Raw genomic sequence first — 56611 nt, 5'->3', positions numbered from 1 at the left:
ATATTGTCGTATAAGAAACATAAATAAAAAACTATGATAGTTATAGGATACTGTTAATTCAATCAAAGTATTCTATTTATTTTTACCAAAACCATCTAAACTGAAATGTAATGAGCGTAAAGTCAATCACTATAGCATTGTTGAGTTTTATTTTATCCTGCTGTTTTTCTGGATGTTCTTATTTAACCGATTTTTATATTCAAAACCTGACTGGAGCTAAGAAAATAATAAAGATCAATTATAATTATTCAGCCTCAAAAGTCATTAATAATGATCCTGCTAGTTTCGGATTTAATTATGAAAATAAAATATTATCTCCTAAAGCTTTTCGAAAAATCAAAAACCTGAAGTCTCTTGAAAAGATAGAAGTGAAAGATTCTGCTATTGTTTTGGAAGTTCAACCAAATTCCACAACAAGGATTGATAAAAGCCATAACGGAAGATGGAGGTATATGATTAAAAGTGTTGAGGTTGATGGAAAAGCTTTTAGCCCCGAAGAATTGAAGAATAAAACTAAGTTTATTAGTAAAGATTATGTTTATAAAATTGAATAAGCATTTTATGAGATATAATTTATTATTAACACTTAATAATAAACCTAACAGGTTTCTAAAACCTGTTAGGTTTATAAATCGGAACTCTTTTATCAACAATAATCCATAGTTTTGAAAACCACTTTATAATACACCCAAAATGAAATACAAATATTTAGTTTATATTCCTTTATTGACGATTGTTTCCTGTAATAAGTCTGAGCAAAAAGAGAAGACTTCCAATCCTGTGATTCCTAAAGAATCAGTCACTTTGGCATCAGAAAAAAGTCAGGGAGAGAAAGAAATATCCTGGAAAGGATTTTTGGATGGGAAAACTCCTGTGTTTATGCATTACCAGATTGATGGAAATGTAATTGTTGGTGAAATTACCTATCTGAATACTAAAAACAAATTACCAATAACACTTGTAGGAACCATTGATAGTGATAATAATTACAGGATTTTAGAATTTGAAAAATCGGGAAATATAACTGGTGTCATTACCGGAAAACCAACGGAAAGTGGTTTCAAAGGAAGTTGGTTTTCGCCGAAAACAAGAAAGGAGCTTACTCTTACCCTTATGAAGAAGGATACTGCTCTTGTTTCAAAAAGAATAGAAACAAACGTTGAAGATCTGTTCGGACGTTATCATTATCAATATAGTGAAGCAGGATATCAGGGAGATTTGGAAATTAAGAGATTACCAGATTCAAAAGCTGTTTTTGGAATAACATCCGTTACCGGAGAACCGGCAAGAAATCTTGCACAAATAGACGATGACACCATCAGTCTGAAAACAACCAATTTTACCTACAAACTGGCAGATGCCGATGATTGTGAATTTGGAGTCAGGTTTTACAAAGGATTTGCTGTCGTTCAGTATACCCAGGGAGTATGCAGCGGACAATTCGGAATGAATGCCACTATTGACGGAATATATTTGAAGACAAAATAATCAATAGTAGCTTGACTATTTATTGCTTCGGGGGTGAACAAAATAGGTAACATTATGATCAATAACAGATGGACAAAAAAGCAATAAAAATTCTACTCAAAACCATAAAAACTGCTCAGGATGAAAGCTTAAGTGACTGGTTTTACTGGGATCATTATATGCAGTATATTACCAGAGAAAACTTTGAGTACGCTAAGAAACATGGTGTAATGTATGAACAGGAAAATATCAATCATGATGAAATTTGCAGAAGAATTGAGGCTGCTGTAACTAAGATTGAAAAACAGGATGTTGTAAACGCTTTTCTTTACAGTTTAAGTACAAGACAATTAGAATATCGTTCTTTTTTGTCAAGTTATTGTATTGCAAAATCATTAGCGGAGCATAGTTTTACACCGAGCCCGGCTCCGAATGAAGGCATCTGTGCCGTCTGTGAACTTCATACATACGAATTCGAAGAACCGATTGAATTTAATACGATTAATTATTTTAAATATAAAGATGGTTCTTGTTTTGATAGTTTAATCCAAATCTTATTTGATCTGGAACAATTTCCAAAACTCCCTGTAGTGAAGCCTTGTGAGAATGATGACAAGATACTAAAAGAATTGAAAACGATTATTGAAACTTCAGAACCTGGCGATAGAGTTTCTCAACTTAAAAAATGAATTTCCAAAACATTCAAATCAAATGATGGGGAAAGAGTAGCTGTGTTGGAAATTTTGGGAGTTATTGGTGTTTTGCATGATGATGAGCATTTTGGGTATGCAGACCAGTATATTACTTATCCGGAAAGAGAGCATAGACCGATTAGGAATGATGATGTGGGGTATCCTGCCCGTTGGTGGCAAGGTAAATTTGGAATTGATACTGAAAAATGGAAATACTGGTTTGGAGAGAATTAATTGTACAGGTAAACCTATTGAATTTTTTTTTGCTGATTTATGTAAGAGGTTGTAAATTAGGGGATCATAAATACGTTATTCAATCTTTATGATAAATTGATCGAATTTCACCAAACTATAAAACAACCATGGCAGAATATTACGCAAAATCCAACGATTCTTTATCTTTTGAACTCACCCATAATGATAAATTGACAGGGAAAATTACCTATAAAAGTTGGTTTAATTTTAATGCTGTGATTGAGTTGGCCGACCATCAAAGTTATCAGATTGAGCCTAAAGGTTTTTGGGGAACAACCATTGAATTGAAAGATAATGAAAAGGTCCTTTTGAAATTCAGAATGAACTGGAATGGGGAAATCATAGTGCAGACCTATTTTGATGGGATAAAAGAAAGTTTTGTGTGCAAGCATCGTGGAATTTTTAAAGATTCATTTGTGCTTACCGATAAAGTAGGGATGGAACTCTTGGTGATGAAGCCTCAATTTAAATGGAATCTTCTGAATTATGAATACCAGATTAGTACTTGTGATGACTTTGAACAGTATCCGAATAAGGAAATACTTCTACTGACCTCATTACACTGCGCCAATTACTATATGTCTATGATGGTTGTGGTATAAAAGTACAGAAATTTTTAGTTAAAATATTTATATACATACAATGCTGAATGTATGCAGTATTGAAATAAAGGGTTTTTGGTTTTCCGGAAACCCTTTATTGATGGCCTTTGCCAAAATTTCAATTTTATGATTTGTGTCATATTTTTATTTAGAATTAATAAAAATAAAGTAATTTTGCGGCACTAAGCTTAATTATAAAAATGAAAAAAACTATTATTTCTGCATCATTATTAGCAGTCACCATGTTAAGTGCACAGGAAAGTGATACCCTTAAAGTAGCCGAAATCCAGTCCGTTTCCCTTCAGGGAACCCACAATTACAGAACCAAAAAATCCGAATCAGTAGCAAGACTTCCATTGGAGAACCTTGAAAATCCAACGGTTTACAATCTTGTTCCTAAAGAGATTATCAGTGAGATGAATGCTACAGATTTTAATACAGCTATGGCATCTGCTCCGGGAGTGGTGGTAAGCAATAGTGTTAACGACAGTGGAAATGACATTTTTCTGAGAGGATTCAGCTCGAATGCCAGTTTCAGAAATGGATTAATCCAAAACCCAAGAGTACAGTCGGAAATAGCGAATATTGAAAGAGTAGAGGTCATCAAAGGACCATCAGGAACCTTATTTGGAGGAACTTTGGCCAATTATGGCGGAGTTGTGAATATAGTGACCAAAAAACCACAGGAAAACTTTGGTGGAATTATTAACTATACCACTGGAAGCTGGGGAATGAACAGAATCACAGCAGATGTGAATACTCCTTTGAATAAAGAAAAAACAGCATTGGCAAGATTCAACGTAGCCGGTTATTCACAGGATTCTTTTCAGGATGCAGGATATAATAAAGGAGTATTCTTTTCAGGAAGTATCCTATACAAGGTAAGTGATAAAACTACAGTAACCTTAGATACAGAATTCCATGCACCGGAGAAAACATTGAATGCCTACGTGAGACAATCTGAAAAACTGACCCTTCACTCAATGAAAGATCTTTCTGCAATTCATGGCAGATCATTTACCAGTAATGATGTGGGCTCAAAAAGAACCAATTTTGTGACGATGGCTGAAGTTACCCATAAATTTAACGACCAATGGACTTCCAGAACATCTTACCAAAGAGGTGAAGCTAATGAGAAAGAATCTATCTTTTTGGTCTTAAACTATATGGATAATAACAGGGTGAGCAGAAGTATCCGACCGTTTGACAATTATAAGATTACCACAGATAATATTCAGCAGAATTTTATTGGTGATTTTAAAATCGGAGGCTTAAGAAACCGTTTGGTAGTAGGGTTAGATTATTTCCAGCAGACCAGCAAAAATCAATATCCGGTATTTACAGTAGGTAAAAATACAAACTCAGCTTTTGCTCCTTATCCTCTGAATGGAGTAATTGGAGAAAATTACGGTACTGAAAAAGGAAATGATATTGTTGCATTGAATGCTACTTCCGATTGGACTCCTATTTCCCGTGATGTGGTGAAAAAACTACCAAGAACCGCTACGAAATATGAAATTTCTCAATACAGTACATACAGTGCCTACGTTTCCAATGTATTAAATGTTACAGATAATTTTCTTGTAATGGCAAGTTTAAGAATGGATCATTACAAAAATGAAGATATTAAAAGAAATGGAGTAGCCGGAACCGAAGGATATAGCCAGACTCAATTCTCTCCAAAATTTGGTTTAGTGTATGAAATTAAAAAAGATGAAATTTCATTCTTTGCCAACTATGTGAACGGATTTAAAAATATTGCTCCAGGACCTAATCAGGATGGTGTTCTTACCAAATGGGATCCGGAACAGGGGAATCAGTTTGAGGCCGGATTCAAATTAGATCTGTTTGGTAAAAAATTATTATCAACCATTTCTTATTATAACATGAGAGTTAAAAATAGAGTCATTTTAGATCCGGGAGGCTTGGGAAGCAGACAGGATGGTAATATTAAAAACCAGGGGCTTGAAGTAGATATCGTAATCAATCCGGTAAAAGGATGGAACATCGTAGGAGGATATGGATTTAATGATAACCGCTATGATGACAGAAGTAAAGATGCAGGAAAGAGAGTGGCATGGGCGCCTAAACATGTGGCAAATCTATGGACAAGTTATAAAATAATGGATGGAACCTATGAAGGTCTTGGCTTCGGGGCAGGATTCAATTTTGTAGATAAAACGTATATCAATATCACAAACCATTTCCTTGCACCGTCCTATACGACAGTAGGAGCCACAGTTTTCTATGATAAGAAAAAATACAGAATCGGTCTGAAGATGAACAATGCTTTGAACCAAATGTACTGGAACTTCTACGGACAACCACAAAAACCAAGAGAATTCCTGGCCAATTTTGCATTTAAATTCTAATCTTTTTTAAAAACAAAAACAAGTTGTCTCAAACTTAAAGTTGATTGGAATAACGCAACGGCGCTAAAAGAACAAAGATTTTCAGCAGCAAAATAGTCCATCGGTATATTGATTTTTACAAATTTAAATAGGTTATGATATTGATTTTCAATCATTAGTGTAATCTGTGAAATCTGCGAGAGATAAAATCTTTGCGCCCTTGCGTTTTCCAACAATCATACTCAAAAGGCAACCTTTTTAGATATGGAAAATAAAAAAACGAACCCCAAGAAAAAACAGGGAAAATCCCTGACCAAAAGAATTACAGGATGGCTCCATCTCTGGCTCGGACTTGTTTCCGGGATTATTGTACTTACCGTTACGCTTTCCGGAACGGTTTTCGTCTTTTGTGATGAGATTGTTGACCTTTGTGCAGGAAGTGCCAAATATGTTCAGGCTCCAGTGAATGCAAAAAAAATGACACCGGAAGAATTACTGGTTAAATTTCATGAACAGGTTCCGGACAGAAAAGCTTTTTACTTTGATACTTACAGGGAAGCAGACCGAACATTCCGCGTAGCCTCTGCTACGAAACCTCCTAAAGATAAAAATGCTGAAAAAGCGGAGAAACCCAAAGGGAAAGGACGGGGCCCGAGAGGTGTTTTTGCTTATCATTATCTTGATCCTTACACCGGAAAAGTAATGGGCTCTACAAAAAGTTATGAGTTTTTCTATGTGGTAGCTCATATTCATGCCCAACTATTGGCAGGTAAATTCGGAAAAACAGTAGTAGGAGTAGCTTCTATTATATTTTTTATTCAATTGATCGGTGGACTGATTCTTTGGTGGCCAAAAAAATGGAACAAAACAACAAGAACAACCGCATTTAAGATCAAATCAGGTACAAAATGGCGCAGAAAGAATTACGATTTCCATAATGTTTTCGGATTTTATTCTCTGTTACCAGCAGTTTTTATTACAATTACAGGGCTGATTATGGCTTATAAAATTTTGACAGATCTTACCCAGGCTGCCTTTGGAGGAGTTGCTGATGCTCACAAGATTGCAGAAAAGTATGAGCCGAAATTTGATCCTGATAAAAAAGCATTGTCTTTCACTGATTTTATTGACAGAAGTTTGAAAGAAATTCCCCAGGCAAAGCAAGTCAGAATGAGTGTACCCCGTAAGGATTCTTCCACCGTTTACAATGTGGTAGCCGCTAAATTTATAGGCTTAAAAAGTATTGTAGACGGGAAAAGTAAAGAAGTCAATAAGTATACTGGAGACGAAATTAATTACCCAAAAGAAGTTCTGATGCATGAAGTGATTGAGCATATGAATTTTGATCTGCATGTAGGATATTGGGGGGGAATGTTCGGGAAAATCTTCACATTCGTTATCGGGATTATCTGTACCAGCCTTCCGGTTACCGGATTTTTAATCTGGTGGGGAAGAAGAAATAAATCAGGAAAAAAAGGAAAAGAAGTTAAAAATATTCATCAACACAGAAAAGAATCACATCATGAACAATTGGTTTAAAATTTTATATCTATTTGTATTTTCATTTTTCACATTGGGAAAAGCTCAGGAAAAGCTTATAATAGGAGAGAAGCAGACTTTATTTTCGAAGGTTTTGAATGAGAACAGGGAAATCTGGGTTCATCTGCCTAAAACATACATGGATACCACCATCAATCCGGCAAAATATCCGGTTATCTATCTTTTAGACGGTGAAATTAACTTTGAATACTATACGGGGTTAACGGATTTTATCGCGAGAACTCCTTATGCTGATATTCCGGAATGTATTGTTGTAGGAATTAAAAATACAGAACGCACAAGAGATCTTACCCCTACAAAATCACAAAAGAAAAGTCCGGTAAATCCTACAGTAACGCTTTTTGCGGACAGTGGCGGAAGCGAAAACTTTGTAAAATTCATGCAGGACGAACTGAAGCCTTTCATCAGTAAAAACTACAGAACACAGGAATATTCTGTTCTAGTGGGACATTCATTTGGCGGTTTGTTTGCTATCAATACTTTTCTTACCCATCCGGAATATTTCAATGCATTTGTAGCCAATGATCCGAGTTTATGGTGGGATAATGAAGTAACGATTTCAAGAACACAAAATTATCTGGAAAAAAATAAAAAGTTCCCTGCCCACAAATCTTTATACGTTTCTCAGGCTGATAATGAAGAACAGCAGAAAAACTGGAATTCTGATATGACACAAGCCATTGAGAAGTTTAAAGGGATCGTAGAGAAAAATGGGACTCTGAACTATAAACACCGTTTTTTTGAAGGCGAAACACATGGAACCGTTTCTTATCCTGGAAATTATGAAGCTTTAAAATTTATATTCAAAGGTTTCAGAACAGATATTAAGCAGCTTGCTAAGAATCCATCTTTATTGGAAACTGAATATAAAACATTTTCTGAAAAAATGGGGGCAGAATTCAAACCTTCAGAATCCTATCTGAATGTAGTTCTTAAATTTATGAAAAGTAATGATTTCAAAGAATCTGAAACTTATTTTATGAACCTTAAAAACAAACTTTATCCTAAGGTTAAATAATTGAAATATACTGTATATAGGATGAAATATGGGGTAGATTGATTTAAATTCAATGTACCCCATTTTTATTTTGATGGATCGTTAATAGATTTCCCTGGGATTAATGTCTGTTATCGCAATTAATGCTAAGCTCGGTTTTTTCTTTATCTAGAAATGTAATGACAGGGCATCCGAAAGAAGGTGCAGTGAAATTAAAAACTACAGGTGCTTTTCCTTTAAAAAGAATACCGGTCCACTGGGCATAATAATTGGTTTCCTCACTTCCTGTTTTTTCCAGAGGATTAAACTCTGCACCATCCTCAATGGTAAATGTTTTCTCAAATATTTTTTCATTATGGTCATTGATGACCACTAATTTACGTTCCTCAGTACCATATTCTTCAAGAAGATCCTGCACATAATAGGTAAGGTTTCCATATTTATATTGATAAGTACCACCGTATTTAAGGGTTGAACCCGGAAAATATTTTTTCTGAATATCAGGACCTGCTTTCTCCCATTTAATCATCTTCATTTGATTTTCTACAAATGGACTTTTGCTTCCGAAATAGGCAATCACATTCATATACTTATCAAAAATATCAGTGCCTTTTTGAGTGTCAACCTGAAATCCCATCATATAAGAATCCGAATCCACTTCATCTCCTTCTACAGTGTAAGGAGAGAGATAAGCTACTGCCTTTAATTTATTGACAGGAATTTTTTGCAGCTTACTGGTTTCATAGTTATAAAGGTACAGTGAATCATTTTCAGTAATATGAATGCCATCCAGCATTTTTTTTCTGTAGGTACCATCCAGTTCAATATAAGAGATCTTTTCAAAGGGAAGTTCCTTTTGTTTTTTTAGAATATCCATCGGAACAGCATTCTTCTCATTATAAATGTCAGAAACTGAGATAAAGGTATCCATAAGATCCTTTCGCTGCATGGTAGAAACGTTGAAAATATGAAAATTCTTAAAATCTATTTCCTCTTCTGTTGTGGCCGTTTTTATAGAATCTTTTACGATAGTTGGTTGATTCTGGGTCGGTTTCTTATCGTCCTTTTTACAGCTGATTATCATCAGTTGTGAGCATAAAAGCACTAAGGCTGTATTAATCTTCATTATTAAGAAAGTTTAGAATTTATAGTCAGTTTCAGAATAATATATGTTCAAATCTTTTTACAATGTTATGATGCTTTATATTCTGGTAAGGAATGATTGGCTGAGTTTTCATGTTAAAAAATCCAGCGGAAAAAAGCAATAAGAAACTTGTTTTTTTGAGCATTATTCGTGATGGTGTTTAAACCTTTAAAATTACCCATTATCTTTGGAACACCAAATACTAAAATGAAATGGTTGAAAAATTACTTCAAAGTGGAATTCATTGGGAGCATAAGGAATTTAAACGGAATGAGTTTCTGAAGATCTCGGGAAATACAGATACCCAGATTTATTTTATAGAAAAGGGGAGTGTGAGGATCTTCATGACGGATGACAATGAAGAAAGGATTATCCGTTTCGGATATACAGGAAATATTATTGTTTCTCTGGACTCTTTTCTTTCCGGGAAACCATCGGAGCTTTATATTCAGGCGATTAAGAAGACTATTGTAAAAGTGGCTTCAAAAAAGGATTTCTATGAATTTATTCATTCTAGGGAAGAGCATATGGAATTTTGGATGAGTGTTTTGGAGGATCTTGTATTGCAACAGCTGGAAAGAGAAAAAGACTTATTAATTAATGCTCCCAGTGAACGTTTTGAAAGAGTATTAAAACGGAGTCCGAAGTTATTTCAGGAAGTACCCAATAAATATATTGCCAATTATCTCAGAATGTCACCTGAAACGTTATCCAGACTTAAAAAATCTTGAGTTCAATCAATATTTAAGAATAAACCAATCCGGAAATTTGCAAAAAAGCAATAATGAAAATTTCAACCATAACCTTATTAGAGGAGTTAAAAGACAGAACCGGACAACATTTACAATATGCTGAAACTCTTTTGTTGAAGTCAGACAATGATCTGAATTTCAGAATGGATACTGATAGCTGGAGTGTACTGGAATGTCTTGAACATCTCAACCGCTACGGAACCTTTTATATCCCTGAAATTTCCCATAGGATTTCTTCTTCAAAAACAAACTCAAAATCTGATTTTAAACCAGGAATTCTTGGGAACTATTTTGCTAAAAGTATGCTTCCCAAAGATAAACTCAATAAGATGAACACCCTTAAGGCGATGAACCCCATTCACAGCCAATTGAATAAAGAGGTGGTAAATGAATTCATAAAACAACAAGAACAATTACTTGATCTATTGGACAAAGCAAGCACTATCAATCTGGAAAAAACAAAAACAGCGATCAGTATTTCAAAATTAATAACCTTGAAATTGGGAGATACTTTCCGTTTTGTGATCTATCATAATGCCAGACATATAGCTCAGGCAGAAAGAGTTTTAAGGAATATATAAAAGATGAGGTATGAATTCCAGAAAAACAGTACTTTTAAACTAATGGAATTCATACATCAAAAAACAATACAGACTCCGTTGGGAGAGATGATTGCCTGCGCAACAGATCAGGGAGTCTGCCTGCTGGAATTTACAGACAGAAAAAATTTTGAAAAACAGCTGAAAGCATTATCAAAAACACTGAAAGCCGAAATTGTAGAAAAAGATCATCTTCATTTTCAGCAATTGGAAGAAGAACTAAAGGAATATTTTGAAGGAAAAAGATCTAAGTTTGAAGTTCCTTTATTCACCACAGGTACTGAATTTCAGGAAAAAGTATGGCAATTGCTCAGGGAAATTCCAATGGGAGAGACCAGAACGTATAAACAACAGTCCGAATTTCTGGGAAACCCAAAAGCTATACGTGCCGTAGGAACAGCTAATGGGATCAATAAAATTGCGATTTTAATCCCGTGTCACCGTGTGATAGGTTCCAATGGGGAGCTGGTAGGGTATGCAGGTGGAATCTGGAGAAAACAAAAATTGCTGGAACTGGAAAAGGCTATTTTGTTTTAAATGAATGGGAGAGGGAAGACTGAGACGGCAAACTCTATAAGCTGTTCAATAGATTTATTGTAAAATATAGTACATAAACCTCCGGAATTATCTGTTGAATTTTAATTATTAATCACCTCGAAAAGCATTTGGCTTTCTTAGCTTTTTTTCTAAAATACTTGTTCATTTTTCGGTTGCAGCCGCCTGAGCTATCTTCCTATTTTTGAATAAAAAAATATCATGATCGGTTTCAAAAATCTACATCACGAAGAAGAACCTTTATTATTAGGTAACGTGTGGAATGTGCAGAGCGCAAAAGTATATGAAAATTTAGGGTATAAAGCACTGGCCACTTCAAGCTCAGCTGTAGCAATGAGTTTAGGATATGAAGATGGAGAACAGATGAGTTTCGAAGAGTATTTTTATATCATTAAAAGAATAAAAGAATCCGTTTCCATCCCATTATCTGTAGATCTGGAAGGAGGTTATGGAAGTTCTCCTCAAATAATCGCATCCCATATTATCAACCTCTTGGAAATAGGTGTAGTTGGGATCAATTTGGAAGATTCATATATTAATGACGGCGAGAGACAGCTTTTAGACAGAGATGTATATTTTGAAAAATTAAGCAATATTCTGTCAATGCTGAAAGAGAGAAGAAATGAAATTTTTATCAATGTAAGAATCGATCCTTTTTTATTAAGAATGGAAAATGCATTAGAAGAAACTTTATTAAGAGTCACGCTATTTGAAAAACTTGCTATTGACGGAGTATTTATTCCAGGTATGACCCAAGAAGCTGATATTAAAACAGTGATTAATGCAACATCACTTCCGGTTAATGTAATGGCTATGCCTGACCTTCCGGATTTTGAGACGTTAAAAAGAGCAGGAGTAAAAAGAATTACTTCAGGAGGCTTTTCAAACAAGCATATTTATCATGAACTGGAAAAAATCAGTGATACAATTATTAATAACAAAAGCTTTTCAGCACTTTTCATCTGATTATGGAACTTACAGAAAAAATAATGTATGAAGCTTCCTTTCGTAAAGACTCTACGTTTGAAGGCATATTCTGGATGGGAGTAAAGACCACCGGAATTTTCTGTCGGCCAACCTGTACTGCCCGCAAACCGAAATTTGAAAACGTAGAATTTTTTTCCCATACAAAAGAGGCTCTATTGAAAGGATACCGTCCCTGCAAGGTTTGTAAACCTTTGGAAATGTTAAATGTGACTCCTTTGTATGTTAAAGAACTTTTACAGGAGATTTCTGATGATCCTTCTTTAAAATTAAAAGATTTTGATCTGGTAAAAAGAGGATTGGAACCGGCAACGGTCCGACGATGGTTTCTGAAACATCATGGAGTGACATTTCATGCTTTCCAGAGAATGTCTAAGCTGAATACTGCATTTAAAAAGCTTCAACAGGGAGAGCTGGTTACTGAAGTTGCTTTCGACTCAGGGTATGAAAGTTTGAGTGGTTTTAATGAAAGTTTTAAAAATATTTTTGGAGTATCACCCAGCCATAACAAAAACGAAAAGATCATTGATCTGAAAAGAATTGAAACGATGCTGGGAACTATGGTAGCCTGTGCCGATGAGCAGGGAATTTGCCTTTTGGAGTTTTCTGACAGAAAAGCACTGCCCACGGAACTGAAGAATATTTCAAAACATTTTAAGGCCAATATTGTACAGGGTGAAAATTCTCATTTTATAAAGCTGGAGCAAGAACTCTCCGAATATTTTGAAGGTAAAAGGACTGAATTTACCGTTCCTCTTTCCCCTGTAGGAACTGCTTTTCAGAAACAGGTTTGGGAAATTTTACAGCAAATTCCTTATGGAGTAACCCGAAGTTATCAGGAGCAGGCTGATATTCTCGGAAATCCTAAATCGGTTCGCGCTGTAGCCAATGCCAATGGCTTAAATAAAATATCTATTCTGATTCCCTGTCACAGAGTGATTGGCAGCAATGGGCAGCTAACAGGGTATGGTGGCGGAATCTGGAGAAAACAAAAATTATTGGAGCTGGAGAAAGTTATTTTGTTTTGATTTTTGTAATTTTAAACAAAAATTTACACGTGAAAAAGTTATTAATAGCAGTTTGTATTTCAGTTTCAGGATTTGCTTTAGCACAGGATTATTCCGTACCGGCAGCAAGTCCGCGCCAGAAGGTAGAGCAGCAGTTTTCAATGTCCAAAATATCAGTTGATTACGGAAGACCCGGAGTGAAAGGTCGTAAGATCTTTGGCGAATTGGTTCCTTATGGTCAGATTTGGAGAGCAGGAGCTAACTCATCTACAAAAATTACATTCGGACAGACCGTTAATTTTGGTGGTAAAAATGTTCCGGCTGGAACTTACGGATTATTCATTGTTCCTACAGAAAAAGAATGGAAAGTAATTTTGAATAAAGATTTCCAGCAATGGGGTGCTTATACTTATGATCCTAAACAGGACGTAGTAGATGTTACTGTACCGGTAAACAAATTGGCCGACAAGCAGGAATGGTTTGAAATTACCCTGAACCCAACAGATGAAAACTCAGGAAACCTTGTCATCAAATGGGATATGAATCAGGCTGAAATCCCATTGAAACCAGCAAAATTAGATACTGTAATCAAGATTTCTGATAAGTTAAAAGAAATCCAGAGAATAGAATCAGACTCTAACAAAAAAGGATAAACATGAATTTTTCTGTTCAGTCTGTTTTAGAGAATGAAGAATTTCAATTAATCCCCTTACAGCAAGGGGATTTTGAATCTTTATATGAAGTAGCTTCGGACCCTAAAGTATGGGAACAGCACCCTAACAAAGACCGTTATCAAAGAGAAGTTTTTGAAAACTTCTTTAGAGGAGCCATAGAAAGTAATGGGGCTTTTAAAATTGTTGAAAAAGCAACCGGAGATGTCCTGGGAAGCAGCCGTTATTATAATTTTGATGAAGATGACAACCATATTTTTATCGGTTATACTTTCTATGGGACAAAATCCTGGGGAAAAGGGATTAATCCTAAAGTTAAGAAGCTGATGTTGGACTATATCTTCCAATATGTAGATAAAGTTCATTTCCATATCGGAAAAGAAAATTTCCGTTCACAGAAAGCATTGGAAAAACTTGGCGGGATAAAAATAGCGGAAGAAGAAGTCGCTTATTTTGCAGAACCTACAAGAACCAATTTTGTATACGAGATCAAAAAAGAAGATTGGGTATGAAAAAATATAAAATCCAGCAATCTCCATTTGTAGTACCTACTACAGACGGAAAACTGATTGAAGAACATTGGGGGAACTCTACAGGAAATGCTAATGTTTCCATTGCTCATATGGTAGCTCCTCCGGATTGGAGTGAGCCGCATCAGACTCCGGAATTTGATGAATTTACATACATCATCTCAGGGAAGAAGCAGTTTGAAATTGATGGCGAAATTGTAGTTCTTGAAAAAGGAAGCAGTATCCTTATTGAAAAAGGAGCCAGAATTCGTTACAGTAATCCATTTTCAGAACCTTGTGAATATCTTGCCATCTGTCTGCCTGCATTTTCTATGGAACTGGTAAACAGGGAAGAGTAGATTACTCTATTTATGGCGACACAGATTTGCCCTGAATGTAAGAAAGATGCTTTTTATGGTATATAGAGGATGAGCTTGAGGCGCCCATTGGCTAAGTCTTTCCTGTAGCTATCATACTTTGGAAAATGAAAAGGATGAGTATATTTGTAATGATGATGTAGAAACGACAAAAACCAAGCTGAAAGACCTTTCAACAGAATACTGGTGGTGATCTAGCTGTAATACAATAGAAAATAGATAAAAAGCTGTCTCTAAAATGAGACGGTTTTTTTGTTTTAAGGCTGAATACAATATTTTTAGATTCAAAACAATCAAAAAAATAGTTAGATAATCAGTGAGTTATTCTTTTAATAAAGATATTATCGCTGGTTGATGCCGGTTGTTATTAATTATTTTGTAAGTTCACGCGCCGAAAAAATGAGTCGGCAGACTTAACTTTTTAATAAAATATATGAAGAACAATCTATCAATTGTATTATTGTTAGGGATCGCGCTTTCCACTACATCTTGCGCCACTATTTTTACAGGAACTAATGACAAAATTTCCTTTAACTCTACTCCTGAAGGAGCAACAGTATTTCATAAAGGAATTGAAAAATGTGTAACTCCTTGTACCACAAAAATTCCCAGATCATTGAGTAAGCAAATGGTAACGTTTGAAAAAGAAGGTTTTAATAATCAGGAAGTAAAGCTTGATAAGAATTTTAATGCCGTAACACTTCTAAATATTCTTTTTGGGGGTGCCATAGGGGTTGGAATTGATGCTGCAACGGGATCACTAACAAAATATTCTACTAAGAAATATGATGTTGAATTAGAAGCAAAGCCGCAATAATTTAAAATTTCATTCATATAACAACAATGTACTAATGAATAGTGATCTTACTCCAAGCATTAGTACATTGATATCTTATTATCTTGAATTTATTTCAGTATTTCTTTCAGAAACATTAATGTATGATTCCAAGCTCTTTTAGCCATTATTTCATTATAATCCGGTGATTTAGGATCGGTAAAAGTATGTTTGGAATGAGCGTAAGTAATGATCTGCCAGTCTGCATTTCCTTCATTCATTTCTTTGATGAGGTTACTGTAATCATCAGGCGTTACACTCTTATCATCTGCAGGATTTTCAACTAAAATTTTAGCATTTATCTTTTCATTTTTTCTGCTCTGATCTCTTCCCAGACTTCCATGAATGGAAACTACTCCCACAACAGGTAAATTTCCTCTTGCGGATTCCAATGCACCCGTTCCCCCAAAACAATATCCGATAACGGCTGTTTTATTAGCAATAGCTCCGTTCTTTTTCAGTTGTTCCAACGCTAATGAGATTCTTTTCTGATATTCTGCATAATTCTTTTTGTAATATCCAGAGCTTTGGGCTGCCTCCTCATTATTGGCTGGAATTTTCCCTTCCCCATAAATATCAGCGATGAAAGCGATATAACCTTGTTTTTCAAGTTCAAGGGCTGCTGTTTTAGCTTCTTCATCAATTCCTTTCCAGGCAGGAAGAATCAAAACTCCCGGAAGTTTTTTTCCTGCATTGGACGTGATTAAACCTTTCAGCTTTTGCGAACCGTCCTGATAGGAAACTGTTTTAAGGTTTTGGCTTAAAAGGGTTCCTGAGGCGATAATGGATGCGGTTAATAAGATTGAACGTATCATATTATTTTGTTTTTGGTTTGAGTTTAAGCGAATCTGCATGGATGATCTGACCACATCCTCTAGGTGAGGGCCTGCGGAATCCAAGGATAATAACATCACCTAGTTCAGCTACTTCTGTGGTATCTTTATGGGGTATTACCTTTACCGGGCAGCCCTTATTTTGGTTTGAACCCAATTGTTTAGGACATGCATCAAGGTAAAAAGGAATTCCGTCACGATCTTCATCTGAAAGGCATATTTTTTTACTGAATGCTTTTTGGCATTTTTTGAAAGCCTCTTTGTTTTCAGTATTTTGAGCCTGAAAATAGGTTGCTGTCAATACCAGAAAAAAAATAAAGCTCCTCATGTTTGTTTAAATAATAATCTAAATTAATAAAAAAAAGTGGCTATATACAATTTTACATCATTGTCATTGACTACGTCGAATCTTCGATTTCTGACGAAGGAAGAATCTCATAATATCGCTTAGATTTTTCATTTCACTTCTGAACTACGTTCGCAGACCTTCAGTCTGTATTCAGAATGACAGAGTCATAGGAATAAGATAACCGCATTAGTGTAAAATTGTATATAATTACCTAAAAAAATAAATGGTTATGGATTTTTCTTTTTCTGCATTTGCCATTTGTTATTTTTATACTCATATATTGTGTTATTTTGGTAGCTGCTTACTTTTATCTTATAAGGAGTAATGAAGTCTACCATGATCTGAATAGGGTTTTCAAAGGTTGCATTTTGTTTTCCCTGTATTTTTATCCTGGTAGATTTCGAATCATAATATTTCATCATATAGTCAAACGTTTTGTCATCTATCATTTTATGATATTTTTCAAGGTCTTCAGATGGCATTGCTGTTGAAATATAGATGTTTTTACTGTGTTTTTTTCGGGTATATTCAAGTACATTTTGATTCCAAAATCTGGTGATCAAAAAATTGTATCCTGGGGAAATCCCATCATCAGGAGTATTATCATCAATATAAGATTTAGGGTCTATGTATCGGATGTAGAAAAAAGTTCTTGAGTCTACAAAATCTTTTTTAGGAAGTTTTTGTACAATATTATCTATTACTTCTTTATTCACAAGGTTATAGATTTCCTCAATATTTTGAACATCCATATCGAATTTTTCCATCAGGATGTTAGGTTCGTAACCAAAAGTACAGGAAATTACACGACAGCCATTGGAGGAGGCTGGACCTGGAATAGTAGGGCATTTATCATCCTTATCCAGAATTCCATCCCCATCTGTATCTTCCCACGGGCAGCCTTTATTTTCAATGGGGCCTGCAACTGTTGGACAAAAGTCATCTTTATCTATTATTCCATCTTTATCGGTATCAGGCCATGGGCAGCCAAGATTTTCTATTGGGCCAGATTCGGTAGGGCATTTGTCAAGGTAAAAAGGAAGATTGTCTTTATCTTCATCTGCAAGACAAATTTTTTTGTTGAATTCCTTACGGCATTTTTTGAGTGTTTCATAATCTTCAGTATTTTGAGCGTAAATACAGGCTCCGGTAAGTATCAGAAAAAAAGTAAATGACTTCATACATTCAAAATATGATTAATTGTCAGGTTGTTGTTTATTGAATTTCCATTGGCCATCTTTATATTCATAGCTTATAATCATCTCTTTTTTAGCGTCTTCTACTTTAATTAGGTAGGGATTAATGAATGTGACAATAATAGGCATTGAGAAATTAGCACCGATTGTACTTTTATTTTTGCCTGGAATTTTTATTTTCATGGTTTCCTGGTCATAATATTTTATGATATAATCCAATGTTTCATTGTTGGCACGCAATGCATTTAAATCTTCATATGGGAATTTTGTGGAAAGATAGATGTCCTTACCATATTTTGTATGAGCATATTCAAGAACATTTTTATTCCAGAATTTTGTGATCAAAAAATTGTATTCGGGATCAGTTCCATCATAGCAGGAATGTTCATCAAAATAAGCATTATTGCTAATATATTTGATGTAAATATAGGCACTTTTGCTTGCCAACGTTTTGGTGTAGCCCTTCATCATGTAGTCTAAGGCTATTGTGTTGATCTTATCATATATAGCTTCAATATCAGCATAATCTGTTTTGAACTTTTGGAATCTTGTGTTAGCTTTTTCCCGATATTCTTTACAATCGTTTTTTTTAGAGGGACAGCCATTCAGTTCAGGAAGTCCCGGAATAGCGGGGCAGGCATCATCTTTATCCAATATGCCGTCCTTGTCAGTATCAGGCCATGGGCAGCCAAGATTTTCTATTGGGCCGGATTCGGTAGGGCATTTGTCAAGGTAAAACAATATGCTGTCTTTATCTTCATCTGCAAGACAAATTTTCTTATTGAATTCTTTTCTACATTTTTTGAATACTTCCTTATCTTCAGTATTTTGAGCATAAAAATAAGCTCCTGAAAAGATCAGCAAAAAAGTGATTTTCTTCATGTTTTTTACAAAGATTTGGATACTGTTCACATGGAAATGATGTATTTTGTCTGAAATAGGTTATTCTACATGATGCAGCCCATTTTGGGGGGTGGGCATCCGTTATATTCCTTTTCTCCCTTTACTGCCGGGCAGGCATCATCTTTATCCAAAACGCCATCTCCATCAGTATCTGGCCATGGGCATCCTTGATTTTCAATGGGACCTGCAACAGTAGGACACCAATCATCTTTATCAGGTGCTCCGTCTTTATCAGCATCAGGCCATAAGCATCCGTTATTTTCAATAGGGCCTCCTTCTTTTGGACATTTATCAAGATAATATGGAATATCGTCTTTATCTTCATCTGAAAGGCAGATTTTTTTGTTGAATTCCTTTCTGCATTTTTTGAACGCTTCCGGGTTCTCAATGCTCTGTGCATGAAAGTTGATCACAATAAATAAAAATAAAAGTAAAATTTTTCTCATATTCATAAAAAATCCTCAGCCAAATTAATGAAAATAACTTAACTGAGGATTTTTTTTAAGATTTATAGTAAAACTACTGGATTTTGACACCCATATTTATCAGTTCCAGCTTAAGATCCGTATCCGGTAGAACATGAATGGTATTGAATCCCATTGATTGTGCCATTTCAATATTTTTGGGGTTATCATCAATAAATACAGACTCTGTTGCCTGGATGTTATATCTTTCCAACAAAACATGCCAGATTTTAGGATCAGGCTTAATCAGTTTTTCTGTTCCGGAAACTACGATCTTTCCATCGAAAAGCTGGAAGAAATCATAATTTTCCAAAGCATAAGGAAAGGTCTCCGCAGACCAGTTGGTTAATCCAAATAATTGATAATCTGTGTTTTTTAGTTTTCTTAAGACGTCAACATTCTGAGGGATGTCACTTTTCAACATGACCGTCCAGTTGTCATAAAAAGCTCTAATCTCCTTTTCCCACTCTGGGAATTTTTTTACCTGGATTTCAGTTCCTTCCGAAAGGCTTCTCCCTCTATCTTGTTCAATATTCCATTCATCATGAACGATATTTTCCAGGAAATATTCCATTTTTTCATCATCATTGAAATAGGTTTTGAAAAAATACCTTGGATTCCAATCCATTAATACACCACCAAAATCGAATACTATATTTTTAATTTTCATACGAATTATTATGTCTTAAAATTAAACAATTTTTATCGTGATGGAGAATAATCAGCATACATTTTTTATATTCGAACATTAAAAAACCGGAAGAAATTTTCCGGTTTATATTATTGTTTATCCATGATGTTCGCGATGTCTATCATGATGATCGTCAAACCTTCTGTCATACATTTGGGGTCTGTTTTGATATCTTCTGTAATCGTTATCATATTTCAATCTTGGATTTTGGCCGTTATAATACCTTGAATAAAATTTTTTGTATTGTTCAGGGGTCATTATTCTCTCAATTTCATAGTATCGGTCATTGTACCATCTGTTAGGTTCTTTAGCATAGACGTGATTCCATGAGTTGTAATCCGGATAACGGTTATTCAATACAGTCAGTTGGTTGATCTGGCTTCTGTTTAAGCCCAGAAAAATAGCTACCTGACCCCAATTAATAGAAGAAACGCTTCCTCTGTAATCATTGTAATAATTTTGTGAAAAGCCTAATGTGAATACTCCTAAGGCTGCCACAATTAATAACTTTTTCATGACTAAAATTGTATTTTAAAACTAATTAGAGAATACCCAAAAGTATACCATTATCTATCGTTTTAACATACATTTATCATTATATAATACGCTTTATTGAGGGCGGTAAAATTGATACTGTCCGTCTTCGTAATAAGCATTAATATGCTGAAGTCCATTGGTTAAAATAATTTCCTTAGCTCCGATAATAGAGTTGTATCTGGCGGTCTGTTCAAATGTTTTTTCGGTTAGCTTGATTTGCGGGGCTTTACATTCTATCAGGATGACAGGCTCTGTTTTTTCAGTAACTAAAAGATCAATTCTTTTGGTCAAGCCATTGAGAATAATCTTTTTTTCAGTGATTAATGCCGATGCAGAGTAGGCTTTTACCGTAAGATAATAGTGAATCCAGTGCTGCCTTACCCATTCCTCCGGAGTGAGCAGCAGATAAGTTTTACGAACCAAATCATAAATAAAAAACTTATCTTTGTCTTTCTTGAATTTAAAATCAAAAGTTTCCTGAAAATTCAGTTTTGGAAGTTCCATTAATAAGATGAAAGAATTAGATTTAATCCTCAAAAATATTAAAAATAAAGAAGTTTTACCTATTTATTTTTTCCACGGAGAAGAAGCCTACTTTATTGATGTTGCTGTAAAAGCCCTTGAGCACAACTTTTTGGAAGAGGATGAAAAAGCCTTTAATCAAACCGTTACTTACGGAAAAGATACTTCTTATCAGGAAGTTCTTTCCCTGGCAAGACAGTTTCCTATGATGGGAGATAAACAGGTGATAATCGTAAAAGAAGCTCAGGATCTGAAGTTTAATGAAGAGGAAAACAGAATTCTGGATGCCTATGTTGAAAACCCTGTTCCTTCTACAGTACTGGTTTTTGCTCATAAGCATAAGAAGCTGGACAGTAGAAAAAAAGCGGCTAAAGCATTGGACAAAGCGAAAGCACTTTTCCTGAGTGAATCAATAAAAGAAAACAACCTTCCGAAATGGATTTCTGATGAGTGCCTTAAGCTTAACATCAAAACGGCTCCTAATATTTCCCATCTTTTAGCGGAATATCTTGGAAACGATCTTTCAAGAATTGCCAATGAGCTAAATAAACTGAAGATCATTCTTAAAGAAGGAGAAATACTTGACGGAACTATCGTCGAAAACCATATTGGCATCAGTAAAGAATACAATATTTTTGAACTTCAGAAGGCACTGGGAACAAAAAATGCAAATACGGCCTTTAAAATTGCTCATTTTATGGGGAAGAATCCCAAGAACAATCCTTTTGTGATGATGCTGGCAAGCCTTTACAACTATTTTTCTAACGTAATTATTTACCAGACGATGGCAGGGCAGTCCCCACAAACAATAGCCTCTCAAATGGGAGTGAATCCTTATTTTGTGAAAGATTATGCAGAAAGTGCAAGATTGTATCCTTTAAAACATGCTACAAGAGTTATTTCTATTTTGAGAGAGTTTGATATGAAAGGAAAAGGCCTTGGAGCGGTGAATATGGGAGAAGCAGAACTGATTAAGGAACTGGTGTATAAGATTATCAATGTAGATAAGATTAAAATGAAAGTTTAGTGTTTAGGCTGAGGAATGAGGAGAGATAGATGGAGAGATAATAGACAAGAACAGATCTCTTAAAAATAAATCAACAGCTTTTATTAACTCGCATCACAAATCTCACCATCTTGTATCCTGCATCCTATAAAATCCTTATCTCATATCTTCATTGACAATCCGCATATCTCTTATTGACAACTATCATTAAAATAACTTTAAAAAGACGGCAAAAATTACGAAATTAGCGGTCTTAATTTAATTATATCTTTTTTCGAACAAGTAAATTATGGAGCAAAACATTTTAGATTGTGTGATCGTTGGATCTGGACCTTCTGGTTTCACAGCTGCTATTTATGCAGCAAGAGCAGACTTAAAACCTGAATTGTATACAGGTTTGGAGCCAGGTGGACAATTAACTACAACTACTGAGGTTGATAACTTTCCAGGGTATCCAGCAGGAATTACAGGTCCTGAAATGATGATGGATCTGCAAAAGCAGGCGGAAAGATTTGAAACCAAAGTGCATTACGAAATGATCACTAAAGCTGAGTTTTCAAAAGAAGTGGGCGGTGTTCACAAATTATATGCTGGAAACAAAGAGATTTTAGCAAAAACGGTAATTATTTCTACAGGAGCTACCGCAAAATACTTAGGTCTTGAAGATGAGAAAAAATATGCAGGAGGTGGTGTATCTGCTTGTGCTACTTGTGACGGATTCTTCTACAGAGGAAAAGATGTAGTGGTAGTAGGAGCAGGAGATACAGCAGCTGAAGAAGCTACTTATCTTGCCAAATTATGCAGAAAGGTAACTTTATTAGTGAGAAAAGATGTTTTCAGAGCTTCAAAAGCAATGGTTCACAGAGTAGAAAACACTCCGAATATTGAAGTGAAATTTCACCATGAATTAATTGGAATTGAAGGAGAAAACAGCTTGGTAGAAAGAGCTGTAATCATCAACAATCAAACTCAGGAGAAGTCTACGGTAGATGTTGAAGGAATTTTCATCGCTATTGGTCACAAACCGAATACGGATATCTTCGTAGGTCAGGTAGATCTTGATGAAAACGGGTATATTATAACAGAAAAAGGTTCTACAAGAACAAACCTTCCGGGAGTTTTTGCTGCAGGTGATGTTCAGGATCATATCTACAGACAGGCTATTACAGCAGCAGGAAGCGGATGTATGGCTGCAATGGATGCAGAAAAATATTTAGCTGAATTACACTAATCATTCAGCTTTTAATGATACAAAGCGCACCTATTAGGTGCGCTTTTTCTTTTTCGATACTAAAATTTGTCGGAAACCTAAAAGGAGTAAACTTTATTTTCATGCTGTTCTTAGAGTGCAAAAAAGATTAAAGTTTTCAAAAAGATGCGACGGCTGATTTTGCTGCAAATAAAGAATTAATACCTATAAAAACTAGGTGACTATGTGGTTAGATTTTTTTTTTAACCACATAGTCCATAGAATAAAATAATTTGTGTTTCAATGGCGATAAAATATACATTGTATATTTTTTTGCAAATGAATCTATTAAACATTAGAACTTTAATTAAATTCGTAAATGTATAATGAAAACATTGATATATTTGTGAAATTTCAAATTGATTTAATATAGAAAACTTAATAAATAAAAGGCATGAAAAAAGTAACCGCAATAGGAGGGATATTCTTTAAATGTAAAGATCCGGAACAGGTAAACCATTGGTATAAAACCCATCTTGGAGTGGAAACCAGTCCCTATGGAGCTAAATTTGATTGGAGAGAAGCCGAATCTGATAAAAAAGGATACACGCTATGGAGTCCATTTAAAGAGTCTACTCAATATTTTGAACCTTCAGTAAAGGATTTTATGATTAATTATCATGTGGCAGATATTGAAGCACTAGTAGAAGAATTAAAAAAGGAAGGCGTTACAATCCTGGATGAGATTGCAACGTATGAATACGGAAAGTTTGTTCATATTATAGACCCTGAAGGTAATAAAATCGAATTATTTGAACCGGCAGGAGAATAAAATTCCATCAATACTAAAAACTGTTTCCGAATGAAGCAGTTTTTATTTTTATATTTTTTCATAGGTTTGTGAAGTAGTGAATTATTGTGTATATTTAATTGTTCGGTAATATTTTACACAAAATTGTTATGAAAAGAAATGCAGGAAATTTTTAAAACATTCAAACCCAAAAACGCTATTATCAGTAAATACGTTGAATATTATTATCTGGACATTAAGGAAGATAATATTATCAATGAGTTTCAATGTTTTCCGCACTTTAATAACTCGATTTCTCTTTACAAATCCCATATCCGGTTAGAAAACGGAGAAGTGGTTTATAAAGAAACGGCTCTTCCATGTCAGATTTTTACACCCATCCGGGAAAGGGTTCTGCATGTAAAACAGTCTGGAAAAGTGCATAGAATTGTTGTTGTATTCCATCCTTTAGGAATTCATCAGTTTTATGGAGACTTAGATTTTTCCGGTTATATTACAGATTATGAATTTTTTACCCAGCATGAATTAAGTCAAATTTTCTCAACAACAGATACTGAGATTCAAGAAAGTCTATTGGATGGATTTCTTGAGAAAAGATTCAAGAGATTCGAACACACCATCCTGGAAAAATCCATTGATTATATTTTCAATCATTACGAAGATTTTTCAGTTGAGGTATTTTCGAGGAAAATTGGTGTCAGCCGGCAACATATAAACCGCCTTTTTCAGGCCTACTTGGGCGTTTCTGTTAAAAAATTCAACGAAATTGTTCTTTTCAGGCAGACTATTAATAAGAAACTTTTTGAAGATCCTGATCGTAATTTTACAGAGCTTGCACACGAATTTAATTTTAACGACCAATCTCATTTCAATAAGACTTATAAAAATCTTACTGAAAATTCTCCGAAATCTTTTTTTTCTAAAGGAACTGTATTAGGACAGGAAGATACACTTTTCTGGCATCTGTTGTCTTAAATGATAATGTTCCATTTTTACAAGTTTTTCTGATTTGTTGTTATTAGTTTTGTCTCATAAATTTTATTGATGAAATATGGTATAACGATGCTTCTGATGGTGTTGGGTCTTTTGGTAGGGGCGCAGGAAAATTATTCTGCATTAACTGAAAAGGCCTCGGAAGTAATGGAGGAAGCTAAAGATGAAGCCGGGTACAAAAAAGCACTTGATTTATATGAAGAGGCATTCATAATTTATCCTGAAAATATAGATAGCGATGGATTGTATAGCGCATCAATTCTGGCTTCAAAACTAAAAAGTAATGATAAAGCATTTCAGTATCTTATACCACTTTCCTCAATAAAAGGCGTTGGGTACAGCTTTCCTGGCTGGAATTATATTCTGGAAAAGGATGCTGAAAAAGAGTATAAAAATTTGTTGTCAGATCCAAGATGGACTTCATTGAAGGAGCAGGCGGTGAAATACAAAACTCAATTTTATAATGAGTTGAAAGAAAAAGAAAATGAATTTTACAATGTTAATAAAAACAGGTTAAAGGAAATTAAAGATTCTGAGGCTTTGTATAAAGAGATCAGAAATCTTACTCCTTATCTACCGAAAAAGGAGCGTGATTATTCTATTGCATTTAAAATAAATGATTCTGCTACCACTTCATTTTTTATTCATTTTCCTCAAAATTATAATCCTCAAAAGAAATATACTTTATTGTTTTTTCTTCATGGGGCTGTAAGAAATAATGAGCTGATAGATTATCAGTTGGCTGGCTGGAATTTAGAAGGCTGGAACCGATATTATAAGAAATATGCAGATCAGAATAATGTTATTATGGTTTTTCCGAGAGCCAGTAAAAAATATAACTGGATGTTGTCTGATGATGGATTTTTTATGATTCCTGAAATGCTTAAACAGATTAAAAAGACGATTAATATTGATGATAACAAAGTTTTTATAGCAGGACATTCGAATGGAGCAACGGGTTCATTTTCCTATCTGATGAAGCAGCCCACGCCGTTTGCAGGGTTTTACGGATTTAATGCTTATCCTAAAGTTTTCACAGGAGGAACGTTTGTAGAGAATATTAAAAACCGCTCATTGATGAGCTTTTCAACAGATAAGGATTATTACTATCCCCAAAACGCAAATGATGATTTTAAAAAGCTGATGAACGGAATACAGGCTGATTATAAAGAATATCGCTACCATGGGTTTCCACATTGGTTTCCACAGTTTGACGAATCGGAACCAGCATATCAGATTCTTTTTAAAGACCTGAAAAACCGGAAAAGAAATCCGTTTCCCAAAGATATTTCGTGGGAATTGGATGATGAAAGAAATGGAAATGTAGACTGGATTTCTAATATCAAACTGGATACGCTAAGTAAGAAAGCCCACTGGTACAAAGAATTGAACTTTAAAATCAATAAATGGCTGGCTTATGATGAAAAAGATAGTTTAATCGTGAAGAATGTTGATAAAAATGCATTTGATTTCCCAAGGAAATCCGGAAAAATAAAAGCAAAATATAGAAATAATGTTTTCCGGGCTGAAACATCCAATGTTAAGTCATTTTCAATCAATATCTCACCGGAAACAGTGGATTTGAAAAAAAATGTAAAAGTATATGTGAATGGAAAACTATATTTCGACGAAAAAATAAACTATAACCATGAATACTTACTTGAGAATTTTTTTAATACTCAGGACCGAGAGCAAGTCTGGATCAATTATATTGATGTAAAAATATAAGATCCTATTGATTTTCCGTAAAGTAAAAACCTGTCTCTTCCAGAGGCAGGTTTTGTTTTGTATATCCATTGAAAATAATTAATCCAAAATATAGATTTTCTTTTCTTTCAAATTAAAACCAAGCTTTTTGCCCAGCCAGTTGATGCTTGTTTTTCCCTCATAGATTAAGCCTTCAACAAAAAGTACATTGGGTTTTTCGACTTTGGCAAAAGAGTTGGAAACGGAATGTACACTTCCTTTGTAGAACTTATTGATAATCGAAGGATTGAACTCGCTTTTCTTTTCAATAAGCTGAAGACCTTCTTTATTAATTCCTAACGTATTGATAAGACGCTCACTCAGCCAGAAAGAATCATTACCGGCACCGGAATCCAGAAGAACATTGATCTTAATATTGTTGACGTTAATATAGGTGGTGATATCCAGAGATTGGTCTGCATTGGTAGACAGTTGAATATCTACTACTTTTTTTCCGGTTAGCTTCTCTTTTGGAAACACAATTTCTTTAGTGGTATAATCTATAATGAATTCCGTATCATAAAGCATGGGAAGAGAAATAAGACCGTCAATTCCTTTTATTTCCATGTTGTGGGTAGCGTACCAGGTATCTTTAAATTTTTTACCATTAAAAATGATCTCTTTTGATTTGAACATAGGAACTGTAAGCTGTTCTCCCGTAGCGCGAAAAGCAGTCAGGAAGTTATAGGATTCCTTTTGGTTCAGGTCTTTGGAGAAGTTGTTAAGAAAAAGATTAACACCACCTCCGGTATCAAATATAAAATTTCCTTTTTTACCTTCCACTTCAGCCTGAACAACCAGATGTCCGGATGGAAGAATATTGAGCGGCGATTTTTGTGCGAATGCCGTAACCGAGTATATAAATACAGACGCGGTAAGGATCGATTTTTTTAATGATTGATTGAGCATTGGTAATACAGTTATTGTTTTTAATACTATTGCTTATGAATAGATGAATGTTACAAATATAAAATAAAGTCATTGAATCTGAGCTTTTGTAATCATCGATTCTTGCCATAAGACAAGCTTTCTGGAGAATCAATTGAATAGCTTTATACAATCAATTAAAACAAAAAATATCAGATATGAGTATCCAATTTGAGGCAGGGATTAATATTGCCATTAAAATTCCAAAGAATAAATACGAGAAAACCGTTGCTTTCTACAGAGATATTTTAAAGCTACCGGTAGAAGAGAAGAAGATTGATAATCCAACAGTTTCCCGAACCCACGAAGTGAAGTTTGGTAACAATATCATTTGGTTAGATTGTGTGGATAATTACACTCATTCTGAAACCTGGCTGCAACTAACGGTTCCTGATGTTGAGGAAGCAACCCAATATCTGCAATCGAACGGAGTTGAAACCTGTGACGAAATTGAAGAACTTCCGGAAAATATGCACTGGATCACAGATCCGGCGGGTACTGTTTTTAACTTGCAACAGACTTCATATCAGGAACATTGATGAGAATTTGTCATAAGCTCATAAAAAAATATCCTCCACTAAAGGAAGATATTTTGTTACCTATACGAGCAATGATGGCTATAATGCCTTGCTGTTTAATCCTATATCAGCAACCTTTGTCAGGAGCTTATCGCATTTTTTTTCTTCATTAAGAGTGGCCAGGAAATTCTTAAGACATACATTTTCTTTTAAAATCTTCGCATAGGCTGCAAGAGTTCCATAAGTTGCAATCTCATAATGTTCTACCTTTTGTGCTGCTGCAATAATTCCGGCATCTCTTACAGATCCGGGCTTTGTTTCTTCCATGATACTTTTGCCTTCGTCCAATAGACCTTGCATTGCGTCACATTTTTTTGCCTGTGCCTTTTTTTTGATGGATTTAAAACACTCTTCAAGCCTTTTAACGTGTACTTGTGTTTCCATCAGGTGATTTTCAATGGCTGTTTTAAGTTTTTTGTCCGTTGCATTTTTATACATTTTGGGTAAAGCTTTTACCAGAGCCTTTTCAGCCCAATAGATGTCCTTCATACCATCTTCAAATAGATCTCTCAGTTCTTTTGCTGCATTTTTCTTTGCAGGGGTTTTCACCGTTTTTTTCGTTGCGGTAGATTTAGCCGGAGCTGCTTTTTTTGTTACTGTTTTCGTTGCCATAATATTAAATTTAGTGTGATGATTATTATAGTTGCAATTCCGGTACCACTTATTGGTATGATCGAATGTTTTTATATGCCATTGGCTAGATGACCGGACTCATAAAATATTATTTTCCAACAAAATATATTCGTTAAATTTAGGGTCTGTATATGAAAAAAATACTAATTTATATAATAAGAGGAAAATATGAGCTTAAAGATATTGTCAATTGTGTGGGGAGTACAAAATATGGATACAGCTATAGCTTTTTGGTCTGAAGCTTTGCACTATAAGCTCAAAAGAGAACCTGAGCCTGATTTTGCCATTCTGATTTCCAAGACCGGACAGGGGATTCAACTTTCATTAAAACTCACTACTTCATCGGAGCCGAAAAGGCATCATATAGATCTGATAACAGACGATCAGGCAACAGAAGTAGAACGGCTACTCAACTTAGGAGCCACACGAATGAAAGATTGGGATTATGAACAAGATGCAGACTATGTAGTTTTGCTTGATCCTGATGGTAATTCCTTTTGTGTTGTACAGGCTCCTGAATTTTAAGCATTTATTTGGTCCCGAAAGATATTAAATAGAATATTTTAATATTTTTCCAAATCAGAAAAACTTAGATTGTGAATTTTCGGCAACGCATTGATTTTGATTTTTTGAGTCTTTTTATTTAAAATTTTATCTGAACCTAGTTCTTGCTGAAATTCTAATTTAGTTTTTGCTAGTAAATCAATTTCTGTTTCGGACGTAGTATTTTTTCCATCCCAGGATACCCTTGATATTTTAATCAGTTCAAAATTATTTTGCTTCAACCTGAATTCATAACTGCTTTTCCGGTTATTAATATTGGTGAGCATTTTTAAATTTCCGTCTTCAATAATAAAATACGGAATGTTATTTCCGTTATGCTCTCCTTTTTTATAGGTGGGATATTCGCTTTCAATGATTTTGGTAGAGGATATTACGAGCTGAAGTTTTTTATTAGGTTGTGAGAGAAATATCTGTAATCTTAAGGGTCTGGTTTCATCCTTCAAATCCATTTCTACAACCACTTTGTCATTACACTTATCCTTATTCATATCTCCTTCTTCATTTTGTACCTGAAATGTAAAATTCTCTTTATCTGCAGTTTTTTGGGAATAGGCATTCACTGTTGATAAAAGAAGAAATAAGACAATATACAGTGATGATTTTTTCATGTTTTAATCTGTAGTAATGGATTTAATTGTAGATGGTGGTGTATGCAAATGGAAGTCAATCTATGACGATTAGATTTTATCGTTCGCCTAAAGGAATGTCTATTAATCTTTCTTGTTTAATTTTGAATTCAGCTTCGTTAATTGGTTTATATACCACTTCTGAACTTACAGGATATTTTGTAAGAAGACTTTTGGGTCTGATGGGGCGCTTTTCTAATCCACCACCACAGTTCGGGCATACATTTTTAAAAATATGGTCAACGCAATCTTTACAAAAGGTACATTCAAACGTACAGATCATAGCTTCAGAGGAATCGTAGGGTAAGGGTTTCTGGCAATTTTCGCAGCAGGTTCTGATCTCTAACATGTATTTGTTGTTTTGATTATTGGTGATACGAAGTTAATTTAAATTGGGGATAGATCGTAGTATTTTGTAATATTTGGCTTGCTTATTTTGAAGAATCTTAGAAAAACAATTTTTGAAAACTGTGAATTTGAAGATGCTGATTTTAGTTCTCCAGATATGAATGATCTTTGTCTTGATGGGCAACCCTTCATGAATGTGAATGTTGAGAATGCCGGATTAAAGGGAGGGAGTGTAATAAAAATATAGATTTATATTAAAACAAAGAAAAGCTAGGAATTGTTATAAAAACTGCTGATAAAGTCATAGGTTATGCATCTGTTTAGAAAGAATCAATGCAATTGATTCCATCTTTGCCTCCCCAAAAATAAAAAGCCTTAGAATAAAATTCTAAGGCTTTTTTTGCGGAGAGTGAGGGATTCGAACTTTTCAATGTAATCAATTGAAAATGAAATACTTTTCAATTATTCTTACAACGATAGGCACGAATTTGCCACAGCTCTGTTAATATTTTAATCTACAAAATCTAACAAAAAGATTTAAAGAACGTTCTAATTTGATATCACAAATATAGTAATTATTAAATAAGTGTTAGACTACGAAGCTTAAAACTTTTGAACCACCGTCACGTTATGGCATCATGATGTATTTTCATTATTTTACTTATACAACTTAGTAAGATTTCAGAAAGATCGTTACTATACCAAAACAAGCCGCCTCATCCTAAATCCACTATATACATCTTTACTTCATAATCATAGATACCCGTCGCTTGAAGTTCTTTTCCATTGTACGTATAGTTATAGTAACGTCTAACATCTGAACTATTTTGTTATGCAAATATTTTGCTTTTTCTCTAAAGTATAATAATGATTATAATTAATTGTAGTTGAATCATTTAAAATGTATTCATTTGGAGATTCGACACCGTGTTGTATTAAATCACTAACTGGAATTATTTTTAAAGAATAGCTTTTTCCTAATTTAATTTTTTACATTTATTAGACATATTTTCTTTAAATACTTCTATAATATCATTATTGTCAGCTATTAATACCCTAACTTCATTATTCTCTTTAAAGGAAATTATTTTTCTCTTTATATAAACAGGCTTAGAACTAACAATTACATTGTTTGTTTGGCAACTACAAATAAAGGAGAAAAATAAAAAAAATATATTTTTCATATAATTATCTTTTTAATTTTTTATCATCCGAATAAACTTTATACAAAGGTTGTGTCTGAATTTTTCCGTTAACATCTTTTTTTCCAGCAAAACCTTCATAATACTTTCTTGTCATTGTCCCAACAGTCTCAAATCTTGTCCTAGCTGATATGACTAAATTATCATATGGCATCATACTTCTTGTTTGATCATGGAATTTATCAAATATTGGGCTAGGATTTAATGCTGTTTTTATTGTAACATCTGTTTTTGTATTTAAAGATTCTTGTGTAATCAGCACATTTTCGACAACTTCATGTGTTATTCCAGTTCCTTTTTGAGTTCCTGTAAAACTTTCCGCATTTCCTAATACATCAGGATTTGTATATTGAGTTCCTGTACTAATTTCCGTTGCTGAATCATACTTAGCTCCACCAAAGGATCCTCCTGGAATCAATCCTCCATCCGGTGCTATATTATTATTATCAGCATAAATTCTAGAATCAGTATTTGGGCTATTTTTTATACCATCATATAACACCTTATCCGTATCTGATAACTTATTATAGGCGCTTTTACTTAGCCGTGCAGTATCTAATTTTCCATTGGAATCCTTAGTCATAGCAAGGCTACTATTTGCATTTAATTGCTCAAGTGCTTTATCTGCTAAATTTCCCAAAAGGTGGATGTCTTTATTTTGCATACCATCAGGATCAATAAATCTGATTGGGTTGTTGTATGCATAAGTATAAGGACTCCATCTTTTCGAAGTTTCTGCCAATGGATCCACCGTACCCCATCTACCTAAATCCGGCATATAAAATCTCGCACCGTAATCATACATCCCTGTCTCCTGCAGCTCTTTGCCGTTGTACTTATAGTTTTGGTAGGTATCACGTCCAAAAAATGCATTTCCTGTATTGAGATGATTCATTCCTAAAGGATAATAATCATTGCTATCGGTTATTTCCAGAGCACCTTCGCTGTTTCTTAAGAAACTTTTTCTCACATTTCCAAGGTGATCCTTGTACTGGTAAATATACTTCTTTAAACCGTAATCATAAAAACCTTCTGCTGTTGGAAAAAAACGTAGCCCTGATGCTATCACTTTTTGTGTACTTATATCAGTAGAAAATGCCTGTATTTCCATCGCCCTATCAGTTTCCTGACTCAGTGCAAAACTTTCAGAACTACCGCCGCCAATAGGATTTCCCTTATTGACATACTGAAAACCATCCAGATAATCCGTATAAATAGGGATCATATTGCAGCCTGCAAATCCACATTCTGTAGACAGATAGTACTTTTGTAATTTACTACCATCAGCCCTATAGAGATAGGTTATTGTTGGCAATGTTGCATTTATATTTTCAATCTTATTCTGAAGGTTAAGAAAATTATAGCTGATCTTCCCTATATTTTTATCCTTCATATTGGTCATATTTCCATTGAAATCATAGATAATTGTATTTCCACCACCTTCATAGCCCGTGGGATTCTGCTGGTCATCAATAATACTGGTCAGTTTATTGCCCCCTGCTGCATATGTATATCGCAATCTGTCAATGACAGTAGCTGTTGTTCCGGTTTCTACTAACGAAGTACGATATAGATTGATAATGTTTCCATTGATATCATAATCAACAGATTCGGTATTTTCCTTACTGTTCGGATTTTGTGGATTTTGATAATAGCCTGCTGTTAATCTATTAAGTTTATCATATACATACCCATAGCGTTTTGGAGTTATAGTCGGATTAGCGCCTACATTTTCCACAGCTCTCCAGTCTACCTCTGTGATATTCCCATTAAATTTAGATTCTACATTTTTACCAGAAAATAAAGCAGGGTCCGGATTTGTAATTCCCTCTCTTTGGGTGTACTTTATTTTATAGGCAAACAACTTTCCTCCCAGATTAGGCGTAGCCATGTCGTCTTTGTTGATATCAGTAAGCCAACCTCTGATGTTGTAGACATAGTCCATACTTTGTAGATTGTTACCTACCTTTTTATTGGAAAGCTGCGATAATTCGTCATAGGTATTATCTGCCAATAATTCCTCCGGATTACTATCTACCTGGTGATAATGCTGCTTTAGCCTGTTCTGGGCATCGTATACAAAACGTTCTTTGATTATAACAGCCTGTACTCCCGAAGATTTTAGATGAACAGTATTTATCTTTAAGGGAGTTCCGACAAAGTCCAATTGAGATTCATTTCGGGTATATCCTCCCAGGTGATTAATGGAATGGGTTCCAATAATTCTTCCCTTGCGGTCATAGTAATTAAAGTTCTTAGTCCAATTATCGTTTTCAACATTTTTCAACAGACTTACTAACGCAAGTCCCTTAGTGCTTATTCCATCTGCTGTCGCATTGACATCCTGAGACAAAGTAGGTTCCCCCAGAATATCTCCTGGAAAAGCTGGGGTAAAATCATATCCAGGATAGGTATCATAATAGTTGACACTTAAAAGCTGGGTGATAGCCTGCGGATAGCTGGAAGCTGTATTGTCATAGTATACGGGCATTCCGTTCTGCGTAAAACTTATTACTGAAGTCCTGGTTACTTTATTGACTACTAAGGCATCCGCCAATTCCTGTTCAGCAGCTCTTCCTGCAGGCCCATAGTCCTGAGTGGAGGTGTAAATTCCGGTATAGGCAATTCTTCCAAAAGAATCATATTTGGTAAAAAGCCACTGTTTATTGGCTCCCATCAAGACGTCCTGGGTCATGATCACACGATCAGCCTTATCATACACCATATATTCCCAGCCTTTAGCCGGAAGTTTTTTAAGCACAAGCCTGTTTTTACCATCATAACGGTATTGGTAGCACATCTCATTTAAAATATTGACAGGTATTGCAGTTCCTGCTGGCACGTCATTGATAGCTACTACAGCTTTTGGAGAGATCACAAATGCGAGCTGGTTAAAGTTATTATAGACATAGTAGGTATCTGCATTTTGCGATGTATCAAGTACTTTTCTGACCAGAATAACCTGTCCCTGACCGTTTTTAAATTCAATGGTCTGATTGCCGTCCTCATCAGTAACTATGGTTTTATACAGTTGATTGGCTGGATAGTTCACTATAGTGGCATCCAAAACAGAGGCGGTAGTTCCATTTGACCATGTTGCTGTGGCTGTAATTCTTTTTACTTCCCCCGCAACATTTGCTTCATATTTAAATTTAACAGGTTTATTTGACCAATCATTACCCACCTGTATCTGCTGTTGGATTCTGTCTAATGGGGAATTCTCCAATATCTTTTCGGCATAAATTTTCTCAGAACCATACAAAGCAGGCTGAGTGGCATTGACCAAAGGATTGGGAACAATTGCTCCATTCAAAGTATTGGCTTGCGGAACAGGTAAATAATCTTTTACCTGTCGGCCAAATTGATCATATTCAATGTGGGTTACCACATCCCGGCCCAACGGAGAGGCTTTTACGTTTACGATTTGTTTGGGTCTTCCGAGCCCATCAAAGTATTGTACACTCTGTATCTGTCTGGCATTGGCGTCACTCTGAGTTTTTGCCTCAAGATAAGTTCTGCTATAAATATAATTCTCATTCGTTAAACCTGTAAGACCACTAGGCAATTGAACCTGTGCCTGTAGGGTAACTGCTAAAAAAAGAATTCCTATGGGGATTATTAATTTTTTCATCAATTATTAGTTTTTATAGTTGTATTTCATTTCCTTCAATACCTTTCCATTTGCATCAACTACCTTGTCAAGCCTGTTTGCTGTGTCATATAGGTATACTTCTCTAATACCAGATGGTGCTGTGATACTTCGTACCCCAACCATTGGATCATAAGTGTATGTAGTGATCTGATAATTAGGTAAATTATTCCTGAAGTTTTTGAAGGCATTTAGCAGTGTTGTTTCATCATTGTTAGCTCCTGCATTACCATCCAAATCAGAAGCATTCATAATAGAAGTTATCAATGATGATTGAATATCAGCAAGTTTTACATTTTCGATTTTAGCAATAGGCTGAGTCCCTTTGTAGCCCCAAATAATTACCGTCGAAATACCCTCCTTAGTTGTGTATTGCAGAAGATTTCCATTCGCATCATATGAATCAAATGTGGCATCTATCATCGAAGCATTATTCTGAAGATTATAAGATAACACAGAACTTGGATATACATCATTGGGGTTCTCATATTTTACTTCATTTTTATCGATTATTTTTCCTGAATCTGAAATATTCATTTTTTTTATCAAGGTGGTTTCTAATGGAAAACCTATCATATTAGCCATAACCAATTTTTGATTATTTTTATCATGGGCGTATGACAGTAATTTCTGATTTACTGACTCATCTGGAAATGTTGTTGTTTCTCTTGTTATTTGATAATGCAGAGGGTTCGTATACTGATAATTTATTTTAGTCGTAAGAGAATCTTTTTGAGATCCATATACATAATCCGTAACTTCTTTATTAAGTAGGGACTGCCTACCAACAGAAACGTAATCATTGAAATAATAGAATCTTTCAGGATTGCCTCCTATCGTAGTTACCCCTGGCGTCCCAGTCGTCCCTGAGGTAATATATGAAAGAGCCTCTGTATCACGCTCAAAAATATTGAGTGTTCTTATTCTGTTTTCATTCATTTTTGAATATTGATAAGTTTCTTTATTCACTGGAAAATAAATGTTATTATCGTTTTTATAAGTAATGGTTTTTACTAGGTTTGTTTTCTTCCAGTCAGGATAAATATATCTTGGGTATGGAACCAAAGTGTTACTGGTATATATTCTATCAACCCCCTTTTCTTCATAATAATATTCTTTTTTTCCCAGCTTAATATTTTCCTGGTCCTTATCAGATATAAATTCAGTAACCTTGTCATAAAATACTGGTGATCCATTACTATATGATATTTCCACCATTGGATTTGAACTTATGACATTCATTTCTGCTGTATAGTTAGTAGCATTTACATTAAAACGTGTATATCGTTTATAATAATTTTCAAATTCAAATGGATTTGTAAGTATTTTACCTACTCCAATACTATTAATTTGTTTTGATCCATACTTATAGGTTTTTTTGGCTAATACTGTATTGTTACTGTCCATATTTAGGATTTTTTTCACCCTTAAACCTCCAGCCACTTTAGGTACAATGTTTTCAGAGGGAACAGGTGCATAATATTTATATCTGCCAGAAACCGAAATAAAAGGGCTGTTACACGGGCTTCCAGGTGAAGGACCAGTCGCATTCTTTGTATCCAAATCGATTTTAATGTGAGAACCCTGATGAATAACAAAAGTAAATGTCTCGGTTTTTATATTACTTGATCCAGTTGGACCGTGTGTTACTGTTTTGGTCAGCCCGTCAACTTCAATAGTGGCTGTTAGTGGCTGGCCTAAACTATAATGACCGGATAGCATAATATCAAATGTTATAACCCCAAAAGCCTGTGTTGTAATATTATATTCCTTTATAGTATGGGGTGATTCTTCAGGACCAAATTCTATGCATGTAGCAGCGCTCTTTAATGCATATGCACCTGCAGCTCCATCAAAAACCTCTAAAGAGGAACCTTGTTCTTTGGTCAAAAAGAAGTTAGGTTCATACTCATATGTAGTCGAACCACCTGTAGGATAAATAATTTTATTAAGAACCCCTGATTTCATGAAGTAAAATTCAGCCTGACGATTTTCATTTGTCAATGTCCCGGCATTTACTACATTGTCAAACAATACAGTAGGCAGTAGAGTAGTATTGCTATTTTTTCCATTGTAATATCCCCAAAAATCGATTCCATAAGTAGATTCCCTTGCAGGTAAAGGTGTGGAATAATCATATCCAAATTGATATTGGTTTACAAAAGTGTTTTGTCGATCATAAAATTTTACAGCATTTAGCTTAAGACTCTTTTTATAATATTCTTGAAATAGGTAGTTTATGTCTGCAATTTTGGGCCTTTCAAAATAATCGTTATTCTCAAAAGTAACTTTCTGAATCATTCTATTTTGAAGGTCATATACCACTAATCCCGAAATACGTGGAGATTTGTTACTGAGAGGATGGATATCCAGGCGGTCATCATTCATTAAAAACTGTACATAACCATCTCTGTATTTAATTTTACTTATAACATACGCATCTACTTCTGTGTCTAAATACTGCTTTCCGTAGCCTCCTTGATGATTGGGATCCATCGCTATTACGTTTGTTTTACTTTCTGAGGCAAGTGTAAAATAGTTCTTAGATCTATATTTATTATATTCAATTTGAATGGTATCTTTTTTATCCGCAGAAATAATGGCCGTCAATTGCCACGATGAGTCATAGAAGCCAGGTTGTACATCATAAGTTGTCCCGGAATTTGATTTATCAATACGAATTTTGGTGTCATACACCATTTCAGTTTTAAGATTATTCTTAAAATCTTTTCCAAACCTGTATGTGTTTCCATTTTCATCCGTGATATTCATTAATGCACCTAATAAGTCTATATCCAATTTATGAGGATTTAATTCACTGCTAACAAATTGTCCGCTATTGTTTAAGCAGAATGAACCAGAAAGACCTAAATTAGTTACAATATTGAAAAAATCGGGAGATGTATCTTTGTGCAATATGTTTGGACCTTCTTCCATTACGTTGGCGCTGTTATTGTAATAGCTCTTAATCGTTGGATTATTTCCAATTATTCCTGCTCCTGAAATTAGAGGTTGGTCAATGTCATTGTAAACAGGGATATTATTACCTACTGCTAAAAATCCATTACTTGGTTTGTCATCAGGAACATCTCTTAGGTTTCGTTGTATCATTCCTCCTGCATTTAAAACCCATCCTAACCCCACAGTCGATGATTCCTGATTTACTTTTATACCGCTAGCATGATAGGATATTGAAATGGGAAAGGACAATTTTCCACTTTTGATGGTGTACAATGGGATATCTATTCTCGGCACTCCAGTTGAAGGATCAATGGGATAGTTACCATACATTCCTAAGTTATATGCATTGGGAGATTGTACCTTTGGAATGTAGGGTATTAAATAACTTTGTGAAAAGATTACAGAATGTATAAGCAATACTGTAATCAATAATATATTTTTCATTTCTAATCTTTGTCTATTTTTTTATCAGCTTTGCATTTGCTGTTTTATTATTGTCAGTTTTTATGGTCACCAGATAAGCACCTTGTACAAGAGCTTGTGTATTAATTTTAGTAACAGGATTTTTTGTTTTTAGATTCTGAAGCTGCCTTCCACTCATATCATATAAAAAAATATCAGCTTCTTTAAATTCAAAGCCGATTTCCACATAGGCATAGTCAGATACTGGATTAGGGTAGATCTTGATATCATATTTCTCGACAAGGTCTTTGACCTGTTTATCTCCAAGTTTGACAATTTTCCAGTTTTCTTTGCCTAATTCTTCAGCACTTGTTCCGGCAAGAATAATAGAGCCATCTTTATTTAATTTAAGATCTGAAAGTCTTTCCTCTCTTTTTCTGGATTCTCCTTTGACATGTTTTCTCCACTGCTCATTTCCATTACCATCAAGGTATAACATCCAGAAAGTCTCATCATCAGTTTCAATTCTTCCTTCAGCCTGGGTATATCCGCCTAATAAAATTCCTTTTGATGATTTGTCATCAGAAGAATGAATGATATTCATTCCCATCAAAACATCACGGTTTTTGAAACTGTAAGACTTTTGCCATTGCTCTTCACCTCGTTCGTTTAAGGAAATAAACCAAAGATCAGTTCCTTCTTTCAAGTCAACAGACTTATTTCCAGATTGTTCTGATCTGGATTCTCCACCAATGACAAAACCATTTGAAGTTAAAGCCAGGGTTCTTACATGATCATCATCTTTTCCTCCGAAATTCTTTTCCCACTCAATCTTATTCTCCTTAGACAATTTTACAATCCAGTAATCACCCTCACCATAATTTTCGGTTTTCTTGGATCCGTTAGCAGTGCTTCTGGAATAGATGCCGAGTAAAACGCCACCATCTTTGGTAGGAATCATTTTCTCCACTTCGTCAAGTCCTTTGCCTCCTAATATCAATTGAGAAAGTTCTTTGCCGTCTTTGTCCAATCTTATAATCCATGCATCTTTAGATCCGTAACCCCTAGGTGCATTCTGAACATTTCCAGCAACAAAAAATCCAAGATCTGTAGATTGAATTACGGCTCTGGCTTGTTCATCAGAAGGACTTCCCAAGCTTTTTTGCCATAGTTCGTCCCCAAATTCATTAAGTCTGATAAGCCAGATGTCAGATCCACCTTTGGAATCATCTTTTTTATCAATACCTTTTTGTGAATAAGAAGTCCCGGCAACCAAAAAACCTCCTTCCTGAGTGGCAACAGTGGCAGCTAAGTAATCATGTTTATTTCCTGAGAAATATTTTTCCCATAGTTGTTCTCCCTGCTGGTTCAATTTAACCAGATGAAGGTCATATCCATTATTTGATTTACCTTGTTCAGCTATCCTAGACGACTGTATTGAACTTCCGGAAATCAAATACTGTCCGTCTATCGTTGTGGTAACCTGATTAAGAAAATCCTGAGTGGAGGATTTGATGTCTTTTTGCCAAAGGACTTCCTGTCCCTGCAATTGAAGGGTCATACTGAGAAATGATACCCAGAGTAAATGTTTTTTCATAGTTAGTTTATCGGTTGATAATATCAACGCATTAAGTTGTTTACTTTTTGAAGAGGCAACAAAAATAAATAGGTTGAGCGACAGATCTCGTCGTATTATATATTTTAAATTTTAGGATTGTATAAGAAAAATCAGGGAATAAATCTTAATAATAATGCTTAATGCAGATCTTGAGGAGTAATTACGAATATTAGTCACAGGTTATTGTTTTCCGACAGCTAATCTATAAAAAAAAACAAACAAGTCAATTCATTATTTTATTCCAATATTTATCAATGTCATAATTATTATGCATAATACTTGTAAAATAATGATAAAATAAATTTGTCATGATATTATTATTGCAAAATTCACGTAGATTAAGTAACCTTAGTTATTAGGCTAACTAGTAAAAAAGATCTGTAAAGCAAAATAAATTTTACACCATTCAGAGAATTAATTAAGCTTAATTACTGACATTCAAATTATTTGTTTTAATTTTAACATAATGAATACAAGCAAATCACAATTAACTAGATCTGATGGAAGCGCCATATACCTTGGAATTAAGTATAAGCGGCCCATTAAAAGGGCCTAGCCACCTACCTGACTGGTGTAAATATGAATTGTCATTTGCCGATGAAAAGAAAAACTACGTATCAGAAAATGTGCATCTTTCTAGCCAGAGGGTAATCAATAAGCCATTTTTTATTGACCTAGCGCATCTTAAAGTATCAAAACCTGCTTATATTCCTTTCAACATTCCCCGTAAGCGCCATTTGTTTTTATTTTTTATGTTTAAAGGGAATCTCCTTTACTGCACAGCTAACAATAAGCCTATTATAAAAACACAATCCAACACTTTTTTAATGGCCTACTATGATTCCAGGAAAGTATTGAGTGTTTTGGCATCTTCTTTCGTCCCAATAGCTTTGCCTTCCTTTTGATCCCACCTGTCGGGATACCATTTTCTTTTGGTAGAGGTTTCTTTTGGAATACCATCGACTGTTATCCGCACATAAATGTGGCGAATCTTTTCATTTTTCGAGCTCTTTAAAAAGAAGGTGAGCCCATAGCTTTGTTCGACTAACATAATTCAACATTTTTAAGGGTTAAATGTCAAGCTAAAAGTCATTCAAATCAAGATGTTTAGATTTGCAACACGTTCATTATAAATTAATTAAAAGTGTTTTTATGGTGTTTTGTATTCTATTTTTGTGGCAATTTGTCATGTATTTAAAAATTGCCACATAATTGCCACAAACTTTTGGAGTATTTTTGGAAATTACAGCATTTGCTATAACAAAAAAATCCTGCAAATCATTGATTTTGCAGGATTTATCTATTTTTTGATGCTTTTTGAAAACTTTCGTTTTCACATCTTGCGGAGAGTGAGGGATTCGAACCCCCGGACCTGTTACAGTCAACAGTTTTCAAGACTGCCGCAATCGACCACTCTGCCAACTCTCCTTCAACTCCGATTGTATCGTTGTTTTCAGTGGTGCAAATATAGGACGATTTTTAATTCCCACAAAACTTTTTTCATACAAATTTTAACAAAGCTTAATAATCAACTAAAAATCAGAATAGTTATTTTTGTTAATTCCTATAAAATGATTCGGCTAATTCTTTATTTGCTCCTGTTTATCCGGTTTTGAGAGGAAATGATTCTGTATTTGAGAGAAAAAAACATAAGAAATAGAATTTGATCTAAGAGTTTTCATTTGGTGTATTTTTTGCAATGCCTGTGGGACTAAAAAAAATTAATTATTTATGAAATTATCTTATCTGGGAGCAGGTATTTTAAGTGTTGCACTCACATGTACTTTAGGATCTAATCTTGTTTTTGCCAATCAGCCATTGGAAAAAGAGATAGAAATGATACAGAATGATTCTGATTCCATAAAAGTTGAGAAACTGGCTAAAGATCTGAAGAAACTGAAACCTATCAGTTCAAATGATTTTAAAAGTAAATTTAAAAAAGAAATTAACGGATTTAAGCTTACTGAAGTTACTGCTTTTGAAGACAAAGAAACGGGATCTTATGCTACGGCAAATTATGCAAAAGGATCTCAAAGTGTTTATTTAATGGTAACAGATGGTGCCGGAGCCGGAGCAGAGCAGGTTAAAGGAAGTCTTTTAAGTTATCTTGAACTCAAATCAATTGAAGAGCCAGGTGATAAAACCAACATTAAAAATTATAAAGGCTGGTTCGTTTACTTTGACCACAGTATGTATGAAAATGATAAAATGACAAGTATTCAATATTTGGAAGGAAACAGATATGGAGTAGTGGCTTCCGGGGATAATATCTCCCTTGAAGAACTGAAAAATCTTTTAGATAACGTTAATCTGTAAACCATTCTAACAATAAAACAAAGCTCCGATGTATGAAAATAAGTCGGAGCTTTTTATTTATTCCCTAAATTCCTTTATTCATTTCTTTATTTCATTGGTTCATTGTTTTTTCATTGTGTAAGCTGTGTGGTTGCAATAGCTTTGATTTATTAAAACAAAAACAATAGCAATATACTATCATGAACCGAGAATTAATTTTTTTAAGAACATTTGCTTTTACAGCAGCCATTGGAATCATTTTCTTAACCGCTTCAGCTTTCAAAGCAGATGGGCATCAGAAATTTGCAGAAATTGATGTGGAAAGAATCAACGTGGTGGAAAAAGACGGAACTGTAAAAATGATTATTACCAATGTAGACCGATTTCCAACAGGAGAAGAAAAAGTAAATGGAAGTGCTCCCAATACAACAAGGAAGAAGCGTTCCGGAATGCTTTTCTTCAATGAAGAAGGAATTGAATGTGGTGGTTTTATTTATGATGGACAGAAAAATAAAAACGGGCACAGCTCAGGATTATCTCTCACTTATGATCAATATGATGGAGATCAGGTGATGCAATTGTTGACACAGGATTATAAGAAAGGTGATAAAAGAGTAGTATCCAGCGGGCTTTATTTCAATGATCGCCCTTCAAAGGAATCTCAAATTAGAACAGGCGAAATTATGCAAGAGCTGGATAAGCTGGAAAATAATCCTGAAGCTTTTCAGAAAAAATATAAAGAATATGAGAGTCAGGAACTCATTGGAGGAGCGCCTCGTATGATGTTGGGAAAGACGAAAGATGAAAATAATGGACTGTTTTTATTTGATAACAAAGGATTGCCGCGTGCCAGATTCTGTGTAGATAAAAATAATGAAGCCAAGCTGGATTTTATGGATGATAAAGGAAATATTACCGCTTCATTTCCGGAAAAGAAAAAATAATGAGTAAGAATCAGCCCTGTAAAAAATATAGGGCTATTTTTGTGAAAGATAACTGATAGCTGTATGAAAAACATTTCAAAACAAATTCATCAAAACAGATACTTTCTGCTGTTTGTTCTTTTGTTTGCCTATGTACAGTCTATTCATGTACGGATTGCTATCAGAGGAACGCTGAATCAATATATTTTTACACCTGAAGCGGCTGTCGCTAACTTTGTGAGTGCTTGTATCCTGTTTTTTGTGATTGATTTCTTTATTAAAAACTGGCAGAGGTCATCTACTTTCAAGATAAAAGAAATTCTTAAGATATTCAGTTCCTCACTCCTCGTTTACCTTTTGGTGATGAAAATGGTAGGTTTTCTGATTGCACTGGTATTTGGAACTGTTGAGAGAAACTTTAACAGGGAAACACTTATTTTTTCCATCTTTTCTGATCTGATAGACGGATTTATCTATGGAAGTTTTTTTCTGGCTTATCATTATTATAAAAAGAATGTGGTGTACCAGAAACAGCTGTTATTGTATGAGCATGCGTTGTCCGAAAATAAGATCAATCAGCTGAAGACCCAGCTTAATCCTCATTTTCTGTTCAATAACCTTAATATTTTGGATCAGTTGATAGAAGAAGATAAGCATAAGGCTTCCGATTTTCTAAATGAATTTGCGGAAATCTACCGGTATGTTTTGGAGGCTTCTGATAAAAAGCTAGTTTCAATAAAGGAAGAATTGGCTTTCGTTGAAAAATATTTTAACCTGATATGGTACAAATATGAAAATGCCTATGCATTGCAAATAGATCATGAAAATATAGCAGGAAATATAGTTCCGCTTTCTCTGCAGATATTGTTGGAAAATGCAGTTAAGCATAATCTGGGAAGTCAATCTAATCCTGTTCTTATTACTATTTCTGTAAGAAATGGTATCACTGTAACTAACAATATAATTCCTAAACGAAGCGTCAAAAGGATCTCAGGAAGAGCTTTGAATAACCTTAAAGAACAATACTTGGTACTGACCGATCAAAAATTGGAGATTGTAAAAACAGAAACAGAATTCACGGCTATAATTCCTATAATCCCGGAATAAAATATGATAAAAGTTGTTATTATTGAAGATGAAATCCCTGCCAGAAATAAATTAAAGCGCTTTATCAGTGAGTTGGAGTTGCCAGTGGAGCTGGTCGCTGAAATTGATACGGTAGAAGCAGCCGTGGAGGTCCTGAAAAATTCAGCAGTGGATCTGATTTTTTCAGATATTGAGCTTTTGGATGGAAATGCTTTTGAGATCTATGATCAGATCAGTATTACCTGCCCGATTATTTTTATCACAGCATACGATCAGTTCTGGATGAACGCGTTTGAAAGCAACGGGATTGAATATCTCTTAAAACCCTTTACTCAGGACCGTTTTAAAAAAGCGTGGGATAAATTCTTAATGTTTAAAAAATCAGATTTTAAAGAAAATGAGGTACTGACTAAGCTTCAGCAGCTACTAAGCAATAATCAACTGGAGAAAGAGTCTAAAAAACGTTTTACAGTCAACTCTCATGGGGGGATTTACTTTCTGAATACGAAAGATATTGTCTTTTTTGAAGCGGATGAGGGGATTATCTTCGCTGTTGATATATTCGGTAAGAAGCATTTACTGAATAAATCTACGTTGAAGGATATAGAAGCACTTCTCAATCCCTCAGAATTTTTCAGAATCAACCGCAGTCAGCTTGTCCACAAACAACATGTTGAAAGAGTGGAACGGTATAATAAGAATACATTGGCTATCCAGATGAAAGGATTTCAAAATCATCTGATTACAAGCCAGGGAAATTCTGCAGCTTTTCGTAAATGGGCTGAGGAGTAATAAGATGCTGGTGAGAAAGATTCTACGTTGTTGAATGTCGTATGAAAAGATGAAATTCAAACCCCTTTAATAATCCTAAATTATTAAAAATTCTGTCCATTATTTGTAGGTCCCAATCCCTATGAAAACATCTCTCAAAATATTTTTGATAGGGGTGTTTTTTTTACATCTATTCTAAAAAAAATAATTACATTAATGAAAAGCTTAGGTTTTATAGGCTTTTTGATGTAAATTAGATCTTGAATTGCCTGTTTTTATCAGAAATTTTATATTATTAAGTAGACGAAAATTAATTTAACTTTGCTAATTGAACAATATATGATGATTATTAAGTTTTTATTAATAATATTATATTGTTTAAGACTAATAAAAGAGGCTTAAGAAAAACAGAAGGTTAATTTACCTGGCAGTAGATATGAAATATAAATTCTTAAATTTTAAATTGAGGAAGGTTGTTCATTACTCGTTGATTATATGTATCTTGTTAATACAGGTAATTATAGGAGTATTTTTTTACAATGAGTTTGTAAATGAGAAAAAGTTGCAGTTTATCAAGACGCAGCTGGAGGAAAGCAGGGCTCTGGGTGGACTAACCGATAATTCAAGAAAAGATTTCATAGATGCACAGGAGCATCTTCAAAGATACATGGTGAGCCAGGATAATAAGGATCTGCAGCTTTATTTTGAATCATTAAGGAAGCTTAAAAAGAATTTTGATAAGATTGGGGAGTATGAAAATACAAGCCCAAGATTGAAAAAGACCCTGGCCCAGAAGAAAATGGATACCCTGAAGGTAACTAAGCTGAAATCCCTTATAGATTCTGTATACGAAACTTCTTTGAAGCCCCCTACAAAAATTGAGGATAAGCAGTATGAGCCGGCAAAATATAAGAATGACTTTGAAAATCTCAATGTTCAGACCCATACCTATGCTGATACGATCAAGAAGAAAGGTTTCATGGGGCGTTTGAAAGATGCTATCACAGGAAAAGTAAATATTCAGAAAGAAAGTACAGTCATTACTTTAACGAATAATAAAACCATAGACATTTCCAATGTAAAGACTGAAATGGATAAGGCTTTAAAGTCGATGGATAAACATTATGCAGCGGAAGTAAAGAAAGCGCAGCAATATGCGATCAAAAATCAGCATGAAAATATACAGTTTTACAGCAATTTCAGTAAACTATTGGTATACAGTAATAGTTTGATTGATGTGTATGAAAATGCCATTAAAGATTTCAAATCTGAACTTGAAAAAGAATATACCAAGCAAAGCTCCGACAATAATAAAATCAGAAGATATCTTGTGCTTGGGCTGATGGTTTTAATGTTCATTGTATCCATTCTGATTATGTACTTTACAAGGGTTGCCTTCATCTATGAAAGGAAACTTGATGCTGCCAATAAAGAAATTAAAAATAATCTGAATTTCAAGAACAGAATATTGGGGATGCTAAGCCACGATTTAAGATCTCCGCTGAAGATCATTAATATTTTTATTGATAAGATTTACAGATCAACAAGTGATGAGACAATCAAAGATTATCTAAAGTCGATTAAATTTACCAACAGCACGCTGCTTCTGCAATCTAACCAGATCCTGGAGTACACAAAGAATCAGGATGCCGAGAAGAAACTGATTAAGTCTGTCTTTAATCTTAAAGAGGAAATCGGTTCTATTGTAAAGGTTATTTCTCCTTATCTGGAAACCCGGAACAATAAGTTTGCCGTAACAGACAGAATTCCTGAAGGAGTTGTTGTATTTTCAGACAATATCAGAATTAACCAGATTTTTATGAATATTCTGGGCAATGCGAATAAGTATACAGAAAACGGGAAGGTAGATCTTGTCATGACGACGGAACCGTTAGAAAATGATAAAATTACCTTGATTACAACAGTAGGAGATACCGGAGTAGGAATCTCGGAATCTGATCTGAAAAAGATTTTTGATCCTTATTATCAGGGAACCGTTTCAGATGAGGTAGATAATCTAGGTGTAGGATTAGGGCTGAACCTTGTTAAGGAAATTGTAGAATTGTTTGATGGAGAGATTTCGGTTTCCAGTAAGTTACATAAAGGAACGCAGGTGACATTCAGAATCAATTTAAATATCAATAATAAATAATGGAAATGCCAATTGAAAACAGGGAAATCATATTCCTTTTAGCAGATGATCACAGTATCGTAAGACAGGGAATGGAGATCGTTATTAGTGATATTGCTCCTAATGCTAAAGTATACCATACTTCTTCTTTACAGCAAGCCGTAGAGCTGATAGAGACAAAGGAAATTGAAATGGCCATTATTGATGCCCATTTTCCCGAAGGAAACAGTCTGCATATTTTACCACAAATGAAAAGTGCAAATCCGGATCTCAAGATTCTTATTTTTACAGGACTTGAAGAAGACCTGTATGCGCTTAAGTTTATAAAAGCAGGAGCCAATGGTTATCTGAGTAAACTAAGTGAAGAGGAAGAAGTAAGAGATGCCGTTTCTCAGTTTATTCAAAAAGGAGAGTATTTTTCTGATCTGACAAGAAATTTATTGGTACAATTTATCTACGACCCTAATGTAATAAGCCCACTGAGCAGCTTAACCAAAAGAGAACTGCAGATTGCAGAACTGTATGCCGAAGGATATGGAAATCTGGAAATTGCGAATAATTTAAATATAAAGCAAAATACGGTAAGTACAATCAAAAAAAATATCTTTGAAAAGCTGAAAATAGAAAATATTGTAGAGCTGATTGATCTTATCAAAATACATCACAAAATATAGATTTATTCCGGTCTATTCTACGCTTCTTAAGTGTTCAACTTGTTTTATCGATAAATATCTATATCGCATCGGAAATGTATCTATGGGTTTTATAGATGATATTATCCTGCGATGTCGTTACTTTGTAGTATAAAATTTACCAAATGAAATGTAATTGCTTTTTTTAGTTTTTTCACTTCATAATAACGGGTAAAATGAAATAACTGTAAAAATAATAAACTATAATTATATAAAACACAATAGTTATATAGAACACAAGTGATGAAGAGGGATAGCAAGTGATGAAATTAATATAGAAGTGTATGAATGACCTTACACGTGGATTTCTTGAAAAAAACCAAATGATAAGAAAAAAACACAAATAAATATAAAGAAATTCAAGGTCGGGTTACGAGTACAAAAGAAAAGGGAGGCAATAAATGCCTCCTTTTTTTTATGAGTATGGGTGAAAAAATTATAAGTAAGAAAATAGTATAATTAATTCTTTTGTTTTTTGTACAAAGTAAGGGTGGTGGTGTTATAATAAGACAATTCAATATTTTGTGTTCCGTTTTCCCACTTAGCAGTCATATAGGAAGAGCCATTAGTGGTTTCAGAAATAGGTTCTCCTAATTTCTGTTTCAGAAAAGCATGAAGCCAGTTATATTTGCTCTTAAATATTTTTTGGGTGTCAAGAGATTCCCGGACCTTGATATCATCTTCATTGGAGAGTGTTGAATAGGATTGTGGTACCCATTCGAATTTAATAAGTTTTAATGATTTGTTTTGATGAGAATAATAATAGGAGGTTATTAAATGAATATACTTCCTTTCAACTTTTTGATATACTGTAGGGAAATCATCAGATGGCACGGTAGGGAAGCCATTATATAATCCAAGTTGAGTTAGGTTCAATGCATTTTCTTTTTGTTCAATATGATCGGTTTGGTTGATGGATAGTGTATTAAAATGGGTATAAAAATCCATGAAATTTTTCTCAACCCAGGCTTTTGTGTATGGCTCACCCAGTATAGGTTCCCGATATTTATTTTTGAATGTAATCACATTGAACTTATTCTTATCAATTTCAATCAACCCATAAGTATGGGGATTATTTGTAGAAAACCGAAGGGTTTGATATTCATTCCCCGGAATAAAACTCATACCGTCATAATGTTTTCGGTAGGGGCGAATATCGTCTTTAAATTCAAAAACAGGGAAGAGTTCTTTGTTTTTTAAAACTGCAATTTTGGTGGTACCATCTTCTGAATATAAGTGATACAGTTGGTTTTTTACAACAAATGATGTCGATATAGAAAATTTGTACATGGTGGGAAGTTCATTTTTATATTGAACTTCAGCTCCCTTCAAAGAGTCAATATGTTGTGTTGTACAATAATGATCCTTGGAAGTTGACTGTCCTGCTATTTCCATTTTCTTTGGATCTGAAATTTTTAAAATATAATCTGTAGAGGTTATATAATAAGCATTGTTCAATGGATTGATCATTGGGTTTTCCGCGTAGATTTCATACTGCTGTCGTGTTGTATGATCTATGAACCCTATTTTATAGCACCCGATATTTGAAGTACTGCTGACTACTGTATAGTTTTTATCTTTAAAAACAATATCCGGTGTCTTAGGGGTTTTTATCCATTTCTTTTTTTTCTCATCAAGATAGAATGCAGAATAATTATTGTAATGAGTGGTGAAAACAGTATCATTCTTTACAGATAAGTTATAATCTGAAAATAAAATGGGTGGGGGAGGAATATGGGCTTCTGTTTTTCCATTTTCATCCAGAATATAAAAATCTACAATGGTGTTGGAACCTAATGGATTGTCTTTTTCAAAATAACAATAATATTTTGAACCATGTTTTAAAGAAGGACCTAAGCTCCCCGGAATATTGATTTCGATTGTTTTAAAGCTTACTTTTAACTCATCTGACTCACAAGATTGTAAGAGAAAAAGACCAATAAAGGCCTGGAGAATATATTTCATGGATTGGTTTGAAGTTTCAACTTACGAAAAATAGCGCAATCGGAAAAATAAAATCAATAAGAATATATCTCTATTTAAAGGGAAAGAAAACCGGAAACCACTTCACTTTTCTACCTAAGTGCTACAAGTTACTTTTATTCATTAATAGGCTAAAAGTAACTTCCATCCTTCATCTTCCGGCTTCCCAGCCTTTTATATTTTATCTAAATTTTTGAATCGCTTCAGGGCTTACAGGGGTAAAAAAGTTAATCAGATTCCCATCCGGATCACAGAAAAGGAGAGAACGATTCCCCCAAGGCATTGTTGTAGGTTCCTGTACAATATGATGGCTCAGATTTTTAATGTTTTCATATTCGCCATCAACATCATTTACTAAAAACTCGATAATGGTATTGGTAAAACCTTTAGATGCTGTAAGATGTTCTCCTCCAAACATTTTCATGGTACGCGTGCTTCCGATGGCTATCGTAATAGAGTGGGTATTAAGTTCAGCAAAATCTTCCGTATACCATTGAGCCGTACATCCTGTTGCTTTCTCATAAAACATAACTGATTGCTGGATGTCTTTTGTAATGATTCTTAACGATGCTAATTTCATATAATCTTGTATTTACATTAATTGGGTACAAAATTAAGTATGAAGTATGACAACAGGATGTCAGGAGGATTTTGAAATGTCACTAATGATTAGAAAATTGGATTTCATTTTAGAACTGTAGTCCTTAACGTCTGGGATAGAATAATTTTACACCAGTTCGTAAAAAAATAAACGGTTATTCCAATACACTGGAATAACCGTTATTATTGTAATAATAGAAAATCTATTGAATCTGTGTAACCATAGATCTTACAGTATGTGCGGAGAAATATCCTAAAGCTCCATTACTGATATTACTTGGCGGGTTAGCAGGGGTAACACTGCCTCCATATCCTTCTGAGATCTTAAGAAGAGCACTGTAATATGTGAATATATTGGTGTCAATAGACTGCATTTCAACATCAATAACATCACCAACGACCACTTCGTGATCCCTACCTTTATTATCATCATTAGGAAGTCCCAAAGTCCATTGATTGGGTAATCCGTTGTTTAAATTGTCAGAAAGTACGCTGATGTACTTTTTAGGTAAATTATTGATGGTAAAACTGAAAAGATATCGGTTACCTAATTCAGCAGGATCTGTAAAAACAGGTAGAAGAGTATAGGTCTTCTTACTTCCGAACATAAAAGTATCCTGTACAAGACCTTCCAGTTCAACGGCCTTAGGCATAGTACTTTGAGCAGTATATTGTTTTCCTTCTGCTACAACTTTAAGAGTATATGTTCTGCCTGGTACTCCAAGAAAAGTACTCGTTTTGTATTCTCCTCCTCCTGCATATTCCAGTGTTTCTGTTTGTCCTGTATTATCACTTAGAATAACCTGGGCTCCCGTAACAGCCGGATATTGGTTAGGTTGGGCAAAACCAACAGATTTGGTAATTTTTACGGTATATGATCCATTTTTATCGGTGATATTTCCTTCAATGACAATGTTTCCACTTTGATCAGCCAGATCCAGATCAATCTCTTTTTCACAAGAAGTTAATGCAATGGCAGATAATATGATAAAGAATGCTTTTTTCATGATTTAAAATTTGAAATTGTAAGTGATGTTAGGGACCCAACGGAATAGGGAAGTCTGCATAGCGCGGGTTGTTCCCGGATTGTTTGGATTGTCTTCGAAAGTAATGGTGTAGGCGTTTTCACGGCCATACAAGTTGTAAATTCCGAATGTCCATGATCCGCGGAAACGCTTATTCGATTCCGGTTCGTAGGTGGCACTAAGATCCATTCTGTGATATGCAGGCATTCTGTCAGCATTTCTGCTGTTATACTGGAATACCGTCTGCCCGTTCAGTTCATATTTTCCAACAGGGAAGGTTACTGCATTTCCTGTGCTGTAAAGAAACAACCCGGAAAGGGTCCATTTTGGGTTAAGCTGATAAGTGGCAACGATAGAAATATCATGGGTTTTATCCATTCTGGCATTGTACCATTGATTGTCATTAATTCCGTCGATCTTTCTTTCAGTTTTAGATAGGGTATAAGAGATCCAACCAGTCAGTTTTCCACTTTTCTTTTTGGCAATAAGTTCCAGTCCGTAAGCTCTTCCTTTACCAAACAATAACTCACCTTCTACATCTGCTGCAGTACTGAAGCCAATCTGGGCTCCGTTTTTGAAATCGATCTGGTTTTGCATGGATTTATAATAAATTTCAGCATTCAATTCATAATTGTTGTTATTGAAATTTCTGCTGTAGCCTACACTCACCTGATCTGCAATTTCAGGCTTCACCGAATAGCTGCTTCCAATCCATTGGTCGGTAGGATTTCCACTGCTGCTGTTGCTCAAAAGATGAAGGTTCTGGGTGTTTCTGGAGTATCCTCCTTTCACACTGCTTACTTCATTAATGCGGTAATTAGCTGTAATACGCGGCTCAAGGTTAGTATATGTCTTTCCGAATTTTCCTTTTTCTAAATATTGACTTCCCGTAAGTTCTCCGTTTTCGTAAGTATTGAAAGTGTCGCCACCCAATACACTGAAGAAGGAAAGTCGCATTCCGTAATTAATGGTAAGCTTTTCTGTTGCTTTGAAATCATCATTGATGTACAGGGCATTTTCCCATGAATATCTTGGGTTTCTTGAATAAGAATTCACAATTGTTCCGGAAGCACTGCTTGGTGTCAAAGTATGGTAAATAGACTGCAACCCGAATCGTACAGAATGCTTGTTTCCTGCAAACCAGGTAAAGTCCTGTTTAAGATTCCAGTCCTGAATCTTTGAATTTAAATTAAATTCGCTCTCGTTGTTTTTCAGGCCAATCTTGTAATCATAATTACTGTAGATAATAGATGTATTGGAGAAAAGCTTACTGTTGATAATACTGTTCCATCGTAATGTTGCAGTAGTATTTCCCCAATCGGTATTGAATGTATCTCCCAATCCTAATACATCTCTTCCGAAATATCCCGAAATATAAATACGGTTATTTTCATTGATCTGATAATTGGCTTTCAGATTAAGATCGTAAAAATATAATTTATTGTCTTTATAATCCTTAGAAGATTTAAGGAATAAATCGGCATACGTTCTTCTTCCGGATACAATAAAAGAAGATTTTTCTTTCTGAATCGGCCCTTCCACACTCAGCCTGCTGCTAATCAGTCCGATTCCACCATTTACATTATAATTTTTGTTATTTCCATCCTTCATTTTCACGTCCATTACTGAAGAAAGGCGTCCTCCATACTGAGCAGGGCTATTTCCTTTGATGATGCTGGCATCTTTCAAAGCATCACTATTGAATGTACTGAAAAACCCAAGTAAATGTGACGCATTATACACCGGAGCTTCATCCAAAAGGATCAGGTTTTGATCTGTAGCACCCCCTCTTACACTGAAGCCGCTGCTTCCTTCACCGTTACTTTTAATACCCGGCAGAAGCTGTATGGTTTTCATAACGTCCTTCTCACCAAATAAAACAGGAAGTTTCTCTATACTTTTGATATTTAAAGTTTCAGTTCCCATTTGGGCACTGGTAAGATTTTTATCCTTTTTAATCCCGGAAACAACTACTTCATCTATCGTATTGGATTTTTGCTCTTCCTGGTTAAGAAGAATATCCAGTTTCATGTTCTGATCAACGTTGATTTGTTGCTCAAAATCCTTGTAACCGGGATAAGAAATAATGATGGTATGTTTTCCTTCAGGCACTGATAGGGAGTAAAATCCATATTCATTGGCTACAACGTTAATCGAAGGATCATCGCTTACTTTTACCGTTACACCAATCAGCAATTCGCCGTTTTTTTTATCTTTCACTGTTCCGCTTATGGAGCGGGATTGCTGTTGGGCCATCACCAGAGTGCTGAAACAGAGCGCAGCAGTGGCTGCGGTAATCTTGAAAAAAGATGTTTGCATTAGTTTTTTTTAAAGTAGTAGATCTCTTCTATATTGAACGGAGTTATTGTTTCCAGTTGATTAGTTGAAAGAATAAGGAATTAGTTACAGGCAAAATCCCCATTTTGGTGAAAAAATTGTGGTTTTTGTGTTGTTAATGAGTGTTTTTGGAGATTTTAATACTAAAGATTGTAAGAATTTGATATTGGAAATTGATTAGATGTTAAGTTGTTGTGTTTTTACTGAATGAAAAACTAATTATGATAATGAAAAATGCAAGTGAATAAAATGATGGTTTTTTATTCATTTATTTGATTTTTTAATGATAAAATAAATAAAATTGTTTAATATTTTAATCGTTTTAGATTCAAATGAGGTGTTATAGTAAAAGATTTTTACTCTTCCTTAATCCAAATATTAAACTTATCTTGCCTGGAAAGAACGATGAAGAGTATGGATAATCTTAAAAAGTGGGTCATGAGTAATCTTTCCACTCTACTATTAACGGTTTTGTTCATTATCATATTGGTAAATCCGGATGCGAAGGCATGGCTGATGAGACAGGTCGCATCCACAGGAATACTCAATTCCAGTATTTCTGAATCCGTGGAGAAACAGGGAAATGCTGTAGCTTATACAGGCTTGATGCTAAAAAATGAAGATGGGACGCTTATTGATCCCTCTGATCTGAAAGATAAAGTGGTCTTTATTAATTTCTGGGCCTCATGGTGTCCTCCCTGCCGGGCTGAGTTTCCATCAATTGAAAAGTTGTATAACCGATACAAAACCCATCCGAATATCATATTCCTCACGATAAATCTTGACGATAACCCCGATTTGGGAAAAGCTTATTTAAAAGAAAAAGGATTTACAGTTCCTTTTATAACTCCTGCAGGCAGTATTCCGGGAGAAATTTATAACGGTTCGTTGCCAACTACTGTTGTACTGGATAAAAAAGGAGAAATCCGCCTTCATCACACCGGAGTGGCAGATTACAGCAAGGATTCTTTTTACCAGCAAATTGATTCTTTACTGAAATAAAAAAGGACAATAAACACTTTGAGTAACTAGAACTATGAATTTGTATACCTTACTTTCATTTCATTCACAGGAAGATTATATGCTGTTCAAGATGAAAATAAATGGATCAAATTCGTTACCCAGGCTTTTTTAGAGCTGATGAAGCAGCATAATTTGAAAATTGAGTGTAAGCTGAAAACCCCTAATAAAGCTTACTGATGATTTCATTTAAAATACGATCCATTGAAGAAATAGAAATTGAGATTTTAAAAGCAAAAGGGAACGTACAGAATTTCCCTAAAATCATTGATTTTCCTTTTCCCGAACATTATAAAAAGCTTGTTTCTGTAATCAAAACAACGGAGATCGCATCAGAAGCTATTCTATATAATGCTGTTGAAGCGGTTAATGAAAATAAAGAATATGCCCTGTCAGACTCTTGGTGTTTTGCAGGAAATGGGCAAGGAGATCGCTGGTTTCTGGATAGAAGCGGAACTGTTTTCTTTTATAATCATGATGATGAAAAATCAGAACCCATGAATATCAGTTTTGAAGAATGGTTGCAGATGGCATTCATTGTTCAACAATTGGATTTTTACTTGGATGAGCATGATGAAGTTTCAGAACCTGTCAGACAAAACTTTTATGATACGCTGAATGCCATTCATCCCCAATTGGGAGAGAATTACCCTTTTATAGTTTAGTAGTTTGAACGGAAGCTGGAGGCTGGAAGAAGGAAGTTCTTGAAGTGTTCGTAGAGATGTTTTCTGCCTTTATTACTTTTATATGAGTCTATTGAGTAGATTTTATAAATCATTCAAATAGCTGTAAGTAACTTCTATCTTAATTCCCAGTAATGATTGTAAAGCCCGATAAAAAGGCTTATTTTTGAATAGAAAGAAAATTATTGAACACCATTTCACTACTTATGAATATAGACCAACTGAAGGAGAAGGCACAGCCTATGGTCCGTAAAGCCAAATTGTTTATTTCAGCGAATGAGGCGGATGAAAAAACAGCTTATACTAATGAAGATGAACCACTTCGTTTTATTGTAAAGCACCCACATCAATGGATGGGACTTACGGAAGAACAGGATGAGTTTAGCTTTGTACCAGTTCATATAGAATCTGTTGACTTAAGCTCCTATACAGCTTTAACAGAAAAAGAAACAGAGATTTACCCGCCATTTGAAACATTGATGCATTACGGAGATGAAGAAATCCAACAATGGATTGTTGAAAATGATGGAGATAGAGATGATCTGCCAAGCTTAATGGCTTTTGCTCCGGATGACTATACTGATATCTGGATAGATTCACATCCTATTTACTCCAATGATGATGTTTTTGCCTATAAGGGCGGTTGGGCAATGGCCTGGCCTGAAGATGACGTTCCTATGCAGTGGAACGAGGACCTGGAGTTTCTTTTTCAGATCGGATTACAAGATGAACCGTTTGTAGAAATATTTTATGACAAAAAGAAATCTTCTTATATCTGTATGGAGCGTAATACGTAAACGAGGTGGAGGAAATACAAGATTTAATTATACAAAATCTCGAAAGTCATAAGTATCTCAGATATAATTTAAAAAAGCCTGTAAATCAAGATTACAGGCTTTTTTGTGGATTGTCTTCATGAGTTATTTCAAAGATGTAATAAACTCATCCGCATATTGAATA

At 34.6% G+C, this 56611-nt stretch carries 55 protein-coding genes, 1 tRNA gene and 2 pseudogenes (1 of these 58 running past the window's edge); 34 read left to right on the top strand and 24 right to left on the bottom strand.

Annotated elements, in window-relative coordinates:
* The first annotated feature begins 110 nt into the window (after window positions 1–110).
* From NBX25_RS20410 to NBX25_RS20375, 8 genes are all read left to right on the top strand, one after another.
* A complete protein-coding gene (locus NBX25_RS20410) occupies window positions 111–554 on the top strand; it encodes a hypothetical protein (RefSeq protein ID WP_250255228.1) in 444 nt (147 codons plus the stop codon).
* Between the two features lie 139 nt (window positions 555–693).
* Window positions 694–1488: a hypothetical protein gene (locus NBX25_RS20405; RefSeq protein WP_250255227.1), complete on the top strand. Its 795-nt coding sequence runs from the start codon at window positions 694–696 to the stop codon at window positions 1486–1488.
* A gap of 68 nt (window positions 1489–1556) precedes the next feature.
* Window positions 1557–2156, top strand: coding sequence for a hypothetical protein (locus tag NBX25_RS20400; protein WP_250255226.1), 600 nt, complete (start codon window positions 1557–1559; stop codon window positions 2154–2156).
* Between the two features lie 42 nt (window positions 2157–2198).
* Window positions 2199–2393, top strand: a complete 195-nt coding sequence (locus NBX25_RS20395) for a hypothetical protein (protein ID WP_250255225.1) — start codon at window positions 2199–2201, stop codon at window positions 2391–2393.
* 128 nt (window positions 2394–2521) lie between these two features.
* The gene (locus NBX25_RS20390) at window positions 2522–3016 is read left to right on the top strand and encodes a hypothetical protein (protein ID WP_250255224.1); all 495 of its coding nucleotides are present in this window, start codon (window positions 2522–2524) and stop codon (window positions 3014–3016) included.
* Between the two features lie 200 nt (window positions 3017–3216).
* Window positions 3217–5388, top strand: a complete 2172-nt coding sequence (locus NBX25_RS20385) for a TonB-dependent siderophore receptor (protein WP_123908157.1) — start codon at window positions 3217–3219, stop codon at window positions 5386–5388.
* Window positions 5389–5631: 243 nt separating this feature from the next.
* Window positions 5632–6906, top strand: coding sequence for a PepSY-associated TM helix domain-containing protein (locus NBX25_RS20380; RefSeq protein WP_250255223.1), 1275 nt, complete (start codon window positions 5632–5634; stop codon window positions 6904–6906).
* A complete protein-coding gene (locus NBX25_RS20375) occupies window positions 6890–7945 on the top strand; it encodes an alpha/beta hydrolase (protein ID WP_250255222.1) in 1056 nt (351 codons plus the stop codon). Before NBX25_RS20380 ends, NBX25_RS20375 begins: the two co-directional genes overlap by 17 nt.
* 100 nt (window positions 7946–8045) lie before the next feature.
* Here NBX25_RS20375 and NBX25_RS20370 read toward each other — a convergent pair whose 3' ends face one another.
* Window positions 8046–9050: a hypothetical protein gene (locus tag NBX25_RS20370; protein ID WP_250255221.1), complete on the bottom strand. Its 1005-nt coding sequence runs from the start codon at window positions 9048–9050 to the stop codon at window positions 8046–8048.
* A 230-nt stretch (window positions 9051–9280) separates the two neighbouring features.
* Between NBX25_RS20370 and NBX25_RS20365 the strand changes: the two genes are divergently transcribed.
* The 9 genes from NBX25_RS20365 to NBX25_RS20320 all read left to right on the top strand — a co-directional run bounded on the left by NBX25_RS20365 (window position 9281) and on the right by NBX25_RS20320 (window position 15339).
* Window positions 9281–9799 (top strand): Crp/Fnr family transcriptional regulator, encoded by a 519-nt coding sequence (locus tag NBX25_RS20365; RefSeq protein WP_250255220.1) that lies wholly within the window; start codon window positions 9281–9283, stop codon window positions 9797–9799.
* 53 nt (window positions 9800–9852) lie between these two features.
* Window positions 9853–10401, top strand: a complete 549-nt coding sequence (locus NBX25_RS20360; RefSeq protein ID WP_250255219.1) for a DinB family protein — start codon at window positions 9853–9855, stop codon at window positions 10399–10401.
* Between the two features lie 42 nt (window positions 10402–10443).
* Window positions 10444–10956, top strand: coding sequence for a methylated-DNA--[protein]-cysteine S-methyltransferase (locus tag NBX25_RS20355; protein ID WP_250255218.1), 513 nt, complete (start codon window positions 10444–10446; stop codon window positions 10954–10956).
* Between the two features lie 219 nt (window positions 10957–11175).
* Entirely contained in the window at window positions 11176–11940 is a 765-nt protein-coding gene (locus tag NBX25_RS20350; protein ID WP_250255217.1) for an isocitrate lyase/PEP mutase family protein, read from the top strand.
* Between the two features lie 2 nt (window positions 11941–11942).
* Window positions 11943–12986 (top strand): bifunctional transcriptional activator/DNA repair enzyme AdaA, encoded by a 1044-nt coding sequence (locus NBX25_RS24845; RefSeq protein ID WP_349815592.1) that lies wholly within the window; start codon window positions 11943–11945, stop codon window positions 12984–12986.
* Between the two features lie 29 nt (window positions 12987–13015).
* Complete coding sequence (locus tag NBX25_RS20335; protein WP_123908148.1) at window positions 13016–13618, top strand: DUF2911 domain-containing protein; 603 nt, start codon at window positions 13016–13018, stop codon at window positions 13616–13618.
* Window positions 13619–13620: 2 nt separating this feature from the next.
* Window positions 13621–14148 (top strand): GNAT family N-acetyltransferase, encoded by a 528-nt coding sequence (locus NBX25_RS20330; RefSeq protein ID WP_123908147.1) that lies wholly within the window; start codon window positions 13621–13623, stop codon window positions 14146–14148.
* Complete coding sequence (locus NBX25_RS20325; RefSeq protein ID WP_123860246.1) at window positions 14145–14504, top strand: cupin domain-containing protein; 360 nt, start codon at window positions 14145–14147, stop codon at window positions 14502–14504. Before NBX25_RS20330 ends, NBX25_RS20325 begins: the two co-directional genes overlap by 4 nt.
* 451 nt (window positions 14505–14955) lie before the next feature.
* Window positions 14956–15339 (top strand): PEGA domain-containing protein, encoded by a 384-nt coding sequence (locus NBX25_RS20320; protein ID WP_123908146.1) that lies wholly within the window; start codon window positions 14956–14958, stop codon window positions 15337–15339.
* A gap of 89 nt (window positions 15340–15428) precedes the next feature.
* Here NBX25_RS20320 and NBX25_RS20315 read toward each other — a convergent pair whose 3' ends face one another.
* From NBX25_RS20315 to NBX25_RS20280, 8 genes and pseudogenes are all read right to left on the bottom strand, one after another.
* The gene (locus tag NBX25_RS20315; RefSeq protein WP_250255216.1) at window positions 15429–16172 is read right to left on the bottom strand and encodes a dienelactone hydrolase family protein; all 744 of its coding nucleotides are present in this window, start codon (window positions 16170–16172) and stop codon (window positions 15429–15431) included.
* A 1-nt stretch (window position 16173) separates the two neighbouring features.
* Window positions 16174–16518 (bottom strand): hypothetical protein, encoded by a 345-nt coding sequence (locus NBX25_RS20310; protein WP_250255215.1) that lies wholly within the window; start codon window positions 16516–16518, stop codon window positions 16174–16176.
* 830 nt (window positions 16519–17348) lie between these two features.
* Window positions 17349–17600: pseudogene (locus NBX25_RS20305) on the bottom strand (thrombospondin type 3 repeat-containing protein); the annotation flags it as partial.
* Window positions 17601–17735: 135 nt separating this feature from the next.
* On the bottom strand, window positions 17736–18617 hold the full coding sequence (locus tag NBX25_RS20300; protein WP_250255230.1) for a thrombospondin type 3 repeat-containing protein: 882 nt from the start codon (window positions 18615–18617) through the stop codon (window positions 17736–17738).
* Window positions 18618–18700: 83 nt separating this feature from the next.
* A pseudogene (locus NBX25_RS20295) lies at window positions 18701–18964 on the bottom strand (thrombospondin type 3 repeat-containing protein); the annotation flags it as partial.
* Between the two features lie 193 nt (window positions 18965–19157).
* On the bottom strand, window positions 19158–19772 hold the full coding sequence (locus NBX25_RS20290; RefSeq protein WP_250255214.1) for an HAD family hydrolase: 615 nt from the start codon (window positions 19770–19772) through the stop codon (window positions 19158–19160).
* Window positions 19773–19889: 117 nt separating this feature from the next.
* Window positions 19890–20309, bottom strand: a complete 420-nt coding sequence (locus NBX25_RS20285; RefSeq protein WP_250255213.1) for a hypothetical protein — start codon at window positions 20307–20309, stop codon at window positions 19890–19892.
* A gap of 93 nt (window positions 20310–20402) precedes the next feature.
* Window positions 20403–20834 carry a type I restriction enzyme HsdR N-terminal domain-containing protein gene (locus tag NBX25_RS20280; protein WP_250255212.1) on the bottom strand — a complete coding sequence of 144 codons (432 nt, stop codon included), beginning with the start codon at window positions 20832–20834 and terminating at the stop codon, window positions 20403–20405.
* A 7-nt stretch (window positions 20835–20841) separates the two neighbouring features.
* On the opposite strand from NBX25_RS20280, the gene holA reads away from it, so the two are divergent.
* From holA to NBX25_RS20255, 5 genes are all read left to right on the top strand, one after another.
* On the top strand, window positions 20842–21879 hold the full coding sequence (gene holA / locus NBX25_RS20275; RefSeq protein WP_250255211.1) for a DNA polymerase III subunit delta: 1038 nt from the start codon (window positions 20842–20844) through the stop codon (window positions 21877–21879).
* Between the two features lie 268 nt (window positions 21880–22147).
* Complete coding sequence (trxB, locus tag NBX25_RS20270; protein ID WP_250255210.1) at window positions 22148–23089, top strand: thioredoxin-disulfide reductase; 942 nt, start codon at window positions 22148–22150, stop codon at window positions 23087–23089.
* 412 nt (window positions 23090–23501) lie between these two features.
* Window positions 23502–23879 (top strand): VOC family protein, encoded by a 378-nt coding sequence (locus NBX25_RS20265; RefSeq protein WP_123908135.1) that lies wholly within the window; start codon window positions 23502–23504, stop codon window positions 23877–23879.
* Window positions 23880–24017: 138 nt separating this feature from the next.
* The gene (locus NBX25_RS20260) at window positions 24018–24833 is read left to right on the top strand and encodes an AraC family transcriptional regulator (protein WP_250255209.1); all 816 of its coding nucleotides are present in this window, start codon (window positions 24018–24020) and stop codon (window positions 24831–24833) included.
* 69 nt (window positions 24834–24902) lie between these two features.
* Window positions 24903–26579 (top strand): alpha/beta hydrolase, encoded by a 1677-nt coding sequence (locus NBX25_RS20255; RefSeq protein WP_250255208.1) that lies wholly within the window; start codon window positions 24903–24905, stop codon window positions 26577–26579.
* Between the two features lie 78 nt (window positions 26580–26657).
* On the opposite strand, the gene NBX25_RS20250 is transcribed toward NBX25_RS20255, so the two are convergent.
* On the bottom strand, window positions 26658–27506 hold the full coding sequence (locus tag NBX25_RS20250) for a pepsin/retropepsin-like aspartic protease family protein (RefSeq protein WP_250255207.1): 849 nt from the start codon (window positions 27504–27506) through the stop codon (window positions 26658–26660).
* A gap of 176 nt (window positions 27507–27682) precedes the next feature.
* On the opposite strand from NBX25_RS20250, the gene NBX25_RS20245 reads away from it, so the two are divergent.
* Window positions 27683–28063: a VOC family protein gene (locus NBX25_RS20245; protein WP_250255206.1), complete on the top strand. Its 381-nt coding sequence runs from the start codon at window positions 27683–27685 to the stop codon at window positions 28061–28063.
* A gap of 78 nt (window positions 28064–28141) precedes the next feature.
* On the opposite strand, the gene NBX25_RS20240 is transcribed toward NBX25_RS20245, so the two are convergent.
* Window positions 28142–28714, bottom strand: a complete 573-nt coding sequence (locus tag NBX25_RS20240) for a YciE/YciF ferroxidase family protein (protein WP_250255205.1) — start codon at window positions 28712–28714, stop codon at window positions 28142–28144.
* Between the two features lie 189 nt (window positions 28715–28903).
* Here NBX25_RS20240 and NBX25_RS20235 point away from each other — a divergent pair, with 189 nt between their 5' ends.
* Window positions 28904–29260 carry a VOC family protein gene (locus NBX25_RS20235; RefSeq protein ID WP_123908129.1) on the top strand — a complete coding sequence of 119 codons (357 nt, stop codon included), beginning with the start codon at window positions 28904–28906 and terminating at the stop codon, window positions 29258–29260.
* Window positions 29261–29298: 38 nt separating this feature from the next.
* On the opposite strand, the gene NBX25_RS20230 is transcribed toward NBX25_RS20235, so the two are convergent.
* Together NBX25_RS20230 and NBX25_RS20225 are read right to left on the bottom strand one after the other, a co-directional pair.
* Window positions 29299–29907 (bottom strand): hypothetical protein, encoded by a 609-nt coding sequence (locus NBX25_RS20230; protein WP_250255202.1) that lies wholly within the window; start codon window positions 29905–29907, stop codon window positions 29299–29301.
* Window positions 29908–29983: 76 nt separating this feature from the next.
* On the bottom strand, window positions 29984–30274 hold the full coding sequence (locus NBX25_RS20225) for a DUF1272 domain-containing protein (RefSeq protein WP_123908127.1): 291 nt from the start codon (window positions 30272–30274) through the stop codon (window positions 29984–29986).
* Between the two features lie 78 nt (window positions 30275–30352).
* On the opposite strand from NBX25_RS20225, the gene NBX25_RS24840 reads away from it, so the two are divergent.
* On the top strand, window positions 30353–30520 hold the full coding sequence (locus tag NBX25_RS24840; protein WP_349815591.1) for a pentapeptide repeat-containing protein: 168 nt from the start codon (window positions 30353–30355) through the stop codon (window positions 30518–30520).
* 730 nt (window positions 30521–31250) lie between these two features.
* On the opposite strand, the gene NBX25_RS20220 is transcribed toward NBX25_RS24840, so the two are convergent.
* The 6 genes from NBX25_RS20220 to NBX25_RS20195 form a co-directional block, all read right to left on the bottom strand.
* Entirely contained in the window at window positions 31251–31457 is a 207-nt protein-coding gene (locus tag NBX25_RS20220) for a hypothetical protein (RefSeq protein WP_250255200.1), read from the bottom strand.
* 4 nt (window positions 31458–31461) lie between these two features.
* Entirely contained in the window at window positions 31462–35106 is a 3645-nt protein-coding gene (locus tag NBX25_RS20215) for a DUF6443 domain-containing protein (protein ID WP_250255198.1), read from the bottom strand.
* Window positions 35107–35112: 6 nt separating this feature from the next.
* A complete protein-coding gene (locus NBX25_RS20210) occupies window positions 35113–38529 on the bottom strand; it encodes a hypothetical protein (RefSeq protein WP_250255196.1) in 3417 nt (1138 codons plus the stop codon).
* Between the two features lie 13 nt (window positions 38530–38542).
* A complete protein-coding gene (locus NBX25_RS20205) occupies window positions 38543–40084 on the bottom strand; it encodes a T9SS type A sorting domain-containing protein (protein ID WP_250255194.1) in 1542 nt (513 codons plus the stop codon).
* A gap of 856 nt (window positions 40085–40940) precedes the next feature.
* Entirely contained in the window at window positions 40941–41156 is a 216-nt protein-coding gene (locus NBX25_RS20200) for an Arm DNA-binding domain-containing protein (RefSeq protein WP_123908122.1), read from the bottom strand.
* A 292-nt stretch (window positions 41157–41448) separates the two neighbouring features.
* Window positions 41449–41533 (bottom strand) — tRNA-Ser (locus NBX25_RS20195).
* A gap of 303 nt (window positions 41534–41836) precedes the next feature.
* On the opposite strand from NBX25_RS20195, the gene NBX25_RS20190 reads away from it, so the two are divergent.
* The 6 genes from NBX25_RS20190 (at window position 41837) to NBX25_RS20165 (ending at window position 47985) form a co-directional block, all read left to right on the top strand.
* Window positions 41837–42421, top strand: coding sequence for a hypothetical protein (locus NBX25_RS20190; protein WP_250255193.1), 585 nt, complete (start codon window positions 41837–41839; stop codon window positions 42419–42421).
* A gap of 179 nt (window positions 42422–42600) precedes the next feature.
* Window positions 42601–43344, top strand: a complete 744-nt coding sequence (locus tag NBX25_RS20185) for a hypothetical protein (protein WP_123908120.1) — start codon at window positions 42601–42603, stop codon at window positions 43342–43344.
* A gap of 63 nt (window positions 43345–43407) precedes the next feature.
* Window positions 43408–44430 (top strand): sensor histidine kinase, encoded by a 1023-nt coding sequence (locus NBX25_RS20180; RefSeq protein WP_123908119.1) that lies wholly within the window; start codon window positions 43408–43410, stop codon window positions 44428–44430.
* A 3-nt stretch (window positions 44431–44433) separates the two neighbouring features.
* Window positions 44434–45201: a LytR/AlgR family response regulator transcription factor gene (locus NBX25_RS20175; protein ID WP_250255191.1), complete on the top strand. Its 768-nt coding sequence runs from the start codon at window positions 44434–44436 to the stop codon at window positions 45199–45201.
* Window positions 45202–45742: 541 nt separating this feature from the next.
* A complete protein-coding gene (locus NBX25_RS20170; RefSeq protein WP_250255189.1) occupies window positions 45743–47332 on the top strand; it encodes a sensor histidine kinase in 1590 nt (529 codons plus the stop codon).
* On the top strand, window positions 47332–47985 hold the full coding sequence (locus NBX25_RS20165; protein ID WP_123908116.1) for a response regulator transcription factor: 654 nt from the start codon (window positions 47332–47334) through the stop codon (window positions 47983–47985). The genes NBX25_RS20170 and NBX25_RS20165 overlap by 1 nt, the downstream gene beginning before the upstream one ends.
* A 477-nt stretch (window positions 47986–48462) precedes the next feature.
* Here NBX25_RS20165 and NBX25_RS20160 read toward each other — a convergent pair whose 3' ends face one another.
* The 4 genes from NBX25_RS20160 to NBX25_RS20145 form a co-directional block, all read right to left on the bottom strand.
* Window positions 48463–49968, bottom strand: coding sequence for a hypothetical protein (locus NBX25_RS20160; RefSeq protein WP_250255188.1), 1506 nt, complete (start codon window positions 49966–49968; stop codon window positions 48463–48465).
* 199 nt (window positions 49969–50167) lie between these two features.
* A complete protein-coding gene (locus tag NBX25_RS20155) occupies window positions 50168–50566 on the bottom strand; it encodes a VOC family protein (RefSeq protein ID WP_250255187.1) in 399 nt (132 codons plus the stop codon).
* Window positions 50567–50789: 223 nt separating this feature from the next.
* On the bottom strand, window positions 50790–51593 hold the full coding sequence (locus NBX25_RS20150; protein ID WP_250255186.1) for a DUF4249 domain-containing protein: 804 nt from the start codon (window positions 51591–51593) through the stop codon (window positions 50790–50792).
* 3 nt (window positions 51594–51596) lie between these two features.
* On the bottom strand, window positions 51597–53930 hold the full coding sequence (locus NBX25_RS20145) for a TonB-dependent receptor (protein ID WP_250255185.1): 2334 nt from the start codon (window positions 53928–53930) through the stop codon (window positions 51597–51599).
* 456 nt (window positions 53931–54386) lie between these two features.
* Between NBX25_RS20145 and NBX25_RS20140 the strand changes: the two genes are divergently transcribed.
* The 3 genes from NBX25_RS20140 to NBX25_RS20130 all read left to right on the top strand — a co-directional run bounded on the left by NBX25_RS20140 (window position 54387) and on the right by NBX25_RS20130 (window position 56448).
* Window positions 54387–54950, top strand: a complete 564-nt coding sequence (locus NBX25_RS20140; RefSeq protein ID WP_250255184.1) for a TlpA family protein disulfide reductase — start codon at window positions 54387–54389, stop codon at window positions 54948–54950.
* Between the two features lie 197 nt (window positions 54951–55147).
* Window positions 55148–55633, top strand: a complete 486-nt coding sequence (locus tag NBX25_RS20135) for an SMI1/KNR4 family protein (protein WP_250255182.1) — start codon at window positions 55148–55150, stop codon at window positions 55631–55633.
* 224 nt (window positions 55634–55857) lie between these two features.
* Window positions 55858–56448: a hypothetical protein gene (locus NBX25_RS20130; RefSeq protein ID WP_250255181.1), complete on the top strand. Its 591-nt coding sequence runs from the start codon at window positions 55858–55860 to the stop codon at window positions 56446–56448.
* A 123-nt stretch (window positions 56449–56571) separates the two neighbouring features.
* Here NBX25_RS20130 and NBX25_RS20125 read toward each other — a convergent pair whose 3' ends face one another.
* On the bottom strand, window positions 56572–56611 hold the final stretch of the coding sequence (locus tag NBX25_RS20125) for an alpha/beta hydrolase (protein WP_250255180.1). The gene runs 896 nt beyond the window's last position; the window shows 40 of its 936 coding nt (coding positions 897–936); its start codon lies off the right edge, out of view; its stop codon occupies window positions 56572–56574.

This window comes from Chryseobacterium sp. Marseille-Q3244, from assembly GCF_940807095.1.
Classification (GTDB): domain Bacteria; phylum Bacteroidota; class Bacteroidia; order Flavobacteriales; family Weeksellaceae; genus Chryseobacterium.
Note: the sequence above shows the minus strand (reverse complement) of the source record. Positions and strands in the feature narration are given on the sequence as shown.

What these genes read in the sequence shown, in the direction of transcription:
- NBX25_RS20410 (WP_250255228.1), top strand. Translation starts at nt 111, where the DNA reads ATGAGCGTAAAGTCAATCACTATAGCATTGTTGAGTTTTATTTTATCC.
- NBX25_RS20405 (WP_250255227.1), top strand. Translation starts at nt 694, where the DNA reads ATGAAATACAAATATTTAGTTTATATTCCTTTATTGACGATTGTTTCC.
- NBX25_RS20400 (WP_250255226.1), top strand. Translation starts at nt 1,557, where the DNA reads ATGGACAAAAAAGCAATAAAAATTCTACTCAAAACCATAAAAACTGCT.
- NBX25_RS20390 (WP_250255224.1), top strand. Translation starts at nt 2,522, where the DNA reads ATGGCAGAATATTACGCAAAATCCAACGATTCTTTATCTTTTGAACTC.
- NBX25_RS20385 (WP_123908157.1), top strand. Translation starts at nt 3,217, where the DNA reads ATGAAAAAAACTATTATTTCTGCATCATTATTAGCAGTCACCATGTTA.
- NBX25_RS20380 (WP_250255223.1), top strand. Translation starts at nt 5,632, where the DNA reads ATGGAAAATAAAAAAACGAACCCCAAGAAAAAACAGGGAAAATCCCTG.
- NBX25_RS20375 (WP_250255222.1), top strand. Translation starts at nt 6,890, where the DNA reads ATGAACAATTGGTTTAAAATTTTATATCTATTTGTATTTTCATTTTTC.
- NBX25_RS20370 (WP_250255221.1), bottom strand. Translation starts at nt 9,050, where the DNA reads ATGAAGATTAATACAGCCTTAGTGCTTTTATGCTCACAACTGATGATA.
- NBX25_RS20365 (WP_250255220.1), top strand. Translation starts at nt 9,281, where the DNA reads ATGGTTGAAAAATTACTTCAAAGTGGAATTCATTGGGAGCATAAGGAA.
- NBX25_RS20360 (WP_250255219.1), top strand. Translation starts at nt 9,853, where the DNA reads ATGAAAATTTCAACCATAACCTTATTAGAGGAGTTAAAAGACAGAACC.
- NBX25_RS20355 (WP_250255218.1), top strand. Translation starts at nt 10,444, where the DNA reads ATGGAATTCATACATCAAAAAACAATACAGACTCCGTTGGGAGAGATG.
- NBX25_RS20350 (WP_250255217.1), top strand. Translation starts at nt 11,176, where the DNA reads ATGATCGGTTTCAAAAATCTACATCACGAAGAAGAACCTTTATTATTA.
- NBX25_RS24845 (WP_349815592.1), top strand. Translation starts at nt 11,943, where the DNA reads ATGGAACTTACAGAAAAAATAATGTATGAAGCTTCCTTTCGTAAAGAC.
- NBX25_RS20330 (WP_123908147.1), top strand. Translation starts at nt 13,621, where the DNA reads ATGAATTTTTCTGTTCAGTCTGTTTTAGAGAATGAAGAATTTCAATTA.
- NBX25_RS20325 (WP_123860246.1), top strand. Translation starts at nt 14,145, where the DNA reads ATGAAAAAATATAAAATCCAGCAATCTCCATTTGTAGTACCTACTACA.
- NBX25_RS20320 (WP_123908146.1), top strand. Translation starts at nt 14,956, where the DNA reads ATGAAGAACAATCTATCAATTGTATTATTGTTAGGGATCGCGCTTTCC.
- NBX25_RS20315 (WP_250255216.1), bottom strand. Translation starts at nt 16,172, where the DNA reads ATGATACGTTCAATCTTATTAACCGCATCCATTATCGCCTCAGGAACC.
- NBX25_RS20310 (WP_250255215.1), bottom strand. Translation starts at nt 16,518, where the DNA reads ATGAGGAGCTTTATTTTTTTTCTGGTATTGACAGCAACCTATTTTCAG.
- NBX25_RS20300 (WP_250255230.1), bottom strand. Translation starts at nt 18,617, where the DNA reads ATGAAGAAAATCACTTTTTTGCTGATCTTTTCAGGAGCTTATTTTTAT.
- NBX25_RS20290 (WP_250255214.1), bottom strand. Translation starts at nt 19,772, where the DNA reads ATGAAAATTAAAAATATAGTATTCGATTTTGGTGGTGTATTAATGGAT.
- NBX25_RS20285 (WP_250255213.1), bottom strand. Translation starts at nt 20,309, where the DNA reads ATGAAAAAGTTATTAATTGTGGCAGCCTTAGGAGTATTCACATTAGGC.
- NBX25_RS20280 (WP_250255212.1), bottom strand. Translation starts at nt 20,834, where the DNA reads ATGGAACTTCCAAAACTGAATTTTCAGGAAACTTTTGATTTTAAATTC.
- holA (WP_250255211.1), top strand. Translation starts at nt 20,842, where the DNA reads ATGAAAGAATTAGATTTAATCCTCAAAAATATTAAAAATAAAGAAGTT.
- trxB (WP_250255210.1), top strand. Translation starts at nt 22,148, where the DNA reads ATGGAGCAAAACATTTTAGATTGTGTGATCGTTGGATCTGGACCTTCT.
- NBX25_RS20265 (WP_123908135.1), top strand. Translation starts at nt 23,502, where the DNA reads ATGAAAAAAGTAACCGCAATAGGAGGGATATTCTTTAAATGTAAAGAT.
- NBX25_RS20260 (WP_250255209.1), top strand. Translation starts at nt 24,018, where the DNA reads ATGCAGGAAATTTTTAAAACATTCAAACCCAAAAACGCTATTATCAGT.
- NBX25_RS20255 (WP_250255208.1), top strand. Translation starts at nt 24,903, where the DNA reads ATGAAATATGGTATAACGATGCTTCTGATGGTGTTGGGTCTTTTGGTA.
- NBX25_RS20250 (WP_250255207.1), bottom strand. Translation starts at nt 27,506, where the DNA reads ATGCTCAATCAATCATTAAAAAAATCGATCCTTACCGCGTCTGTATTT.
- NBX25_RS20245 (WP_250255206.1), top strand. Translation starts at nt 27,683, where the DNA reads ATGAGTATCCAATTTGAGGCAGGGATTAATATTGCCATTAAAATTCCA.
- NBX25_RS20240 (WP_250255205.1), bottom strand. Translation starts at nt 28,714, where the DNA reads ATGGCAACGAAAACAGTAACAAAAAAAGCAGCTCCGGCTAAATCTACC.
- NBX25_RS20235 (WP_123908129.1), top strand. Translation starts at nt 28,904, where the DNA reads ATGAGCTTAAAGATATTGTCAATTGTGTGGGGAGTACAAAATATGGAT.
- NBX25_RS20230 (WP_250255202.1), bottom strand. Translation starts at nt 29,907, where the DNA reads ATGAAAAAATCATCACTGTATATTGTCTTATTTCTTCTTTTATCAACA.
- NBX25_RS20225 (WP_123908127.1), bottom strand. Translation starts at nt 30,274, where the DNA reads ATGTTAGAGATCAGAACCTGCTGCGAAAATTGCCAGAAACCCTTACCC.
- NBX25_RS20220 (WP_250255200.1), bottom strand. Translation starts at nt 31,457, where the DNA reads ATGAAAAATATATTTTTTTTATTTTTCTCCTTTATTTGTAGTTGCCAA.
- NBX25_RS20215 (WP_250255198.1), bottom strand. Translation starts at nt 35,106, where the DNA reads ATGAAAAAATTAATAATCCCCATAGGAATTCTTTTTTTAGCAGTTACC.
- NBX25_RS20210 (WP_250255196.1), bottom strand. Translation starts at nt 38,529, where the DNA reads ATGAAAAATATATTATTGATTACAGTATTGCTTATACATTCTGTAATC.
- NBX25_RS20205 (WP_250255194.1), bottom strand. Translation starts at nt 40,084, where the DNA reads ATGAAAAAACATTTACTCTGGGTATCATTTCTCAGTATGACCCTTCAA.
- NBX25_RS20200 (WP_123908122.1), bottom strand. Translation starts at nt 41,156, where the DNA reads ATGTTAGTCGAACAAAGCTATGGGCTCACCTTCTTTTTAAAGAGCTCG.
- NBX25_RS20190 (WP_250255193.1), top strand. Translation starts at nt 41,837, where the DNA reads ATGAAATTATCTTATCTGGGAGCAGGTATTTTAAGTGTTGCACTCACA.
- NBX25_RS20185 (WP_123908120.1), top strand. Translation starts at nt 42,601, where the DNA reads ATGAACCGAGAATTAATTTTTTTAAGAACATTTGCTTTTACAGCAGCC.
- NBX25_RS20180 (WP_123908119.1), top strand. Translation starts at nt 43,408, where the DNA reads ATGAAAAACATTTCAAAACAAATTCATCAAAACAGATACTTTCTGCTG.
- NBX25_RS20175 (WP_250255191.1), top strand. Translation starts at nt 44,434, where the DNA reads ATGATAAAAGTTGTTATTATTGAAGATGAAATCCCTGCCAGAAATAAA.
- NBX25_RS20165 (WP_123908116.1), top strand. Translation starts at nt 47,332, where the DNA reads ATGGAAATGCCAATTGAAAACAGGGAAATCATATTCCTTTTAGCAGAT.
- NBX25_RS20160 (WP_250255188.1), bottom strand. Translation starts at nt 49,968, where the DNA reads ATGAAATATATTCTCCAGGCCTTTATTGGTCTTTTTCTCTTACAATCT.
- NBX25_RS20155 (WP_250255187.1), bottom strand. Translation starts at nt 50,566, where the DNA reads ATGAAATTAGCATCGTTAAGAATCATTACAAAAGACATCCAGCAATCA.
- NBX25_RS20150 (WP_250255186.1), bottom strand. Translation starts at nt 51,593, where the DNA reads ATGAAAAAAGCATTCTTTATCATATTATCTGCCATTGCATTAACTTCT.
- NBX25_RS20145 (WP_250255185.1), bottom strand. Translation starts at nt 53,930, where the DNA reads ATGCAAACATCTTTTTTCAAGATTACCGCAGCCACTGCTGCGCTCTGT.
- NBX25_RS20140 (WP_250255184.1), top strand. Translation starts at nt 54,387, where the DNA reads ATGAGTAATCTTTCCACTCTACTATTAACGGTTTTGTTCATTATCATA.
- NBX25_RS20135 (WP_250255182.1), top strand. Translation starts at nt 55,148, where the DNA reads ATGATTTCATTTAAAATACGATCCATTGAAGAAATAGAAATTGAGATT.
- NBX25_RS20130 (WP_250255181.1), top strand. Translation starts at nt 55,858, where the DNA reads ATGAATATAGACCAACTGAAGGAGAAGGCACAGCCTATGGTCCGTAAA.